At 61.0% G+C, this 40,918-nt stretch carries 37 protein-coding genes; 22 read left to right on the top strand and 15 right to left on the bottom strand.

Annotated features, from left to right (window positions below):
- A partial coding sequence (locus tag ACESMZ_RS15800; RefSeq protein ID WP_372972952.1) for an AMP-binding protein occupies nt 1–1,105 on the bottom strand: 1,105 nt, incomplete at its 3' end.
- A 151-nt stretch (nt 1,106–1,256) separates the two neighbouring features.
- Here ACESMZ_RS15800 and ACESMZ_RS15795 point away from each other — a divergent pair.
- Nucleotides 1,257–1,994: an SDR family NAD(P)-dependent oxidoreductase gene (locus ACESMZ_RS15795; RefSeq protein WP_372972951.1), complete on the top strand. Its 738-nt coding sequence runs from the start codon at nt 1,257–1,259 to the stop codon at nt 1,992–1,994.
- A gap of 239 nt (nt 1,995–2,233) precedes the next feature.
- Here ACESMZ_RS15795 and ACESMZ_RS15790 read toward each other — a convergent pair whose 3' ends face one another.
- The 5 genes from ACESMZ_RS15790 to ACESMZ_RS15770 form a co-directional block, all read right to left on the bottom strand.
- The gene (locus ACESMZ_RS15790; RefSeq protein ID WP_372972950.1) at nt 2,234–3,013 is read right to left on the bottom strand and encodes an SDR family NAD(P)-dependent oxidoreductase; all 780 of its coding nucleotides are present in this window, start codon (nt 3,011–3,013) and stop codon (nt 2,234–2,236) included.
- Nucleotides 3,014–3,016: 3 nt separating this feature from the next.
- The gene (locus ACESMZ_RS15785; RefSeq protein ID WP_372972949.1) at nt 3,017–4,291 is read right to left on the bottom strand and encodes an acyl-CoA dehydrogenase family protein; all 1,275 of its coding nucleotides are present in this window, start codon (nt 4,289–4,291) and stop codon (nt 3,017–3,019) included.
- 87 nt (nt 4,292–4,378) lie between these two features.
- Nucleotides 4,379–5,176 (bottom strand): enoyl-CoA hydratase-related protein, encoded by a 798-nt coding sequence (locus tag ACESMZ_RS15780; RefSeq protein WP_372972948.1) that lies wholly within the window; start codon nt 5,174–5,176, stop codon nt 4,379–4,381.
- Between the two features lie 14 nt (nt 5,177–5,190).
- Nucleotides 5,191–6,483 carry a 3-hydroxyacyl-CoA dehydrogenase NAD-binding domain-containing protein gene (locus tag ACESMZ_RS15775; protein WP_372958783.1) on the bottom strand — a complete coding sequence of 431 codons (1,293 nt, stop codon included), beginning with the start codon at nt 6,481–6,483 and terminating at the stop codon, nt 5,191–5,193.
- A 109-nt stretch (nt 6,484–6,592) separates the two neighbouring features.
- The gene (locus ACESMZ_RS15770; protein WP_372958782.1) at nt 6,593–7,279 is read right to left on the bottom strand and encodes a nitroreductase family protein; all 687 of its coding nucleotides are present in this window, start codon (nt 7,277–7,279) and stop codon (nt 6,593–6,595) included.
- A gap of 167 nt (nt 7,280–7,446) precedes the next feature.
- Between ACESMZ_RS15770 and ACESMZ_RS15765 the strand changes: the two genes are divergently transcribed.
- From ACESMZ_RS15765 to ACESMZ_RS15750, 4 genes are all read left to right on the top strand, one after another.
- Entirely contained in the window at nt 7,447–8,301 is an 855-nt protein-coding gene (locus ACESMZ_RS15765) for a thioesterase family protein (RefSeq protein ID WP_372972947.1), read from the top strand.
- A gap of 151 nt (nt 8,302–8,452) precedes the next feature.
- A complete protein-coding gene (locus ACESMZ_RS15760; RefSeq protein WP_372972946.1) occupies nt 8,453–9,619 on the top strand; it encodes a C4-dicarboxylate TRAP transporter substrate-binding protein in 1,167 nt (388 codons plus the stop codon).
- A gap of 79 nt (nt 9,620–9,698) precedes the next feature.
- Nucleotides 9,699–10,814 carry a CaiB/BaiF CoA transferase family protein gene (locus ACESMZ_RS15755; protein ID WP_372958779.1) on the top strand — a complete coding sequence of 372 codons (1,116 nt, stop codon included), beginning with the start codon at nt 9,699–9,701 and terminating at the stop codon, nt 10,812–10,814.
- Nucleotides 10,815–10,841: 27 nt separating this feature from the next.
- Entirely contained in the window at nt 10,842–11,990 is a 1,149-nt protein-coding gene (locus ACESMZ_RS15750; protein ID WP_372972945.1) for an acyl-CoA dehydrogenase family protein, read from the top strand.
- 131 nt (nt 11,991–12,121) lie between these two features.
- Here the strand turns inward: ACESMZ_RS15750 and ACESMZ_RS15745 are convergent, their stop codons facing one another.
- Nucleotides 12,122–14,833, bottom strand: coding sequence for a LuxR C-terminal-related transcriptional regulator (locus ACESMZ_RS15745; RefSeq protein WP_372972944.1), 2,712 nt, complete (start codon nt 14,831–14,833; stop codon nt 12,122–12,124).
- Nucleotides 14,834–15,161: 328 nt separating this feature from the next.
- Here ACESMZ_RS15745 and ACESMZ_RS15740 point away from each other — a divergent pair, with 328 nt between their 5' ends.
- The 4 genes from ACESMZ_RS15740 (at nt 15,162) to ACESMZ_RS15725 (ending at nt 19,244) form a co-directional block, all read left to right on the top strand.
- Nucleotides 15,162–15,944 carry an SDR family NAD(P)-dependent oxidoreductase gene (locus ACESMZ_RS15740; protein WP_372972943.1) on the top strand — a complete coding sequence of 261 codons (783 nt, stop codon included), beginning with the start codon at nt 15,162–15,164 and terminating at the stop codon, nt 15,942–15,944.
- Between the two features lie 155 nt (nt 15,945–16,099).
- On the top strand, nt 16,100–17,284 hold the full coding sequence (locus ACESMZ_RS15735; RefSeq protein WP_372972942.1) for an acetyl-CoA C-acetyltransferase: 1,185 nt from the start codon (nt 16,100–16,102) through the stop codon (nt 17,282–17,284).
- A gap of 92 nt (nt 17,285–17,376) precedes the next feature.
- Nucleotides 17,377–17,937, top strand: a complete 561-nt coding sequence (locus tag ACESMZ_RS15730; protein ID WP_372972941.1) for a TRAP transporter small permease — start codon at nt 17,377–17,379, stop codon at nt 17,935–17,937.
- Entirely contained in the window at nt 17,937–19,244 is a 1,308-nt protein-coding gene (locus ACESMZ_RS15725) for a TRAP transporter large permease (protein WP_372972940.1), read from the top strand. Before ACESMZ_RS15730 ends, ACESMZ_RS15725 begins: the two co-directional genes overlap by 1 nt.
- A 118-nt stretch (nt 19,245–19,362) precedes the next feature.
- Here the strand turns inward: ACESMZ_RS15725 and ACESMZ_RS15720 are convergent, their stop codons facing one another.
- From ACESMZ_RS15720 to ACESMZ_RS15695, 6 genes are read right to left on the bottom strand one after another with little or no spacing between them, the layout of a single operon-like run.
- Nucleotides 19,363–20,298, bottom strand: a complete 936-nt coding sequence (locus ACESMZ_RS15720; protein ID WP_372972939.1) for an alpha/beta hydrolase — start codon at nt 20,296–20,298, stop codon at nt 19,363–19,365.
- Between the two features lie 24 nt (nt 20,299–20,322).
- Nucleotides 20,323–20,697 carry a hypothetical protein gene (locus ACESMZ_RS15715; RefSeq protein ID WP_372972938.1) on the bottom strand — a complete coding sequence of 125 codons (375 nt, stop codon included), beginning with the start codon at nt 20,695–20,697 and terminating at the stop codon, nt 20,323–20,325.
- Nucleotides 20,694–21,089: a MaoC family dehydratase gene (locus ACESMZ_RS15710; protein ID WP_372972937.1), complete on the bottom strand. Its 396-nt coding sequence runs from the start codon at nt 21,087–21,089 to the stop codon at nt 20,694–20,696. The genes ACESMZ_RS15715 and ACESMZ_RS15710 overlap by 4 nt, the downstream gene beginning before the upstream one ends.
- 3 nt (nt 21,090–21,092) lie before the next feature.
- Nucleotides 21,093–22,607 carry an acyl-CoA synthetase gene (locus ACESMZ_RS15705; RefSeq protein ID WP_372972936.1) on the bottom strand — a complete coding sequence of 505 codons (1,515 nt, stop codon included), beginning with the start codon at nt 22,605–22,607 and terminating at the stop codon, nt 21,093–21,095.
- The gene (locus ACESMZ_RS15700) at nt 22,604–23,380 is read right to left on the bottom strand and encodes an enoyl-CoA hydratase/isomerase family protein (RefSeq protein WP_372972935.1); all 777 of its coding nucleotides are present in this window, start codon (nt 23,378–23,380) and stop codon (nt 22,604–22,606) included. The genes ACESMZ_RS15705 and ACESMZ_RS15700 overlap by 4 nt, the downstream gene beginning before the upstream one ends.
- Nucleotides 23,377–24,021 (bottom strand): TetR/AcrR family transcriptional regulator, encoded by a 645-nt coding sequence (locus ACESMZ_RS15695; protein ID WP_372972934.1) that lies wholly within the window; start codon nt 24,019–24,021, stop codon nt 23,377–23,379. Before ACESMZ_RS15695 ends, ACESMZ_RS15700 begins: the two co-directional genes overlap by 4 nt.
- Before the next feature lie 366 nt (nt 24,022–24,387).
- Here ACESMZ_RS15695 and ACESMZ_RS15690 point away from each other — a divergent pair, with 366 nt between their 5' ends.
- The 6 genes from ACESMZ_RS15690 to ACESMZ_RS15665 all read left to right on the top strand — a co-directional run bounded on the left by ACESMZ_RS15690 (nt 24,388) and on the right by ACESMZ_RS15665 (nt 30,637).
- The gene (locus tag ACESMZ_RS15690) at nt 24,388–25,593 is read left to right on the top strand and encodes a substrate-binding domain-containing protein (protein WP_372958730.1); all 1,206 of its coding nucleotides are present in this window, start codon (nt 24,388–24,390) and stop codon (nt 25,591–25,593) included.
- A gap of 71 nt (nt 25,594–25,664) precedes the next feature.
- Nucleotides 25,665–26,453, top strand: a complete 789-nt coding sequence (locus tag ACESMZ_RS15685; RefSeq protein ID WP_372958731.1) for an ABC transporter ATP-binding protein — start codon at nt 25,665–25,667, stop codon at nt 26,451–26,453.
- Complete coding sequence (locus ACESMZ_RS15680) at nt 26,446–27,171, top strand: ABC transporter ATP-binding protein (RefSeq protein WP_372958732.1); 726 nt, start codon at nt 26,446–26,448, stop codon at nt 27,169–27,171. Before ACESMZ_RS15685 ends, ACESMZ_RS15680 begins: the two co-directional genes overlap by 8 nt.
- On the top strand, nt 27,168–28,247 hold the full coding sequence (locus tag ACESMZ_RS15675; protein ID WP_372958733.1) for a branched-chain amino acid ABC transporter permease: 1,080 nt from the start codon (nt 27,168–27,170) through the stop codon (nt 28,245–28,247). The genes ACESMZ_RS15680 and ACESMZ_RS15675 overlap by 4 nt, the downstream gene beginning before the upstream one ends.
- A 12-nt stretch (nt 28,248–28,259) precedes the next feature.
- Nucleotides 28,260–29,465 (top strand): branched-chain amino acid ABC transporter permease, encoded by a 1,206-nt coding sequence (locus ACESMZ_RS15670; RefSeq protein ID WP_372958734.1) that lies wholly within the window; start codon nt 28,260–28,262, stop codon nt 29,463–29,465.
- A 146-nt stretch (nt 29,466–29,611) separates the two neighbouring features.
- Nucleotides 29,612–30,637, top strand: coding sequence for an NADP-dependent oxidoreductase (locus tag ACESMZ_RS15665; RefSeq protein WP_372958735.1), 1,026 nt, complete (start codon nt 29,612–29,614; stop codon nt 30,635–30,637).
- Nucleotides 30,638–30,936: 299 nt separating this feature from the next.
- On the opposite strand, the gene ACESMZ_RS15660 is transcribed toward ACESMZ_RS15665, so the two are convergent.
- Nucleotides 30,937–31,812, bottom strand: a complete 876-nt coding sequence (locus ACESMZ_RS15660) for a crotonase/enoyl-CoA hydratase family protein (RefSeq protein ID WP_372958736.1) — start codon at nt 31,810–31,812, stop codon at nt 30,937–30,939.
- Between the two features lie 9 nt (nt 31,813–31,821).
- Nucleotides 31,822–32,625, bottom strand: coding sequence for an SDR family oxidoreductase (locus ACESMZ_RS15655; RefSeq protein WP_372958737.1), 804 nt, complete (start codon nt 32,623–32,625; stop codon nt 31,822–31,824).
- A gap of 167 nt (nt 32,626–32,792) precedes the next feature.
- Between ACESMZ_RS15655 and ACESMZ_RS15650 the strand changes: the two genes are divergently transcribed.
- From ACESMZ_RS15650 to ACESMZ_RS15620, 7 genes are all read left to right on the top strand, one after another.
- Complete coding sequence (locus ACESMZ_RS15650) at nt 32,793–33,560, top strand: enoyl-CoA hydratase/isomerase family protein (protein ID WP_372958738.1); 768 nt, start codon at nt 32,793–32,795, stop codon at nt 33,558–33,560.
- Nucleotides 33,561–33,618: 58 nt separating this feature from the next.
- Nucleotides 33,619–34,647 carry a phosphotransferase family protein gene (locus ACESMZ_RS15645; protein ID WP_372972933.1) on the top strand — a complete coding sequence of 343 codons (1,029 nt, stop codon included), beginning with the start codon at nt 33,619–33,621 and terminating at the stop codon, nt 34,645–34,647.
- Between the two features lie 30 nt (nt 34,648–34,677).
- Nucleotides 34,678–35,097 (top strand): DUF6285 domain-containing protein, encoded by a 420-nt coding sequence (locus ACESMZ_RS15640; RefSeq protein WP_372958740.1) that lies wholly within the window; start codon nt 34,678–34,680, stop codon nt 35,095–35,097.
- A 32-nt stretch (nt 35,098–35,129) separates the two neighbouring features.
- Nucleotides 35,130–36,407 carry an acyl-CoA dehydrogenase family protein gene (locus ACESMZ_RS15635; protein WP_372958741.1) on the top strand — a complete coding sequence of 426 codons (1,278 nt, stop codon included), beginning with the start codon at nt 35,130–35,132 and terminating at the stop codon, nt 36,405–36,407.
- A gap of 190 nt (nt 36,408–36,597) precedes the next feature.
- Nucleotides 36,598–37,752: a C4-dicarboxylate TRAP transporter substrate-binding protein gene (locus ACESMZ_RS15630; RefSeq protein WP_372972932.1), complete on the top strand. Its 1,155-nt coding sequence runs from the start codon at nt 36,598–36,600 to the stop codon at nt 37,750–37,752.
- A gap of 188 nt (nt 37,753–37,940) precedes the next feature.
- Nucleotides 37,941–39,494 (top strand): long-chain-fatty-acid--CoA ligase, encoded by a 1,554-nt coding sequence (locus ACESMZ_RS15625; protein WP_372972931.1) that lies wholly within the window; start codon nt 37,941–37,943, stop codon nt 39,492–39,494.
- Nucleotides 39,495–39,639: 145 nt separating this feature from the next.
- Entirely contained in the window at nt 39,640–40,788 is a 1,149-nt protein-coding gene (locus ACESMZ_RS15620) for a C4-dicarboxylate TRAP transporter substrate-binding protein (protein ID WP_372972930.1), read from the top strand.
- Nucleotides 40,789–40,918 lie beyond the last annotated feature (130 nt).

The following is a 40,918-nucleotide window of genomic DNA, read 5'->3' as shown; positions in this document are numbered from 1 at the left end:
CGCCCTCGGGAACGTCATTGCCCTGGTCATCAACGATTCGCACCCTCGACATGGTCGCCGGCTGGCCGCAGCTGAGCAGGCGTTCGGGATGTTCTGGGTCGTGGTCTTCCCGGCGTAGCCGGGTAATGAAATTGGGTGCCTCAGTCTGGCCATAGAGCTGCATGAACACCGGGCCGAAAGTGGCCAGGCCCTGTTGCAGCCGGTCCACGGTAATGGGTGCGGCACCGTACAGCATGGTGCGCAGGGCGCCCAGGTCCGGTTCCGGGCCGGGCTGTTCCTCGAGCCAGTCCAGCAATCGGTAGATCATGGTGGGTACCATGAAGGTGAGGGTCACACGATCGTCGCGGATTCGCCGGATCACCGTGGCTGGGTCGAACCCTGGCTCGATGTAATGAGTGGCGCCCTTCAGGAGGCCTGTGAGCAACAGCATGCCGGCAGCGTGGGGCAGGGGAGAGGTCAACAGCAAGCGCTCATCGTCCTGCAGGCCCAGTTCCGTCAGGTGAGAAAACAGGTTCAGGTACATGTTCTGCTGACTGTGCATGACGCCCTTGGGTTTGCCGGTGGTGCCACCGGTATAGCCGATAAAGGCAAGCTGGTCCGGGGTAATGTCTACCTGGGTATATTCCGGACGAGCGTCCGCCAGGAAGCCCCGCCAGGGAACCATTCCCGTCGGGCATGGGGCGCTGTCGCCAACGACAATAACGGTTTCCAGGTCTGGTAGCTGCGAGCGTTTTGCTTCCAGCAGCGACACCCGGCGTGCATCCACAATGGCGACCCGCACGCCGGCATCTGCCAATATGTAGAGGACCTCATCATCGCTGAGCATATCGTTCAGGGGAACCTTGATGGCTCCAGCCTGGATCACACCCTGATCGGCAACGGCAAATTCCAGGCAGTTGGCCATGGCAATGGCCACTGGTGTGCCGGGGCGAACGCCCAGGTCAGCCAGGCCATTGCCAGCGCGAATGGATTGCTCCAGTAACTGCCGATAGGTCAGCTTAAATCCGTGCATGGTCAGGGCGCAGCGGTCCCCGAAACGGCTCAGGGCGCCGGTGTACAGGGATTTGAGCGTAAGCAGGTCTGAAGGCATGGCGGAGGGCATCATGGCGTGACAGGAATCCTTTTATTGTTGTTGATTTTCACCTTAACGGGCGCCGTTTGCCCGAGCATCGTCGGATCGGACGATGCTCTGCCTTGAAACGCTGATTAACGTGGATTGTTATATCCACGACCCATTATGGCAGGAGAAAACAACAATGAACGATCTGGACTACACCGGAAAGACGGTACTGGTAGTGGGCGGCTCCAGCGGCATCGGCAATGGTATCGCCCAGGCCTTTCGTGCCCGGGGCGCCGAGGTGCATGTATGGGGCACGCGGGCGTCGGCGGATGAGTATGATGTCGCTGAGGGTTCGGATCTTGGCGGTCTGCACTATACCCAGGTCGATGTGGGCGATATGGATGCGATTGAACGTGTCCAGCCTGCCTTCGACAAACTCGATGTGCTGATCCTGTGCCAGGGCGTGGTGGTCTACAAGCGGGGCGAGTTCGAGCGTGCCGGGTGGGACCATGTCATCAACGTAAACCTCAACAGCCTGCGGGCCTGTGCCATGAAGTTCCATGACCAGCTAGCCGAAAGCCAGGGTTCTCTGATCATTGTGAGTTCCACGGCGGCGTTCCACTCCACCAAGGGTAACCCGGCCTACAACGCCTCCAAGGCAGGGGCGGTGGCACTGGTGCGTACCCTTGGCGAGGCCTGGGCACCGGAGGGTATCGCGGTAAACGGCATCGCGCCGGGATTTGTCGCGACCAAGATGACCAAGGTGACCACCGACAACCCGAAACGAAAGCAGATGGCCGAGGCAGCCATTCCGGTAGGGCGGATGGGCGAGCCCCGGGAAATGGCGGGACCTGCCCTGTTCCTGGCCTCGCCGCTGGCTTCCTATATGCGGGGGCAGACGTTGATTGTGGATGGGGGGCTCACACTTTCCTGACGAGCGTTTTTGCCATGGAATCCTTGGCCCTTCGACAGAGGCCCTTCGACAGGCTCAGGGCGAACGGATAAATACAAAGAGGTCTTTAGCCACGAAATCCACCAAAAACACGAAAGAAAAAGTGACGATCTAGACCTTATCAAACACTTAATTTTCGTGGATTTCTTGGCGAGGCAGCTTTCTCTTAATTGTCCCGTTCGCCCTGAGCTTGTCGAAGGGCGATAAACTCCGCAACCCATTCAGGCATTACGGGCCATCAGCCCGCCGTCCACGGGAATAACCGCGCCGGTAAGGTATGACGACGCGGGCAGGCACAGGCTGACCGTGATGTGGGCCACTTCCTCCGGCGTGCCGTAGCGTCTCAGCGCCGTGCGCCGTTTCGCGAAGATGACCTTGTGTTCCGGTGGCACGAATTCGGTCATTGCGGTGTCGATGGGGCCGGGGCAGATGCAGTTGACGGTAATGCCTTCCGGGCCCAGCTCCACTGCAAGGGCCCGGGTCAGCCCGGTAACACCGGCCTTGGCTGCTGCATAGGGGCTATTCTCTGCAGTGGCCCCCAGGGCCTCGGTGGACGCAATGTTTACGATACGTGGGTGGGATGACTGCTTCAGGGCGGGCAGGGCGGCCCGGACCAGTTGCTGCTGGGCGGTTAGCAGCACGGACAAGCAACGGCTCCAGACAGAGTCGTACTGATCGTCATCGATCGCTGCAAAACCCGAAATTCCAGCGTTGTTCACCAGGATATCGAGCCCGCCGAAAGTATCTGCTACGTCATTAACGACGCTGCGAATGGCTTCGGGGTCGCTGACATCCAGGTGCCAGGCCTGCGCCTGATAGCCGGCGCTGGTCAGCTGCTCCGCCACCGACCGGGCGCCATCGGAGTCGTAATCCGTTACGGCTACCCGGGCACCCTCACTGGCAAAGACCGCCGCCGTCGCCCGGCCCATGCCGCTGGCCGCACCGGTTACCAGTACGCGGCTGCCTTTGAGGGAGCGGCTCAGCTCAGTGATTCCGGTCATGGCTCAGTTCTCCCCATCCAGTCCGAACTTTTCCCGGGCCCGGCGGACCTGTTCGGATTTCAGGTAATCCGGGAACGACCCCTTTGCCGGTTGTACCTCCTTGAGCACTTCCCGGGCCACCGTCACCTTGTGCACCTCGGTGGGACCATCGGCGAGGCTGACGTGGAAGGAGTTGATGATCCATTCCGCAAAGGGCATGTCATGGGAAATGCCCAGGGAGCCGTGGATCTGCAAGGCCCGGGCGGCAATGTCGTTAAGGATCTTGGGCATGACGGTTTTGACCGCCGCGATGTTCTTGCGGGTGGCCTTGTAGTCATGGCCCTGGTCCAGCAGCCAGGCGGTTTCCAGGATCAGCAGGCGGAACTGACGCAGCTCCACCCAGGAGTCCGCGATCTTCTCCTGCACCATCTGTTTCTTTGCCAGTTGCTCACCCTTGGTGAAGCGCGATACTGCCCGCTCGCACATCATGTCGAAGGCCCGGGTGGCCTGGGCCAGTGTGCGCATGGCGTGGTGCATCCGGCCTCCACCCAGGCGAACCTGTGCTACGACAAAGGCGTCCCCCTGTTCTCCCAGCATGTTCTCGGCCGGCACCCGCACGTTGGTCCAGCGCAGGTGGGCGTGGGTATCTTCCGGCTCACCGTAGAAGCCATAGTTGCGAACAATCTCGATGCCCGGGGTGTCCGCCGGCACGATGAACATGGACATGCGCCGGTAGGGCGATGCGTCCGGGTCGGTGACCGCCATGATGATGAAAAAGCTGGCGAAGCGGGCATTGGAGGCAAACCACTTCTCGCCGTTGATCACCCATTCGTCGCCTTCCCGGACCGCCGAGGCTTCCAGCACCAGGGGATCAGCACCGCCCTGGGGCTCGGTCATGGTAAAGCAGGAGACAATCTCGTTATCCAGCAGCGGGTCGAGGAACCGTTTTTTCTGCTCCGGGGTGCCATAATGGGCGAGGATCTCGGCGTTGCCGGTGTCGGGGGCCTGAGAGCCAAATACGATCGGACCGAAGCGGGATCGGCCGAATTTTTCGTTCATCAGGGCCAGTTTGAGCTGGCCGTAGCCCTTGCCACCCAGCTCCGGTCCCAGGTGGCAGGCCCACAGGCCACGCTCCTGCACCTGCTTCTGCAGCGGCCTGACCAGGCGCTGGAACTCCGGGTCATGGATGTTCCACTGGCTACCCAGTACATGGTCCAGGGGTTCCACTTCGTCACGGACGAACTGGTCGATCCAGTCCAGTTCCTGCTGGAAATCCGGGTCTGTCTCAAAGCTCCACATGGCGTGCCTCGCTCCGTTGCCCCGCCCGGTCAAGGTTTCCGGACGGGAGTTGTCATTGGGAAGGTAGAAGGGGCCTGTATCAGGGCGTCAGAATTTCGGATCGCGCTTTTCGAGGAAGGCGCGAACACCTTCCTGGAAGGTCGGGCTGTCGATCAGTTCCTGCTGGCGCTCCGCCTCATAGGACAATTGTTCGGCAAGGGAGGCCGTGTCAGCCCGGTCGAACGCTTCCCGCAGTTCCGGCGCCGCATGGTTTGGTCCGGCCGCGAGCCGGCGCGCCGTCGCAACCGCCTCACTTTGGAGGTCTTCATCCGCCACGCACTTCCAGATCAGGCCCTCGCGGACCGCGTCCTCACCGTACATGCGTTCACCAAGCAGGCTGACGGCCATGGCCTTTGCTCGACCGATCAGCCGCGGCAGGATCCAGGTGGCACCGAGGTCCGGCAGGATGCCCAGCTTGGGAATGAAGGGGAACAGGAAGTAGGCAGACTTGCCCGCCAAAACCACATCCCCGGCCAGCGCGATGCTGGCGCCGGCACCGGCTGCGGCGCCATTGACGGCGGAGACCACCGGGAAGGGCAGCTCCCGCAGTTTGAGGGCCATCGGATTGGACAGTTCTTCCATTAGGTTTTTCACCTGGGTGCCCAAGCTGGGTCCGTCCGAGTCCGGGCTCATGGAACCCAGGTCGGCGCCGGAGCAGAACGCCTTGCCGGTGCCGGTGCCGGTGATGACCAGGGCCTTGATGTCCGAATTCCCGGCAATCTCGTCCAGGGCTGCCATCACCTCCTGCTGCAGTGGCACTGACATGGCGTTCATGGTCTTGGGCTGGTCCAGGGTGAGGGTGGCAATACCATCCTCAATGGACAGGTGGATGCGTTCGTAGCTCATGGCCGGATCTCCTGTCAGTTACCCGCCGGGAATTCGTCGTAGAAGCTGCCACCGGTTTCGGCCAGCTTGCGGATGGTGGCCGTGGGCTCGTACTGGGTGCCCAGGTGACGGTATTGCTCACACTGTTCCAGGATGGTCTTTGCGCCCAGGCTGTCGGCGTAGCGGATGGCACCGCCCTTGTCCCGGGGGAAGCCCACGCCCATCAGCAGAGCGGTGTCCAGTTCCTCGGCGGAGTTGACCACCTTGTCTTCCAGGCAGTGCACTGCTTCGGTGATCATGGCCAGCATCATGCGTTGCTGGATGTCCTCGACGCTGACGTCCTTCTGCCCGTTGGGCTGGATTTCTTTCAGCAGTTCATGGGCCTCGGCGCTGGAATGCTTCTGGGGACGGCCGCTGTCGTCCGGCGTGTACTCGTAGAAGCCCTTGCCGTTCTTCTGGCCGAGGCGATCCTTTGACTTCATCAGGCGGAAGGCGTCGTTTTCAATATGGGGCATGCGTTCGGGGTAGCCGGCGGAAATAACGTCAGAGACGTGGCTGCCGGTGTCGATGCCGATCACGTCTTCCAGGTAGGCCGGGCCCATGGGCCAGCCGAAGGCCTCCATGGATTTGTCCACGTGCTCGAAGTCGGCGCCTTCTTCAACCAGCTGCAGGAAGGCACGGGTGTAGGCGGTGAGGATACGGTTCACCAGGAAGCCGGGACAGTCCTGTACCACGATCGGTGTCTTGCCCATTTTCAGGGCCCAGGTAACGGCGGTGGAGACGGACTCATCCGAGGTGCGGGTGCCCTGGATGATCTCAACCAGCGGCATGACGGGCACCGGATTGAAGAAATGCATGCCAACAAAGCGCTCCGGGTGCTTCATGTGCTGGCCGATATCATCGATGCGCAGGCTGGAGGTGTTGGTGGCAATCAGGGTGTCGTCACGAACCACCGCTTCCAGCTGGTCCAGTACCTTATGCTTGAGGCCCAGGTTTTCCACCACTGCTTCGATAACGCCATCGACCTTGTCGAAGCCCTCGTACTCCAGGGTTGGCTCGATGGTGGCCAGAACCTGGTCCGCCTGTTCCTGCGTCATCTGCTCTTTCTTGACCAGCCGATTCACCTGGCTGGTGGCTGTTTTCATGCCCAGGTCCAGTTGCTCCTGGGCGATATCCTTCATGATCACCGGCACGCCGTGGGCGGCGCTGGTAATGGTGATGCCACCACCCATGATGCCGGCGCCGAGGACCGCTGCCTGCTTCACCGGGCGGGCCTTGTCACCGTGTTCCTTGAAAACCTGTTTGAGTTCGGCGGAAAGTCCGGACATGTGTTTGCCTCCTGTTGTCTGAATGCTATTGGAACAAATAACGTGGCGGGGCCCTGCTGTCGTCGTCCGAACCGACGAAGCAGGGGCGCTGCTGGACAGGGCTGTTGGCTCAGATACCCCGGAAGCTGGCGAAGTCTTCCAGGGCGGCACGGCGGGTGCGGAGCTCGTTGACCGGGTCTTCCTCATCCATGTAGCCGATGGACATGCCGGTGAACAGCATGAGGTCATCCGGTGGGTTGAGGAAGTCGTTAAGGGTCTTGTGGTACAGGCTCCAGCACTCCTGGGCGCAGGAGTCCAGGCCTTCCTCGCGGAGCAGCAGCATCACCGTCTGCAGGAACATGCCCAGGTCGGACCACTGGGGCGGCCCCATCTGCCGGTCCACATAACAGAACAGGGCGAGGGGGGCGCCGAAGAACTGGTAGTTGCGGGCAAACCAGCCCATGCGGGCGGCCTTGTCTTCCCGGGGGATACCCAGCAGGCCGTACATGTCCTCGCCCACCTGGAAGCGATAGTCCCGGTAGGGGGCTTTCAGGCCCGGCGGATAAACATTGTATTCGGGGTCCTCACCGGTGGGCGCCTCTTTCACCCGGGTGGCCATGATTTCCTTGAAGGCTTTCAGGTCATCACCACCGACCACATACAGCTGCCAGGGCTGTACGTTGCCACCGGAAGGGGAGCGGGCGGCCTGCTCCAGCACCCGGCGGATCACAGCGCCGTCCACGGGCTGGTCAGTGAAGCCACGAACTGACATGCGGGTGTCTACGGCCTCGGAAACGGTAGTCGCCTTGCTTCTCATGGGAAATCTCCCTGCTGGTCTTGTTGTCTGGAAGAACCGGTTATAGCCACTCATCTTGGCGTTCAGGTAAACCGCTGGCAATCGTCGCTTACGACGAAGTAGCTTGCGAAGCCGACGCGGAAAATGGATCCTAGAAGGTTCATCACTTGCAGGAAAATCGTCTTACCATGAATGCAGAATCTCCATCCGGTGCCGTCTTTCGCGGCGCCCTGACACCCCGTTATACCGACCAGGACACCTGGCGCCACGTCAATAACTCCCGCGCCTACCAGTTGCATATCGAGGCCCGCATGCAGGCCCTGGTCAATCGCTTTGGCCCCGATGCCTGGTTCTCCGACGCTGAGCGCCTGCGTCCTTTGCGGGCTATCACCCAGTTCCGGGAGATGAGCTTTTACGGCAGTGATATCCAATTCGTGGTCACCCTGGTGGGAGTGGACCGCAACCGGGTACAGCTGCGCACCGAACTGCACCAGAACGACCAGCTTGTGGGTATCCAGGATGTCTGGCTGGGGGCCTTCCTGAACCATGAGCGGGTAGCCTTGCCGGAGGGTATGTTCAACCGCTTCCGGGCGGATGTGGATACCGATCCGGTGGCCATGCCGGATGAGGGCTACAGCCAGTTCGCGGAAGATTTCTCTCACTTCCCGGTCCACAAGGAACTGACCCCCCGCTATGCCGACATGGATGCGGACAGCCAGCGCAGCGAGGCTGCCATCGCCCGCTACATGGAGCAGGCCCGCTTCGGCACGCTGCAGAATGTGGATATCGGCAACCTGGGCCTGCTGATTGCCGCCATGGACATTACCTACCTCCATTTTCGTCCCAGTTCGACCCCCGTGGAGCTGGTCACCGGGGTCAGTCATATCGGAAACACCTCCTTCCACCTGACCGGCGGTGCAAAGAGTCGCCATGGCGTCCATGCCATTGCCAACAGCGTTATGGTCGTCGTCAATCTGGAGACCAACCGGCCCGCACCCATTACCGATAACATCCGGTCACAGCTGGAAAAACTCCGCCTGTAGCCGTACTTCACCATCGCCGGACGCCAGCCGAAAACCACGAACAGTTCGTCGGTTCCGACGATGGTGAGCCCCTGTGTGGCTACCTACACTGATCTTTACGTTACGTTGCCCCGATACCGGTACAACAACAATAAAGATCAGGAGGTCCACCATGATTTCGCGTAAATCCCTGCTTTCCGTCGGCGGCCTGTCCGCATCCGTTCTCACAGCGGCCATGCTGGCCACGCCGGCCCAGGCACGCACCTTGTCCTATGCGTCGGTGTACCCCGCCGGGTCGGAAGCTGACAAGGCGGTCCATGCCTGGGCAGAGAAGCTGGAGGAAGCGTCCGGCGGTGACCTGTCGGCGAAGATCTATCCCATGTCACTGCTCAGTGCCTCGGAGGTTTCCGCCGGTGTCCGGGACGGCCTCGCCGATGTGGGTTACCTGCTGACGGTCTACTTCCCGTCGGAATTTCCCCACATCAACCTGATCAACGAGTCTGCCATGCAGACGAACCTGATCGACCCTGAGCGGCTAAACGGCATGGGTACCTTCGCCTTTGAGGGGGCTATTACCGAGTTTATGTTCTTTAACTGCCCTGAGTGCATGGAAGAGCTGAAGGCGCAGAACCACGTCTACACCGGTAATGTCGCCAGCAGCGGCTATGGACTGATATGCACGACACCTGTTGTTGAGCCCGATGACATGGAAGGCCTGCGGATGCGGGTTGCCGGCTCTCACTGGTCCCGCTGGGTGTCGGAATTCGATGGTTCGTCTGTCTCCATGACGATCAGCGAAATCCGGGAAGGGCTGGGCCAGGGTGCTCTGGACTGCACCATCTCCTCGCTGCCCGAAATTACCAACCTTAGCCTGACTGAGGTCGTCACTGATGTCACCGTGGATCTGCCAGGGGGCATCTATGCCGGCTCCAGCGGTGCCAGTGTCAACGGGGATGTCTGGAAGTCTCTCTCCGAGGACCAGCGCAAGGCGATGCTCAAAGCCGGTGCGGACCTGACAGCCCGTACCCCGTGGCTGTACGAGAAAACCCAGGAGCAGGCGCTGGATGCGGTTCGCGAGAACGGCGGCAATATCCACGAAGCCTCCGCCGAGTTCAAGGAAGCGACCCGTGCCTTTGTCGAGAAGGACATGACTACCATCGTCGAGTATTACAAGGACCGCTATGACGTTCAGCGTGGTCAGGAGATGCTGGACGAGTTCGCAGAGATTCTCGACAAGTGGGTGGACCTGGTCCAGGGCGTAGAAAGTGTGGATGAACTTGCCGAACTCTACTACGACGAGATCTTCGCCAAGGTGGATGTGTCAAAGCACGGGCTCTGAGCAATACCCGACATCCGTTATCAACCGGGTCGCCGTCGCGACCCGGGTTATTGAATACCCAATGTGATCCGGGGGAACAATGGCAGGTCCACTGACAGGTAAACGCGTAATCGAAATGGTCGGGCTGGGCCCGGCGCCTTTCTGCGGCATGATGCTGGCGGACATGGGGGCCGAGGTGATCCGTATTGACCGGCCCGGTGCCGGCAAGGACGGTGCCTGGAAACACGACATCCTCTCCCGCAACCGCACCACCATCTGCATTGACCTGAAGAAGCCGGAAGGCGTTGAAGCAGTCCTGAAGCTGGTGGAGAAGGCCGACGCACTGATCGAGGGCTTCCGCCCCGGCGTAATGGAAAAGATCGGCCTGGGTCCTGATGAGTGCCAGGCACGGAATCCGGCGCTGGTATTCGGCCGCATGACCGGCTGGGGACAACATGGCCCCCTTTCCCACGCGGCTGGCCACGACATGAATTACATCGCCATCAGTGGCGCCCTGCACGCTATCGGTCGTGCTGATGAGCCACCTGTGGTTCCCCTGAACCTGGTGGGAGACTTTGGTGGAGGCGGCATGCTGCTGACCGTAGGGGTTCTGGCGGCCATGCTGGAAGCCACCGGCTCTGGCAAGGGCCAGGTGATCGATGCCGCCATGACCGACGGCGCCGCGCTGTTGTCATCCATGATGTACGGCTTCAAGGCCGCCGGTCAGTGGAGCAACAACCGGGGCGAGAACCTGCTGGATGGTGGCGCCCACTTCTACGATGTCTACACCTGTGCCGACGGTAAATACGTGGCGGTGGGGGCGATCGAACCGAAGTTCTATGCCGAGCTGCTCGAACGCTGTGGCCTGGAGCAACAGGCCTTCGAGCCCCAGATGGACCCGCGTCGCTGGCCCATGCTCAAGCTCAAGCTGGCGGATGTGTTCCGCACCCGCACCCGGGATGAGTGGTGCGAGATCCTGGAAGGTACCGACGCCTGCTTCGCACCGGTACTGGACTGGGACGAAGCACCCCTGCACCCCCACAACCAGGCCAGGAACACCTTCGTGGAGTCCGGTGGTTACACCCAGCCGGCGCCCGCACCCCGTTTCAGCCGAACGCCTTCGGATACTCCCACCGCGCCGGCCGCGCCGGTGGAGAATCCCGCTGATGTGCTTTCCAGTTGGGGCCTTCCGGATGACCTGATCCGCGCCCTTTAAACCGATTGATGAACCGAGGACTGAATTATGTCGATTGATCTGACGCCGAGCTGGCAAGACGAAGAGCTGTCCATGTTCCGTGACAGCGTGAGTCGCTTCCTGGAAGCCGAAGTGGTGCCCCATGATGAAGAAGCCCGCAAGGCGGGTAATGTGGGCCACGGGCTGTGGCGTAAGGCCGGTGAGATGGGCCTGCTGTGTACGGATATTCCCGAAGAGTTCGGCGGTGCCGGCGGCGACTTCCGTCACGAGGCGGTTGTGGCCGAGGAAATGGGCAAGCGCGCCCTGACCGGTCTCAACCATTCGGTTCACAGCATCGTGGCCCATTATTTCCTCAACCATGGTACCGATGAGCAGAAAGAAAAGTACCTGCCCCGTATGGCCCGTGGCGAGCTGGTGGGCGCCATTGCCATGACTGAGCCGGGTACCGGCTCTGACCTGCAGGCTGTGCGCACCCATGCCAAGAAGGACGGCGATCACTACGTGATCAACGGTTCCAAGACGTTTATCTCCAACGGCTTCCTGGCCGGCGTGGTTCTGGTTGTGGTCAAGACGGATACCAGCCAGGGTGCCAAGGGCATGTCCATCATGATCGTGGAGACCGAGAACCAGCCGGGCTACAAGGTAGGCCGTGTTCTGGACAAGATTGGTCTGAAGGCCCAGGACACGTCCGAGCTGTTCTTCGAGGACGTCCGTGTCCATGAAAGCCAGTTGCTCGGTGGCGTGGAAGGCCGTGGTTTCTTCCAGCTGATGGGTGACCTGCCCTATGAGCGTCTGTTCATCGGCGTTGGTGCCCAGGCCGCTATGGAAGGTGCCTACCACGCCACCCTGGACTATGTGCGTGAGCGTACCGCCTTCGGTCAGCCTATTGCGGAGTTCCAGAACACCAAGTTCAAGCTGGCGGAGATTGCCACGACCATCAAGGTGGGACGGGCATTTATGGACGAGTGTGTGCGGGACATGCTGGAAGGCAAGCTGGATACCACCAAGGCCTCCATGGCCAAGCTCTGGGGCAGTGAGAACCAGTGCCGGGTGATCGATGAGTGCCTGCAGCTGTTTGGTGGCTACGGCTATATGAATGAGTACATGATTGGCCGTATGTACACCGACGCCCGCATCCAGCGGATCTACGGCGGCACCAACGAAATCATGAAAGAGGTGATTTCCCGGTCACTGTAGGTTCGGCACTAATAAGGATTTTGGCCACGGAATCCACGGAAGAACACGGAAAGAAAAGACCAAAGACAACGATTCATCTTTTTTCGTGGGTTCCGTGGATTCCGTGGCCAAAAAGCCTTCAGTAAATGTGGTTAAACAATCCCCAGGCGCCGGGCAATCGCCACCGCCTGCGTCCGGCTGCTGGCATTGAGCTTGGAATTGATGTTCCGCAGGTGCGTCCGTACGGTGCTGTCGGAGACAAACAGCTTCTCCGCCATGGCACTGTTGGAATACCCCTCCGACAATAACTGCAGAACCCGGATTTCCTTGCGGGTGAGGGGATCCAGCAGAGTGTTTTCAGGCTCGGAGGAGGGGGCCTGTTCCTGGATTTCGGGACCGAAGGCATCCAGCAGTGACTGGATATACCCGGCGAGGATCGGGTCCGTGCGTTCCCCCTGTTCCCTCAGGCTCTGGGAATACAACAGCACGAGTGTGCCTGCTGCAGCACCTTCATCCACGATCAGTCGCAGGTAACCTTCCGACGACGCCACATGAAGCACGTCCGCCATGATTTCCAGGGCCTCCCGCAGGCGTGTGCCCCGGTGCAGGGCGATGGCCTTGAGCAGTTTCAGTTTCAGGGCCCGGCGGAAGCGCTGCTCGTCGTTGGCGTAGGTCAGTTCCCGGTCCAGTTCGGCCAGGGCCTTGTCCGGGTCACCCGTAGCGATTTCCATGCGGATTTCTGACAACTCCCGGTACTCCAGGTCATTGGCCGGCAGCCGCAGGGTCTGAACCCTTTGCCAGAGGTCCGTGTCACCGGCCCGGTCCAGCTCCTGGCGGGCGGCCTCATAACGCCGCTGCAGCAATAGCAGGCGGGAGCGCTCCAGCCGTGTGGTTGCCACGACACGGCTCAGGTTGCGGATATGGCCCAGGTGTTCCAGTTCCGTGAGGATGCGGAAAGCCTGGTCGATCTCGCCCTTGGAGAAGGCAATCCGTGCCAGCATGATATCGCTCAGCAACATATGGTCCGGCAGGCCCACATCCCGGGCCAGGGGGCCGTAGACATGGAGCAGGCGGGCGGCCAGGTCCAGCTGGTTCTGTTCGTAGATGGCGCCGGCGTGGAGCACCCCGGCCCAGGCGTTGCCGTTGGCCTGGCTGAAGGAGGAGGCCTGGCGGGTGGCACCTACCGCCAGGCGGAAGCGTGCAGCGGCCTGGCGCTGTCGGCCCTCCTGCATATCGATAATGCCTTCCACGGTTTCCGAGTACATCACGTTGAAGGAGCTGGCGTAGGTGCCCTGGGCATCCCGGGCGCCGTCCAGCAGTTGGCGGGCCTTGTTGTAGAGGCCCATCACCGAATAACTGCTTGCCATGGAGTTGATCAGCGCCATGTCGGCAAAGGGCTGGCAGGTCGGCAGCTCCGGCAGGCCGCGCTCGCCGATTTCAATGGCCTCTTCCTGGCGGTCCATCATGGACAGTGTCAGTGGCCGAATGGCCAGCACATGGGGGCGAATCTGGGGGTTGGTGGACTGCTCCAGCCCGGTTTCCTCCAGCATCTCCAGGGCTTCCGTCGGGCCGCGTGTGAAGCACAGGGCCCATACCCAGGTCATCTGCAGTTCTTCATCCTGCTTCAGCTGTTCTGGTGGAATGGTGCTGAACCACTTTGACAGCAGCCGCATCCGGCCCTGGGACAGCAGGTTGGCCGCATGAACCCTCAGCAGCCCAAGGGCCCGGTCGTAATCGCCTCCCTCCAGGGCATGGTCAATCGCCGGTACTGGCCGGTTCTCGTTCTCGTACCACTGGGACGCAGCGCGATGCAGGGCGGGAATCTCTTCCGGGTGTTCGGCGTTCAGCTGGGCCTTGAGAAATTCCGCAAACAGGCTGTGGTACCGGTAGGTGTTCTCGTCGTTGTCCAGTGGGGTCAGGAAGGTATGGCTGCTGGCCAGGTGTGACAGCATGGCCTCGGCGTCAGTATCCGGCAGCAGGGCCTGGCAGATGGATGCGTTGAGGTGGCGCAGGATACTGGTGCGCAGCAGGAAGTCCCGTACTGGCTGAGGTTGCAGGGCCAGTACGTCATAGGCCAGGTAGTCGGAAATGGTCTGGTCGGCGCCGGAGAAGCGTTCAATGAAGGCCTCGGGCGAGTCGTGGCTTTCCAGTGCGAGGGACGCCAGCCACAGGGCCGTTACCCAGCCTTCGGTGCGGTCGTGGATACGGATCAGGTCTTCCTGGGTCAGCGCCAGGTGCCGCCTGGAGATCAGGAAGTCGGTGGTTTCCTCGACGGTGAACCTTAGCTGACGGGCATCGATCTCCAGCAACTGCCCCCGGGCGCGCAGGCGCCCCAGACCAAGTTCCGGGAGATTGCGGGTGCCGATAATGAACTGGCCGCGCCTGGGGAGATGTTCAACGATTTCCCGTATAAGGCCCAGAACGGCGGCATCCTGCACACGCTCGAAGTCATCCAGGAAGAGGGCGAATGCGGACTGGTGTTCAGACAGCCGCGCCACGATATCCAGGGCGGCATCGCCGGTGGAGGTGAAGGTGCGGTCTTCGGGGGATCCTGTTTCCTTGCCATCCTCTGTCAGTTGCGAAACCGCGGCATTGAGGTACCAGAGGAAGCGGGATACGTCGTTGTCGGCATCATCCAGGGTCAGCCAGGCGGTGACCATGCCCTGTTCTTCCATGCGGGTCATGCACTGGCTCATCACGGTGGTCTTGCCAAAACCGGCTGGAGCCCGCACCAGCACCAAGCGTGCGGCAGAGGCGCCCAGTATCTTGTCCACCACATCGGTACGGGGCACCTGGACCGCCCTCGATGTGGGCGGGTTGAGTTTGCTGGTCATCAGGACCCGATTGGGGGAAGCAGCTGCCATCGGCTAATTGTCCTTATTCTGGGTCGTGGCCGCACTCTGTTATTGGGGGAGTGGTGATGCGTGCCACAGGTCCGACAGTCTATGCCGACTGCTGAGTAACTCGCAAGTATTGCCCTGCTGGAATAATTGCTTGAAAATCAATCCAGTGCAAAAGACATCTTTTGTCGCCACCTGCCCTGCAGGGCAATTCGTCGGATACGACGATGCTGGTCCGGAGGGGAGTACCTAATCTGTGCCCAGGGTTCGTGCCCTGCCTCCGGGGCAAAACCAGTGTGTATTCCCTCACATAGCTGAACAAAACAGATATCAGGATAAAAAAGGAAACGCTATGAAGCTCGATTCTTCTATCAGTGCGGTGGTAACTGGCGGTGCATCCGGTATTGGCGAGGCGGTGGCCCGTCGCCTGGCGGCTGCCGGCGTCAAGGTGGCGATTTTTGACTTCAACGAGGAGCGCGGTGAAGCCATCGCTGCCGAGCTTGGCGGCGTGTTCTGCAAGGTGGACGTGACCTCTGAAGAAGCGGTCGACGCTGGCCTCGAAAAGGCCCGCGCTGCCATTGGCCAGGAGCGCATCCTGGTGAACTGTGCTGGTACAGGAAACGCCCACAAGACGGCGAGTCGGGCGAAGCAGACTGGCGAGATCAGGCACTTCCCCCTGTCTGAATTCGAAAAGATCATCCAGATCAACCTGATCGGCAGCTTCCGTTGCGCCGCCAAGAGCGCAGCCGGTATGCTGAGCCTCGACGGCATGGAAGACGGAGAGCGCGGCGTTATCGTCAACATCTCTTCCGTCGCCGCCCAGGATGGCCAGATCGGCCAGGCTGCCTATTCCGCCTCCAAGGCCGGTGTGGTTGGCATGACCCTGCCCATGGCCCGGGACCTGATGAACGAGGGCGTGCGGGTCAATACCATCATGCCGGGGCTGATCAACACGCCGCTGATGAACGGCCTTCCGGATAACGTCAAAGAAGCGCTGGCGGCTTCCGTGCCTTTCCCCAAACGTCTGGGTGAGCCGGACGAGATTGCCTCTGTGGTGGAACTGATGGTCACCAACGGTTACTTCAATGGCGAAAGTGTTCGCCTGGACGGCGCCATTCGTATGGCGCCCCGCTAAGGCAGCAGGCACCACATTTCGTCGTTTTCGACGACGCCGGGGCAGTGTGTGAACGCAAGAATGGCGCCACACGTTCCGGCACAATCCGGTACTGAACTGGCCGGACCGTAGCTGAATCATATGCGCCGCAGGGCGGCCAAAAAGAGGATAGTAAAATGGCAGAAGCATATATTGTCGCCGCATCACGTACCGCTGGCGGCCGCCGTGGTGGCCGCCTTTCAGGCTGGCACTCCACCGACCTGGCCGCGTTTGTGCTGAACGACCTGGTAGACCGCGTCGATGCAGACCCGGCTCTGATCGAAGACGTTATCATGGGGTGTGTCATGCAGGTGGGTGAGCAGTCCACCAATATCGCCCGCAACGCGGTACTGGCCTCCAAGTTGCCGGAATCTGTACCTGGCACCTCGGTAGACCGTCAGTGTGGCAGCTCCCAGCAGGCCATCCATTTCGCTGCCCAGGCGGTGATGTCCGGCACCCAGGACGTGGTCATCGCGGCCGGTGTCGAGAGCATGACTCGCACGCCCATGGGCTCCAGCCTGTTCCTGGCCCAGAAAGCCAACATGGCCGAGCATTACATGGGCCCCAACATCCGCGAGCGCTATCCGGACGTGCCCGAATTCAGCCAGTTTATGGGCGCCGAGATGATGGCCAAGAAATACGGTTTCAGCCGGGAAGACCTGCACAAGTTCGCCCTGGAAAGCCACAAGCGAGCCATTGCGGCTACCGAAGCCGGCAAGTTCAAGAAGGAAATCGTGCCGGTCCAGGCCAACCTCGCTGAGGGGGGGCTGCAGGACGAAATGCACCTGGTGGACGAAGGCATCCGGTTTGACGCGACTCTGGAAGGCATCGCCGCCGTCAAGCCGCTGCAGGAAGGGGGTTATATCAGCGCCTCTGTGGCCAGCCAGATCTGTGACGGTGCCACTGGGGTCATGATCGTCAGCGAAAAGGGCCTCAAGGCCCTGGGTGTCGAGCCGCTGGCCCGCATTCACCACATGAGCGTAATCGGTCACGATCCCGTGATCATGCTGGAAGCGCCGGTACCGGCCACCCAGGCAGCGCTGAAGAAAACCGGCATGAACATCAACGACATTGACCTGTTCGAAGTGAACGAGGCCTTTGCTCCGGTACCGCTGGCCTGGCTGCAGGTAACCGGCGCTGATCCCGAGCGCATGAACGTGAATGGCGGCGCCATTGCCCTGGGGCACCCGCTGGGGGCTTCCGGGACCAAGCTGATGACCACCCTGGTTCACGCTCTCCATGACCGTGGTGGACGCTATGGCCTGCAGACCATGTGTGAGGGTGGCGGCATGGCGAACGTAACCATCATCGAGCGGCTTTGACGGTCTGGGGGTGGCCGTTTCGGGCCGCCCCCGTCCCCTCCGCGCGCAGCCATACAATAACAATCAGCCCCCAGGGGCGAGGAGGTTGCACCATGTTTGCAATCGGTCGGTTTCTTTCAAAGATAACCAACGTGATATCCATCATCGGCGGCCTGGCCATCGCCCTGATGATGTTCCACATCACCTTCGATGTGGTTGGTCGTTACTTCTTCAACAAGCCCATTCCGGGCACCATCACCATCGTTTCCTACTACTACATGTCCATTGCAGCCTTTATTCCGCTGGCGTTTGCGGAGCAGAAGGATGCACATATCTCCGTCGAGGTCATCACCGAGCGTATGCCGGCGTGGATGCGTCACAACCTCGAGCGGCTGGCCATGTTGTGCTCGCTGACGGTGTTCGGTTTTCTGGCCGTGCGCACTTTCGGTGAGGCCCAGAAGAAGTTCTCCATGGGCGCCTCCATTGTGCAGGGCAACTCCGACATTTCCATCTGGGTGACCTACTACATGCTGCCCCTGGGCTGTGCACTGATGGTGCTCGTCGTGCTGTACAAGCTGATCAACAGCTTCCTGCCCGGTGAGAGTGGCCTGGACACCGAGCGTGCCAAGGCCGATGAGCTTATCGACCCCAAGCCGGATGAGGAACAACAATAATGAGTGACGTACAGATTGGCCTCACCGGTCTTGGTCTGATTATCTTCCTGATCGCGTTGCGCATCCCCATCGGCGTGACCCTGATTGGCGTGTCATTTGGTGGCCTGTGGTATCTGATGGGCTTCAATGTTGCCTGGGGCTCCATTGGCATTATCCCATACCAGTTCGCCGCCAACTGGGTGCTCAGTTCGGTACCCATGTTTCTGTTGCTGGGCTTTATCTGCTATCACACCCAGCTGACCCAGGGCATGTTCCGGGCGGCGCGAATGTGGCTTTCGGGCATCCCCGGGGGGCTGGCGATTGCGGCCATCTTTGGTTCCGCCGGCTTTGCGGCGGTGTCTGGCTCCTCGGTGGCCTGTTCGGCGGCCATGGGGCGGATTGCGGTGCCGGAGATGGTGAAGTATCGCTACAACCCGGAGCTGGCCACCGGCACCGTCGCGGTTGCGGGTACTATCGGGGCGCTGATTCCGCCCTCCATCATCATGATCCTGTACGGCATCATCGCCCAGGAATCCATCACCGGGCTGTTCCTTGGTGGTATTTCTGCGGGCATCCTCACCGCCCTTGGTTACATCGCCGTGGTGCTGATACGGGTGAAACTGAACCCGGAACTGGCGCCGGACACCAACGAGGTGATCCCGTTTGCCGACAAGGTATGGGCGCTGAAGGACACCTGGCCGGTGATCCTGATCATGATCGGCATTTTCGGTGGTCTGTTCAGTGGTGTCTTCACCCCGACCGAGGCCGGTGCCGTGGGCGCCTTCCTGTCACTGGTGGTGGCTGCCATCAAGGGCAGTCTGACCTGGCAGCGGTTCCGGGATGCCATACTGGAAACCCTGCTGACCACCAGTGCGCTGATCATCATCGCTGTGGGTGCCAGCCTGCTGACCCGCTTCCTGGCCCTCTCCGGCGCTGGTGATTTCCTGTCCGACTGGATTATCGGCCTGGACGCTTCCACCGTGGTCATCCTGCTGGCCATCGTGCTGATCTACGTGCTGCTGGGTATGTTCCTGGAGCCCATTGGCGCCATGCTGCTGACCCTGCCCATCGTGTTGCCGATCATCGACAACCTGGGCCTGAGCCTGCTGTGGTTCGGTGTGGTGCTGACCAAGCTGCTGGAGATCGGGATGATCACGCCACCGATTGGCATGAACGTGTTCGTCATCAAGAGTGTGGTAGGCAAGCTGGTCACCACGGCGCAGGTGTTCCGGGGGATCTTCTGGTTCCTCATCATGGACCTGTTCGTGCTGTTCCTGCTGATGACCTTCCCGGATATCATTCTGTTCCTGCCGGGGATAGGGAAGTAGCTTAGCCAGTCCTGCGATGTAAAACGAAGGCCAGGCCGGGATTCCGGTCTGGCTATTTTGTTTTAGCGCAAGAGGCCCGTCTGCAGAGTTCGGGCTCCGGGGTGGGGGTGGTCTTTTGTTACTGACCAACAAACTCGTCGATCAGGTTATAAGTATCCGAACACGCCTCCGGCACGAGGTCCTCAAGGTTGAGGTAGGCATGGATCATGTCAGCGTAGTCTTTCAGATGACACTCGACACCGGCACTCTCAAGCTTGCGGGCATAGGCCACACCTTCATCGTGAAGGGGACAGTACCCGGCGGTGATAACCAGTGTGGCGGGCATGTCAGCGGGTACCGGCATGTGCAGTGGTGAGGCGACACGGCGGTCTTCGCCGTTGGCGAAATAATGGTCGAAATACCAGCGAATGCGGGGTTCCTCCAGCAGGTAACCCTCTCCGTGCCCGGTGATGGACGGGTGGTCCATGGTATAGTCCAGGCTCGGGTAGATGAGTACCTGGTGGGTCAGGTTCAGGCCCGGGTCTCCCGCCAGTTTATGACTGACGGTAGCCGCGTAGGTGGCCCCGCCGGAATCGCCGGCCAGCACCAGCTGACGTTTGAACGGGACTTGCGCCTGTTCCAGTAACGTCCATACCTGGCGGGAAACATTCAGGCAGTCATTGAGTCCGCCCGGATAAGGGGTTTCCGGCGCCAGCCGGTAATCCACCGACAGCACCAGCATGCCGGTGGCCTCGGCCAGCTTGCGCGCAATGGGGTCGTAGACTTCCACACTACCGGCCATGTGGCCGCCACCATGAAAGAACAGCATGACGGGTCTGGCGGTATCCGGCTGGGGGTGATAGAGCCGCAGCGGTACCGGGCCCTCCGGAGTTTCTGCCAGGAGGTCCCGGACCAGTGGCAGCTCTGGTGCCTTCGTTACAAAGGCGGTCGTCAGACCGGCCAGGCTGTCCCGGACCATCTGGGGCGTGGCTTCCACGCCGCGGGCCTTCTGTTCGGCGACCATGGGGTTGAGCTGGTCAAGCCAGGCACGCAGGTTGGGGTGTACGTCGGTCATCAGATTGCTCCGGTGCGGGCGGGGTCAGTGCTGGAACAGAACCAGCGCTTCGCCCTCACAGATCAGGCGGCCATCGCGGCCGGTACAGACGGTTGTCAGGTTCACTAGCGCCTTGTCCCGCCGCAGACGGCTGATGGTCACGCTGGCCTGCAGGGGCTCACCGGTGTCGGCGGCGGTGTGAAAGGTCATGGCCTGTTTCAGGTAGTTGGTGCCGTGGCCGGGCAGGTCTTCTCCCAGCAGGCATGAGAACAGACCGGCAATCAGTGGTTCAGGCACGCCCGGCCAATCCTGGTCGAGTTGGCAAAGCTCGCACCATTCCCGGACATCTTCCGCGGTGAAGGTCCGGTTCAGCTTGGCGGACTCTCCCTCCTTCAGGGCATCAAAGCGTTCCAGGTTCATGATGCCTCCTTTTCGGGCAAGGTCAGTTCGCACTCGCCGGTCAGGCAGGTTTCTCCGTCCGGTCGGGTGATGGTGGTTTTCAGTACCAGACGGTTTCCCTCAGCATTTCGTTGCTCCACCACCAACTCCAGCGGTTCGCCGGCGTAGGCGGGGGCGGGGAACATCAGGCTCTGGCGGCGGAGCACCGACCCCGGCCAGGTCTGGGCAAGCAGGCTGCGGACCACGCTGAACAGCAACATGCCGTGGGATACCGTGCGGCCAAAGCTGGTGCGGGCGGAGAACTCCGGGTCCACATGGATCGGGTTGTGGTCACCGCTGAGTCTGGCGAACCGGTCGAAATCTTCCTGGGTCAGCATAAAATTCTGCTCACAGGGGATATTGGCATCACTCATGGTTCAGTCCTGTCTGAGTACCTGCTTGGTAACCTTGCCCAGCGCGTTACGGGGCAGTTCTTCCACAAACTGGAAATACCTGGGCACCTTGTAACCGGCCAGGCGCTCCCGGCACCAGGCGTTCAGGGCGTCTGGCTCGGGCTCCTGGCTGTCGGGCTTCAGGCAAAGGAACGCCCTGCCCACTTCGCCCCACTTCTCGTCCGGAACACCCACCACAGCGACCTCGCTGACCGATGGGTGTTCCACCAGGGCCCGCTCGACCTCGGCGGGATAGACGTTCTCGCCGCCGGAGATGTACATGTCTTTCCAGCGGTCCACGATGTAATAACAGCCGTCCTCATCGCAGCGGGCCACATCACCGCTGTGGAGCCAGCCGTCCGGTTCGATGGCATCGGCGGTAGCATCGGGGCGGTTCCAGTAGCCGGGGGTGACGTTGGGCCCACGGATCAGCAGTTCGCCGGACTCTCCCTGAGCAACGTCTTTGCCGTCAGTGCCGACGATGCGCACTTCCGTGAGCAGTTGCGGGCGCCCCACCGAGCCGATCTTGTCCAGCACGTCGGCCTCGTCCAGGAGGAAGACAGTAGGGCCGGTTTCGGTCATGCCCATGCCGGTGCGCACACGGATGCCCTGTTCGACGAACCGCCGGGCTACCGGCAAGGCCAGTGGTGCGCCGCCGCAGCCCCAGGAGCGGACATTGCGCAACCGGTCACCGCTGAACGCGGGGTGTTCCAGGATGGACTGGTACACCGCCGGTACGCCGAAGAAGATAGTGGCGCGGTTCTCCAGTACGTCCATGGCCTGGTCGGGTTCGAAAGTCCGGGCCACCAGCACCGTGCCTCCAGCAAGGAACACGGCGGATGAGTACAGATTGATGCCGGCGGTATGGAACAGGGGCAGCACATTGAGCAGGGTGTCCCGGCCGGTCAGGTCCACCGCCAGCCCGATGTTCAGGTAGTTGCTCATCATCATACGGAAAGTCTGGATGACTCCCTTGGGACGACCCGTGGTTCCGGAGGTGTAGAGCAGGTACCAGGGGGTGTCCGGATCCCGGTCAGGGTGGGGCCGCAGGTCCGGTGTGGTGTTCGCAAGATCCTTGTCGTAGTGGCGGCAGTCATCCGCCTTGCCGTCGAGGTCGACCAGTACCCGGGTGTACCCGGACGCCTTCAGCTTGCGGGCACTGTCGGTGAACTCCTCGCCAAAGATCAGCACCTCCGGGGTGCAGTCCTCCATTAACTGCTCCAGTTCGGGCTGGGCCAGGCGCCAGTTCAGGGGTACCAGGACAAGGCCGGCCTTGGCACAACCGAAGAGCATCACGAAGAACTCTGCCCGGCTGTGGCCGAGGAAGGCAATGCGGTCGCCTTCGCCCAGGCCCCAGGTGCCACGGGCGGCCGCCGCAAACCGGGCGGTCTGTTCGTTGAGCTGCCGGTAGTTATACGAGGATCCCGACGCAAGGTCTTCCAGGGCCAGGCGGTCCGGGGTGACGCGGGCCCGGTGGCCCGCCAGGTCAAACCAGTTCATGCACTCCTCCCGAGAAATGCAGCCATGCCGAGGTCGGCCTCATCGGTGGTGATCTGTTCCAGGAATTCCTGGCGCTCCCGCTCCAGTGCAACGGCTGTGTGTTGTGGGTCGGGCCGGTTCAGCCTCAGGGTGCGGGCAATGCTCCCGGCCTTGTGGCTGGTCAGGGTGGTGGCAATGGAAAGGGCAGTGGCCAGTTCTTCCCCGGCGGCGGCTCCGTACTGGGCCAGCCCCCACTCCAGAGCTTCCTCCCTGGTGATCGCACGGTTGGTGAGCTGCACGTCCAGCGCACGCCCACGGCCAATCCGTTCCGGAAGCAGGGCGGTCCAGCCGCCGTCCGGGCTGTAACCCACCACGGTGTACCAGGGGGCGAAGGTGGCTTTTGGTCCTGCGACCACGATATCGCTGGCCAGCACCAGTCCGATAGAGCCGCCGGTTACCATGCCATGCACAGCAGAGACCACCGGCACCGGTAGCGCCAGCAACTGGCAGATCACCTTGTTGAGGGTGCCTACCACCGTGCTGGCGTAGGTATGGCGCTCCGGTTTCGGAGTATCGTAGAAGCCCGCCACGTCGCCCCCGGTAGAGAAGGATTTGCCAGCCGCATCGATAACCAGTACCCGGGGTGGCTGCTGGCGGCAGCGATCGAGGGCGCGGCTCAGGTCCTCGAGCAGTTCCGGTACCAGGGCATTATGCCGTTCAGGCCGATTGAGGGTCAGTCGCCCAATTCCGTTCTCCGCCCGATAGATAGCATGGTGGTAGGGGCTGGCACTCATCCCTTGTCCCTCCCGTTCAGGGCCAGGCCGTTACGGAACAGGTCCGATATGGTGTCCACGATGGGGTCGAAGGCGCCGTCACCCTGCTTCGCTCGCTGATCCCAGAGGGCGTATTTCAGCCCCAGGAAATGGGACAGGCCCATCAGTGCCCATGCCCGGTGCTGGTTGTTACCGGCGCGGATTTCGCCCTTGCGGGCGGCGGCGTTGAGCATGTCGGTGTAGCCCCGGGCGAAGGTCTCGTAGTACTCCTGGTAGATGGCTTCATCCACGAACTGGGCCTCCTGCAGGACCCGGTAGAGGGAAGGGTGGTCAGCCAGGTACTGGAGGAACGCCCGCAGGCCCTGCTCCTCGGCTTCGAGACGGTCACTGGTGCCGATCACCTGGGCGGCCAGATGGGCTCGCAGCTTGTGCCCCAGGTCCATCACCAGCTCCCGCAGGATTTCTTCCTTGCTGGTGAAGTAGGTGTAGAAGGTGCCCTGGGCAACGCCCGCCGCCCTGGTGATGTCAGTCACGCCGGCGCGGTGGTAGCCCAGGTTGCCGAACGTCTCTTCCGCGGCGACCAGTATCTTTGCCCGGGTGCGGGCGCCGCGGGCGGTTTTCGGTGCGCCCGGAGACTGCGGGGCCTGTGTTGTTGTACTCATCAGCCTGTTCCTTTCGCGTCGGTGGTGGCAAGACGGAATGTGGTTCGCTCCCCGGGTGGAGGGTTGACTGTTCCTGGTGACTTATCATCACGAAACATGAATCGATCGTCAACTAATTTAGGAGAGCCTTTCAGGCGAGTCAAGCTGCTCGTATCTTCGTATATCAGCGGTTACAGCATGGTTGCGATAAATTTTTTTATCACATTGCGATCGATCGATAGACAAAAATCTGGATTTTATTCTTGATAAAACCTGAATCAGTTGTCATATTTTAGGTCGAGCAACAACTACAAAGGGTGTTGGTACCCGTCAGGTCTGCCACCCGATCAACAGCAAAGCCCGACAACAAGAACAGGGGACAGTCTTATGAAGCGCATTATGCTGGCAGCCGCCATTTCCATGGGGGCAGTTTCCGTACAGGCCGCGGATTCCATCCGCGTCGCACACGTCACAGATTTCACCGGTGCACTCGCGCCCTATGCTGAGCAGTTAAGCATTGGTCTGAAAATGGGTTTCGAATACGCCACCGATGGCAGTATGGAAATCGAGGGGCGAAAGCTGGAGCTGATCCGCAAGGATTCCCAGATGGACCCGGCGCGGGCACGCTCCCTGGTGGAAGAAGCCTATGCCGAAGATGATGCCCATATTGTTGTGGGGCCGGTGACTTCCGGGGTTGCGCTGGCGACGCTGCCACTGGCCGAGGAGTACGAGCGGATCATCATGCCTGAGGGCGTCGCAGACGCGATCACCGGGTCTGAATGGAATCGTTACGTGTTCCGGGTTGGCCGTAATTCGTCCCAGGATGCGGTTTCCAATGCCGTCGCACTGGGCAAGGAAGGTGTATGTGTTTCCACCATCGCACAGGATTACGCCTTTGGCCGGGATGGTGTAGCCGCGTTCAAGGAGGCTATGGAGGCCGCTGGTGGCCAGATTGTACACGAAGAGTACCTGCCCACTGACGCCACGGATTTCACCTCTGCGGCTGAGCGACTTTTCGATTCCCTCAAGGACCGGGATGACTGCTCAGAAGGCAAGCACATCTTTGCCATCTGGGCAGGCTCCTCCAATCCGCTGGGCCGTATCCAGGACCTGAACCCGCAACGCCATGGCATCGAGCTGGCGACCGGCGGCAATATCCTGGCGGCGCTGGTGGGCTACTCGGACTTCCCCGGTATGCAGGGTGCTGGCTTCTATTACTTCGAGTCGCCGGATAACGAAGTCAACGACTGGTTTGTGGAGCAGCACTTCGAACGCCACAACGCTGCACCGGACTTCTTTACCGCGCAGGGCTTTGCCCAGGCTATGGCCATTTCCGGGGCAATCCGTGAGGCCGGGGGCTCCACCGATACCGAGGACCTGATCGAGGCTTTCGAGGGCCTGGTCTTCCAGACCCCGAAAGGCGAGATGGAGATCCGCCCCGAGGATCATCAGGCCATGCAGGACATGTATCACTTCGAGATTGAAGTACAGGAACGTGACGACTGGTTTGACGACCGGACCGTGGAAGCGGGTGTGCCCACGCTGATCCGGGTCATTGACCGGAAAGAAATGGACATTCCGGTCCGCAACTGATCAAACCCTGCCATCCCGGCCCCCGGTTTTCCGGGGGCCGCACGCGTACGAACCTATAACCGGAGTTGTTCATGTCATCCGAACAAGCGGTGCTTGAAACCCGTGACCTGACCATCAACTTTGGTGGGCATGTGGCGGTCAACCGGGTCTCCTGCCAGTTCCACAAGGGGACCCTGACCTCCATTGTCGGACCCAATGGCGCCGGCAAGACCACCTGGTTCAACCTGATTTCCGGACAGCTGAAGGCCACTGCGGGCCAGGTACTCCTCAAGGGCGAGGACCTGACCGGCCTGACGGCAGCGCGCCGGGCCGATAAGGGCCTGGGCCGTGCGTTTCAGCTGACCAACCTGTTTCCCAATCTGACAGCGCTGGAAAACGTGCGCCTGGCGGTAGCTGCCCGCCATCACATCGGCCATGTGTTCTGGCAGATGGCCAGCAAGCGCCGTGACCTGACAGACCGGGCCATGGAGTACCTGACCCGGGTCAACTTGGCCAGCCGCGCAGGCTACCTGGTGTCCGGCCTTCCCCATGGCGACCAGCGCAAGCTGGAGGTTGCCCTGATGCTGGCCCTGGAGCCGGAAGTGTTCATGTTCGACGAGCCTACTGCTGGCATGAGCGTCGACGAAGTGCCGGTCATTCTCGACCTGATCGCCGATATCAAGAAGCAGCAGGACAAGGTCATCCTGCTGGTGGAGCACAAGATGGACGTGGTGCGGTCACTCTCTGATCGCATCGTTGTACTGCACAACGGAGAGCTCGTGGCGGATGGCGAACCGGCGGAGGTGATCGCGTCCCCGGTGGTGCAGGAGGCCTACCTCGGTGCGTCACCGGATCAGCAGCCGGAGGTGGCCAATGGCTGAGCCTATTCTGAAACTGTCCGGCGTAAGGGCGGACATCGAGCAGTACCACATCCTCCACGGTGTCGACCTGGTGGTGCCGAAAGGCGAGCTGACAGTGCTGCTTGGCCGTAATGGCGCCGGCAAGAGCACCACCCTGCGAACCATTATGGGCCTGACCACACTGACCGGTGGCACGGTGACCTACCAGGGCCAGGACATCAGCCGCTGGCCGACGCCGAAAATTGCCCGGGCCGGAATCGCTTTCGTTCCTGAGAGCATGGGCATCTTCGGCCTGCTGACCGTACGGGAAAACCTGGTACTCGCCGCCGTCAGCGGGCCCATGGATGAGTCCCGGCTGCAGTGGATATTTGACCTGTTTCCGCCCCTGAAAAAGTTCTGGGACAAGCCGGCCGGCACCCTTTCCGGTGGCCAGAAGCAGATGCTGGCCATCGCCCGGGCGGTTATAGAGCCAAGGGATCTGCTGTTGGTGGACGAACCCACCAAGGGCCTGGCGCCGGCCATTATCAATGACCTGGCGGATGCCTTCGAACAGCTGAAGGAGCAGCAGGTGAGCATCCTGCTGGTGGAGCAGAATTTCAACTTCTCACGACGCCTTGGTCAGACAGTGGCCGTTATGAACGACGGCGCGGTGGTACATGCCGGCACCATGGATGAGCTGGCGGAGAACAGTGAGTTGCAGCAGGACCTGCTTGGCCTCGGACTGGGAGAACATCAATGAGCAAAGAGACGACGGCCATGCCGATGTCGGATGCGGGAACGGACCGCCAACGACTGAGTCCAGCCCAATGGCTGCGGCACCTGCGGGATGAACGGGCACATCTTTTCCTGTTGGGGGCCATGTTGCTGGTCTCCCTGGCGCTGATCAATTTCCAGACCTGGCTGGTGCTAACCATCAGTGGTGTCGCCATGGGCGGCATGCTGTTCCTGATGGCGTCCGGCATGACGCTTACCTTCGGCCTGATGAGCGTGCTTAACCTGGCCCACGGGGCGTTTATCTCTCTGGGAGCCTTTGCCGGGGGCACTGTACTGGCGTTCTGGCTGAACGATTTCTCGGACGCACCGTCCCTGCTGACCAATCTGGTGGCCATCATTCCTGCCCTGTTGTTCGCAGCGTTTATCGCCGGGGTGGTGGGACTGGTATTCGAGAAGTTCGTGATCACGCCGGTGTATGGCGACCACCTGAAGCAGATTCTGGTGACTGTGGGTGGGGCCATCATCCTGATGCAGCTGATCGAAGTGATATGGGGGCCCAACGAGATCCCGGTGGATCGCCCCGAAGCCCTGGCCGGCGCCTTTATGGTGCCGGAGGCATTGCCGCTGATCGGCGGTATCGTGCTCGAAAAATACCGGCTGCTGGCCGTGGTGCTGGGTCTGGCTATCTATGCCGCCATGCTCTGGGTTATTGACCGTACCCGGATCGGCATACTGATCCGCGCAGGCGTGGAAAGCCGCGAGATGGTGGAAATCCAGGGCTACAGAATCCACCTGCTGTTCCTGGGTGTGTTTGTTGCCGGTTCGGCGCTGGCAGGCCTCGGCGGCGTGATGTGGGGCATGTACAAGGAACTCCTGACGCCCCATATGGGGGACGAGATGATGATCTCCGTCATCGTGGTCATCATTCTGGGTGGCCTTGGTTCCATTCGCGGGTGTTTCTACGGCGCACTGCTGGTTGGCCTGATCAATCTCTATATCGGCTTCGTCGAACCCCGGCTGGCGGCGGTGGCCACTGTGGGCCTGATGGTCGGAGTGCTTATGTGGAGGCCCCAGGGCCTGATCCCGGTTATCAAGGTTTAAGGAGACCAGACAATGCTGAACCGACTGTTATCTGGTGATTACCCCCGCAGCCGCCCACTGACCGCAGTGCTGTTGATTATCGTGGTCAGCCTGGCGCTGGGCCCGTTTCTGTTTGACGGGGTGCGGGCATTCAACACCCTGGGCATGATCTGTGTCTTTATCATGGTGGTGGCGGCCTATGACCTGATGCTGGGGTACACCCATATCGTCTCCTTTGCCCATACCATGTTCTTCGGTATTGGTGCCTATGGTGTGGCGATGGCCATCGGTGTGATGGGCAACAGCTTTGCTGCCGTGGCAGCAGGCATTGTTGGGGCCCTCGCCCTGAGCTTTTTACTGGCGTTGCTACTGGGGCTTCTGTCGCTCAGGGTCAAAGCCATTTTCTTTGCCCTGGTCACCCTGGCGGTGGCCTTTGCGTTCCTCAGCCTGGTCACCCAGCTTTACCATGTCACCGGTGGCGAGGACGGTTTAAGGGTGCGGGTTCCCCGTGATCTGGGGCCGGCGTTCCGGCCGCTTGACGAGTCCCTGCCTGGTATCAGTGTGCTGGCTCTGCTGAAAGGGCTGGTCACGGAACCCTGGAACCTGGGCCAGGTGTGGCAGGAGGCCCGGTTTGACGTACGGGTGAACGGCAGAACGGTCATGTACTACGTGCTGTTCGGTGCCAGTACCCTGGTGTTCCTGTTCCTGCTGCGCCTGGTGAATTCGCCGTTTGGCCGGGTGTTGCAAGCCATCCGCGAGAATGAGTTCCGGGCGGAGGCGCTGGGTTACCGAACGGTGGTCTACCGTACGGCGGTGGTTATCCTGTCTGCCCTGGTGGCGACCCTGGCGGGTGCCGGGTTTGCACTGATCAACCGGTACGTGAACCCGGAGAATACCCTGAACTTCGAGCTGATGGTGTTTATCCTGCTGATGTGCGTTATCGGGGGCATGGGTACGCTGTATGGCGCCATCGTGGGGAGCACGTTGTTCATCCTGGCGCAGAATTACCTGCAGGACCTGCTGGGCTGGGTCGGGCAGTACACCGCCGGGATTCCGTTGGTGGAGAACCTGCTGGGTGAGGACCACTGGCTGCTCTGGTTTGGTGTGCTGTTTGTGCTCAGTGTGTACTTCTTCCCCGCCGGGGTGGTGGGGCAGTTGCGGATCTGGTCCCTGCACCGACGTAACCGGAAGTCGCCACCGCCTTCCGGGCCGGAGGCGGAGCCTGTAGTGCAGACTTGAGAGAGGTGTCGATGGCGGTGCAAGACGTCCCGGCGCTGGGGAGGTCTTTCGCCGCCGTCTAATCCCATATTCGTCGTAACGGACGATGTCCGAATAGTGCATAGGGCGCAAACTGTTATCACATACAAGAACAACAGGATGCTCCCATGAGCGACACGCGTCAGAACCAGCGCTGGGTGCTGCGCAAGCGCCCGGAGGCGGACATTACCGCTGAGCACCTGGAGCTGGTCACCCAACCGGTTCCGGATCTTCAGGACGGTCAGGTCCTTATTCGTAATATCTACCTGTCACTGGATCCCACCCACCGCCTGTGGATGAGCGACCGCGAGCAGTACCTGCCGCCGGTCCAGGTGGGTGATGTCATGCGTGGCGGCACGCTGGGTGTAGTCGAGGAATCCCGTTCCGATCGTTTCAGGGCCGGGGATATTGTCAAACCCGTCATCGGTGGCTGGGAGGCTTTCACTGTCGCCGATGGCAAGATGGTGCGGCCGGTGGACCGGCATCCGGATATTCCCCTGTCGGCCTATATGTCGGTGCTGGGTTCGACCGGGATCACCGCCTATTTTGGCCTGCTGGATATCGGTAATCCCCAGCCGGGTGAGACCCTGGTGGTGTCAGCCGCTGCCGGTGCTGTGGGCTCCATCGTTGGTCAGATTGGCAAGCTGAAAGGTTGTCGGGTCGTCGGTATTGCCGGTGGTCCCGAAAAATGCCGCTGGCTGACCGACGAGCTGGGTTTCGATGGCGCCATTGATTACCGCAACGAGGATGTGCCTTCAGCGCTGGACCGTCTGTGTCCCGATGGCGTGGACATCCAGTTCGAGAATGTGGGTGGTGAGATCATGGATGCCATCTACAACCGGTTGAATCTCAACGGTCGCCTTTCCCTGTGCGGCATGATTTCCCGTTATAACGATGAGGGCGTGATGCCCGGTCCGAAGGACTTCGGGCGGGTGCTGATGAAGCGCCTGACGGTGAAGGGCTTTATCGTGATCGACTATCAGAAGCGGTTCCCCGAGGCCCTGGAGGCCCTGACCGAGTGGGTCAGCAAGGATCAGCTTCAGTGGAAGAACCATGTGGTCGAGGGGCTGGATAATGCCTTGGACGGTCTTTCACTGCTGTTCACCGGCGGTAACGACGGCAAGCTGATGGTCAGGGTGTCAGAAGAGCCATAAGGTCCATGCCATGAGTCTTCTCCTGTAAAGCGAGCGAACCTCGAGCGGAGGCGATAGACAGCCACCATACTGTCACCGGAGACCTTTAGTGGGTGCTCCGGTTTTTTCGTTATTGCTTGATTTGGAGCATCGACCCGGTTTCTGTGGGTAAAGGTTCAGGATTTGGGTGCAAGACGCGCCGGGGAGGTCTTTCGCCGCCGCGTCGGAGGGGCGTCCTGCCACCCCAACGCTTCCGGGGCATCCCTGCCCCTGCTCTGAAAGACCTCCCCACCACCGAAGCGCCCTATAGTCTCGGTTTGTTAGCGAAACTCCGGCTCCCCCTGCCAGTCAAAAAACGCCGGCATGTCGGTAGAGACCTTGTTGGGATATTCCGCCGGCCGTTTCTCCAGGAACGACGCCACACCCTCCTTGGCATCCGCAGAAGCACCACGGGCCTGCACCGCACGGCTGTCCAGCTGGTGGGCTTCCATGGGATGGCTGGCGCCGGCCATGCGCCACAGCATCTGGCGGGTCATGGCGACGGATACCGGGGCGGTGTTGTCGGCGATTTCCCGGGCGATGGCGACGGCGGCGGGGTAGAGGTCTTCCGGCGCATGGACGGATTCGACGAGGCCGCGTCTTTCCAGCTCATCGGCGTTGATCAGTCGCCCGCTCATACACCAGTTCAGCGCGGTGGAAAGCCCCACGGCCCGGGAGATAAACCAGGACGATGCCGCTTCCGGCACGATACCCCGGCGGGCGAAGACGAAGCCGTAGCGGGCCTTTTCCGACGCCAGGCGAATATCCATGGCCAGGGACATGGTGGCCCCCACACCGACTGCGGCGCCGTTGATGGCGCCGATCACCGGTTTCAGGCTACGGAAAATTCGCAGTGATACCATGCCGCCGCCATCGCGATTGACGCCGTTGGCCAGCGGGTCCGGTGCATTTCCTTTCTGTTCCTCGTAATCGAAAGTGTCGGCGCCGCCAGACAGGTCGGCTCCGGCGCAGAAAGCCTTGCCGGCGCCTGTGACGATCACTGCGCGCACGTTGTCGTCGGCGTCGGTCTGGTCGAAGGCCGCAATGAGCTCATCCATCATCTGCAGGGTGAAGGCGTTCATCCGGTCGGGCCGGTTGAGGGTGATGGTGGCAATGCCGTCGTCGACGTCGAGGGTGATGGTTTCAAACTGACTCATGGAAACTCCTTATCCGGCGATCATGGCGGAACAGCCGCCGTCGATATAGAGAACCTGGCCGGTGGTGTGCTTGCCGGCGGCGGAGGCGAACATGACGGTGGCGCCCTTGAGGGCCTCGTCGTCGCCGGTCTGACGAAGGGGGACGTTGCGGATCAGGCCTTCGTCGCCGTGCTGGTCCTTCAGACCCTTCGACATCTTGCTCGGAAAATAACCCGGGCCGATGGCGTTGACGGTAATGCCGTGAACGCCCCATTCCGCGGCCAGGGCCCGGGTGAAGGTCACCACCGCACCCTTGCTGGTGTTGTAGCCGATCGCGGTCATCAGGTCCCGGTTGCCGCCAATGGCGGCGTTGGAAGCGATATTGATAACGCGGCCATACTTGCGGGGAATCATGCTCTTCTTCGCCACTTCACGGGTCAGCAGGAACAAGTTGCGCACGTTAAGGGTCATCACCTTGTCCCAGCCGTCCATGGGATAGTCTTCGGCGGGCGCACCCCAGGTGGCGCCGGCGTTGTTCACCAGGATATCGACATGGCCCAGGGTGGTAATGGCCTGGTCGGCCAGGGTGATAACGTCGTCCTCGTTGGCCAGGTTGGCAACGATGGGCGTGACATCGTGGCCGGCCGCCCGCAGTTCCTCAGCGGCTTCGTTGAGGTCGGCTTCCTTGCGGGAGCTGATCACCAGCTTTGCACCGGCCTCGCCCAGGGCATGGGCCATCTGCAGGCCAAGCCCCCGGGAGCCGCCGGTCACCAGTGCGGTACGGCCTTTCAGGTCGAACAGTTGCTGCACGTTACGTGCGGGGGAATCGCTCATGTTGTCAATCCTCTTGTGGTTTTTGTGATCGTGACACCGTGACGCAGCCAGCGTCCGGAGACATCGTCCTTTGCGACGAAAACACGCCCCCGACCGGATTCGTCGGTTCAGACGATGCCCCGAAAGCGCTTCAGGCCGAGGATGGAAAAAAACAAGGAGAACGCCCCATGAGTAACTACACCGCCGTCGAGTACCAGGCCCGGGATGCTGTGGCCTGGATCCGTATGAACCGCCCGGACTCCCTCAATGCCTTCAATGAAGATCTGCGTCGTGACCTGGCTGCTGCCCTGAGGCAGGCCGCCGATGACGACGCTATCAAGGTCGTGGTGCTGGCCGCCAATGGTCGCGCTTTCTGCGCGGGTGCCGACCTGATGGAGGACAATTCTCCGGACAAGTCCGATGTCACACAGCAGTTGCTGGAGTCCTACAAACCTATCCTGGATACCATCCAGAACATGCCCAAGCCGGTGATCGGGGTGGCCCCGGGCGTTGCTGCCGGCGTTGGTGCCTCGGTGTTGATGAGCTGCGACCAGGTGGTCATGGCGGAAGAGTCGCGCATCTACATGGCCTTCAGCCATATCGGTCTGGTACCGGATGGTGGCGCCACCTGGCTGCTTTTCCAGACCCTGGGTTACCACCGCGCTTTCGCCCTGATTACCGAGGGCGGCTCCATCAGTGCCCGGGAATGCCTGGACCTGGGCCTGGCCCGAACCGTAGTGCCCCAGGATCAGACCGAGCAGGCTGCCGCGGAAATTGCCGCTACCCTGTGCGAGCGTTCGGCCATTGCCACTGCTGAAGCCAAGGCACTTCTGCGTAAGGCGGCCACGGCTTCCTATGATGAAATCTTCCAGGCGGAAGCGATCGTGCAGAAGCGTTGCCTGCAAAGCGAGGAATCCCGCGAGGCTATTGCCCGCTTCAAGAACAAGGGTAAGTGACTGGTTAACCGGCTCCGACCGACTGTTTTCCACCATAAACGCAGAGAGTGACCAAGCCATGGCCGAACCCGCACCTGACCTGCAAGGCCCCGCCAACGGCGGTGATATGGCCGAGAAGCTCACCCGGGTGGTGCAACGCCTGCACCCTGGTGCCCGGGTCGAGAACCTGAGTCGTCTCACCGGTGGCGCCAATCAGCAGATGTGGTCCCTCGATGTGGTAACGGATACGGATCGGTTGCCCATGATCCTGCGCCAGGCGAGTAGCTGGAACCAGGATGCTGAAAACGTCATGCAGCTGGAAAACGAGGCGCGCCTGGTCATGCGGGCCGGGGAGGGCGGTGTACCGGTGCCTCGGGTCCACGAGATCCTGCAGCCAGGTGACGGGCTGGGCAATGGCTACCTGATGGCCCGGGTGGAGGGTGAAACCCTGCCGCCGAAAATCCTTAAAGGGGAGCAGTACGTGGCAGCCCGGGACGTACTGGCGCGCCAGTGCGGGGAGGTCCTGGCGGACATCCACCGCCTGCCGGTGGATGATTTCACCTTTCTCAACTCCCTGACGCCCGGGGACATGGTGGAAAGCCTGTATCAGGAATACCAGGGTTATGGCGAACCCCGACCGGTCTTCGAGCTGGCCTTTCGCTGGCTCAGGGACAACCTGCCGGAAACGCCGAAGACACTGACCCTGGTTCATGGTGACTTCCGCCACGGCAACCTGATGGTGAATGAGAGTGGCCTGGCCTCGGTGCTGGACTGGGAGCTGGCGTTCCTCGGCGACCCCATGGCCGACCTTGGCTGGCTGTGCGTGAACTCCTGGCGTTTCGGCAATATTGACCGGCCGGTCGGTGGCTTCGGCACCCGCGAGCAACTGTTTGATGGTTATGAAGCCGCCAGCGGCCAGCGGCCAGATCCGAAGCGTGTCCGTTTCTGGGAAATCCTGGGAACCCTGCGCTGGGGCATCATGTGCCAGAGCATGGCGGCTTCGTTCGTGGCCGGCCATGACACCTCCCCGGAACGGGGTGCTATCGGGCGCCGGGCCTCGGAAACCGAGGTGGACCTGCTCCGTGAGCTGGTCCCCTTGAACCCCTGAACGGCCTGAACCCTGGAGGAGAACGTTCCCATGCAGGACTTACCGGATAACACCGCCTTGCTGGCCTCCGTGGAGGCCTTCCTGAAAGACGAAGTGATGCCACAACTGGATGCCGCGGGGGCCTTTCGTGCGCGGGTATCCACCAATGTGCTGGGCATCGTCCGTCGGCACCTGGAACAGGCAGGCAGGGATGGCGTTCACGATGAACGTGAACTGCTCACCCAGCTGACCGGCAAGAAGGGCACCCTGGCCGGTCAGACGGCCGAGCTTTGTCAGCTGATTGCCTCAGGCAACCTGACGCCTGACGACCCCCGCCTGCGGGATTACCTGTGGCTCACCACCCTGGCAAAGGTGGGAGTAGACCAGCCGAAATATTCCGGATACCGGCGCGCCCGGGAGGAATGGGCCGAGTTCCGTGAGGCGACACCCCCGCAGCACCCTCATTTGTAAAAGCTTTTTTATAACATCCCTGGAGAGCTCTGATGGATTTTAACCTGCCACAAGAACTGACGGACTACCTGGCCGAACTGGACCAGTTTATCGAACAGAAGATCAGGCCACTGGAACAGAAAGACGACAATATCCGCTTCTTCGATCATCGTCGCGAATGGGCCCGTACCGATTTCGAGGGCGGCGGCCTGCCCCGCAAGGAGTGGGAAGCCCTTCTGAAGGAGGCCCGGCGAGTGGCGGACGAGGCCGGCCATCTGCGCTTCCCGCTGCCGGCGGAGTTCGGCGGTAAGGACGGTTCCAACCTGGCCATGACCGTGATCCGTGAGCACCTGGCCGCCAGGGGCCTCGGCCTGCACAACGACCTGCAGAACGAGCACTCCATCGTCGCCAACAATCCCTTCGTACTGCTGTTCCGGGACTTCGGCACCAAGGAGCAGTACGCCGAGTTCGTGGACAAGATGCTCAATGAGGAATATCAGCTGGCCTTCGGCCTCACCGAACCGGATCACGGCTCCGATGCCACCCATATGGAAACCCGCGCGGTACCGGAGAAGCGGGACGGCGTGGACGGCTGGCTGGTCAACGGCGAGAAGATGTGGACCACCGGCATGCATACTGCCACCCACTGTGTCACCTTCGTGCGCACCAGTGGCAAGGATGGCGATGCAAAGGGGATCACGGCGCTGATCGTGCCCTCCGATGCCGCCGGGGTGAAGGTGGAAGAGTACCTGTGGACGTTCAATATGCCCACCGACCACCCCCGGGTCAGCTTCACCAACGTCTGGGTGCCGGATTCTGCCGTGTTCGGTCCCATGGACGGTGGCCTGGCTATCGCCCAGCACTTTGTCCATGAGAACCGTATCCGCCAGGCGGCCTCCAGCCTGGGCGCGGCGGACTACTGCATTCGCGAGAGCGTGAAGTACGCCCGTGAGCGCAAGCCCTTCGGCCAGGAGCTGGCCCGTAACCAAGGTATCCAGTTCCCCATGGTGGAACTGGCCACCCAGGTGGAGATGCTCCGTCTGCTGATCCGCAAGACCGCCTGGGAGATGGATCAGATGTCCAAGCCGGAGGTGGCCAAGCAGATCTCCGACAAGGTGGCCATGTGTAACTACTGGTCCAACCGGCTGTGCTGTGAGGCGGCGGACCAGGCCATGCAGGTACATGGTGGCATTGGCTACTCCCGGCACAAGCCGTTTGAGCACATCTACCGTCACCACCGACGTTACCGTATCACCGAAGGCTCCGAGGAAATCCAGAAGCGCAAGGTGGGTGCCTTCCTGTTCGGTTACCTGGGGCCGAACAAGCATTAATACCTGTCCGGAAGCGGGTAACGAAAACGATGCCGGTTCGCCGGCATCGTTTTTTTTTATCTGTTCAATAATTCGTCGTATCCGACGAGGGATGGTTCAGGATGTCAGTAATAAGCTGAAGCAGGCTGTTCAAAAAACAACAAACAGGCGCTGCAACCAAAACGCGCCGAATTCGAACCCGGAGGTTCCCATGACAGTAAGCAAGGCCATTCAGCAATTCGCAGCGCCACTGGCGCTGGGCGGCATGATGCTTGCCGCTGGCGCCAACGCCACCACCATCTCCCACGCAACGGGCTATCCCCCCAACTCCATTGGTGCCAACTCGGCCGAGGTCTACGCCAGGGCCCTGGAAGAAATCTCCGGTGGTGACCTGAAAGCGAAGGTTTACGCCGGCTCGCTGCTCAGCTTCCTGGAAACCTCGCCGGGTATCCGGGATGGCATGGCCGATTCCGGGTTTATCCTGCTGTCCTATTATCCCAGCGAGTTCCCGGTCACCAACCTCGTCGGTGAGCTGAGCATGTTGACCGAACTGGTGGACGTGGCGCCCAGCCACGCCGGACTTGCCTATGTAGGGGCCATGTCCGAGTTCATCATGAACGACTGCCCTGAGTGCATCGAGGAATTTGCTGCCCAGAACCAGGTATTTACCGGTGGCTCGGCCAGTACGGCCTATTTCCTGCTGTGCAACCAGCCGGTCACCACCATGGAGGAAATCGAGGGTAAGCGTTTCCGGACCGCTGGCGCCCACTGGGCGAGATGGGCAGAGAAGGTCGGCGCTACGCCGGTCTCCATGTCCATTGCCGAAACCTATGAAGCCCTCAACCAGGGTGTGCTGGATTGCACCCTCAGTTCTCCGACGGAGCTGGACATCTTCAAGCTGAAGGAAGTGACTTCCGACATTACCGTGAAGGTTCCTGGTGGTGTCTACGGGGCAACTGCGGTCAATAATGTCAGCCAGGATGTCTGGAACAACCTGACGGAAGAGCAGCGTCGCCATGTGCTCAAGGCCACGGCGGTTCTCGGTGCCGACATCAGCTGGGAGTATCAGCTCAGTGCCACCCGTGAGATGGAGAACGCTGGCGACAGCGACATCACCGTACATCAGCCTTCCGAAGAGCTGGTTCAGGTAACTGAAGAGTTCATTCGCAATGACCTGGACACGATTGTAGAGCGCTATGAAGCGCGGTACGGCGTTGTGGGTGCAGACCTGGTTATCGACAGTTTCCGCTCCCTGCTGACCAAGTGGGCCGGCCTGGTGGACGGCATCGATAATGCCGATGACCTTGCGGACCTGTACTGGGAAGAGATCTACTCGAAAGTGGATGTCAGCCAGTACGGCCAGTAATACACCATCGTCGGTGCTTCCCCTTCTGTCAGAGAAGGGGAAGCATTGCTCCCCAACCTTTTTTGCCTGCCCTTCCCTGATTCCCGCCCCAATTTCGTCTGTACCGACGACGCCGGTTTGCGTTCCCCCTTGGCACTATCACTCCCAACCGTTCCAGGACTTTACAAAAACAGCAAGAGAGCTCCCCCATGTACCTGACGCAATTTCTCCATAAGGCCGTTCGTGAATACCCCAATGACGAGGCGGTGGTATTCGGAAACCGCCGCCAGACCTGGGCCCAGCTCACCGACCGGGTTGCACGCCTGGCGGGTGTGCTGCAGAAGCTCGGCATGGGCGAAGGTGACCGGGTGGGTATTCTCGGCCTGAATTCAGACCGCTATATGGAGACGGTTTTCGCCTCACTCTGGGGTGGCGGCGTGTTCAATACCGTCAACATTCGCTGGAGCGCCCCGGAGATTGCCTACTCCCTGGACGATTGCGACACGCAGATTCTGTTCGTGGATGACGAGTTCGCGCCGTTAATCGAGACGGTAAAGGCGAAATCCTCTGCCCTCAAGACCGTAGTCTATATGGGTGAGGGTACAGCGCCGGAGGGTTGTGAAGACCTGGAAAGCCTGATGGCCGGTGCCAGCCCGGTGCCGGATGCTGGTCGTGGTGACAAGGACCTGGCCGGCATCCTCTATACCGGTGGCACCACGGGCAAGCCCAAGGGGGTCATGCTCAGCCACGGCAATCTTTACCTGAGCGCCCTGAGCACGGTCATCCCGGCCTGCCGCCGCGACCGCATTGTGGGTCTTCACTCGGCGCCCTTCTTCCATGTGGCGGGCATTGGCCTGATCGTGCAGCTGGCCATCCGTGGCGGCACCCACGTCATCCTGCCACGCTTCGAGCCGTTGCCGGTGATCCAGGCCATTGAGCGGGAAACCGTGCTGGAAACCTTCCTGGTGCCCACAATGCTGCGGGCGGTGCTGGACCACCCGGACTTCGAAAAACATGACACCCGTTCCCTGCGCTGCCTGATCTACGGGGCGTCGCCCATGGACAGTGCCCTGCTCAAGCGGGCCATGGCCAAGCTGCCCAATGCGGATTTCCTGCAGATGTACGGCATGACCGAGCTCTCGCCCACGGTCACCATGCTGCTGCCGGAAGTGCACGCTGACCCGGCCCAGCACGACAAGCTGATGTCTGCCGGTAACCCCACTCACATCGCCGAGATTCGCATTGTCGATCCAATGGATAATGAGGTGGAGCGTGGACAGGTTGGAGAGATCTGCGCTCGCGGACCCATGGTCATGCAAGGCTACTGGAACAAGGAAGAGCAGACCCGTGAAGCGATCCGCGACGGCTGGATGCACACCGGCGATGCCGGGTACATGAGTGATGACGGCTACCTGTTCCTGGTGGACCGGATCAAGGACATGATTGTTACCGGTGGCGAGAACGTCTATTCCGTGGAAGTGGAAGATGTCCTGCTGCAACACCCCGCCGTATCCCAGTGCGCCGTCATCGGCGTACCCGACGAGAAGTGGGGTGAACGGGTGCATGCGGCCATTGTCCTGCGGGACGGTCACGAGCTGGACGAGGCTGATGTTATTGGCTTCTGCAAGGAACACATTGCCGGTTACAAGTGCCCCCGCAGCTTTGAGGTACGGACCGAGATGCCCATGTCCGGCGCCGGTAAGCTGCTGAAATTCAAGATCAAGGAAGAGCACTGGAAAGGCAAGGGCCGAAATATTGGCTGACCAGCCAGCAGCGGCCGCCAAATCGTCCTAAAAGACGATGGTTCCTGGCGGTCGCCGCTCTACATTGGACACCACGATCCTTATCAACAAGAACATAACCGGTGGCGCGCTGTAGCAGTCGCGCCCCGGTTCGGAGACAAGCACCATGAAAGCACTGATCAGAACCGGTCTCACGTCCGTCGCGGCCGCAGGCATGCTGATGGCTGGTACGGCGACCGCAGATACCATTTCCCACGCTACCGGATATCCGCCCAATTCCATTGGTGCAGATGCTGCAAACAGCTTTGCCGAAGCCCTGAAGGAAATCTCAGGTGGCGACATGACGGCCAAGGTCTACGCCGGCTCGTTGCTGAGCTTCTCGGAGACCTCCCCGGGTATCCGGGATGGCATGGCGGATTCAGGTTTTGTCCTGCTGTCCTACTACCCCAGTGAATTCCCCGCGGCCAACCTGGCTGGCGAACTGAGCATGCTGGTGGATCTTGAGGACGTTCCGCCCAGCCATTCGGGCCTCGCCTACGTGGGCGCCCTGGCGGAGTTCGTCTTCAACCATTGTGAAACCTGCGTCGATGAATTTGCCGCCCAGAACCAGGTCTTCACCGGCGCATCGGCCAGCTCTGACTATATGCTACTGTGCAATAAAGAGGTATCCACCCTCGATCAGCTGCAGGGCAAGCGCATCCGTAGTGCCGGCCCCCAGTGGGCTCGCTGGGCGGAGTCCCTGGGTGCTACACCGGTTACCCTTTCCGTCAGTGACTCCTATGAGGCCCTGAACCAGGGTGTACTGGACTGCAGCGTCAGTTCCAGTGTTGACCTCGACATCTTCAAGCTGAAGGAAGTAGTGACAGACGTCACTCCCGAGGTCCCCGGAGGTGTCTATGGCGGCACCGCGGTCAACAACGTCAATCGGGATGTCTGGGCCGGCCTGAGTGAACAGCAGCGCCGCGATGTGCTCAAGGCGACCGCCGTTCTGGGCGCGGTGATCAGCTGGGATTACCAGGTAGGCGCCGCCAAAGAGCTCGAGGCCGCTGACGGTAATGGCATCACTGTGCACGAAGCATCCGAAGACCTGCAGCAGGCTTCGAGTGAATTTGTCCGCAGTGACATCGAAAAGATTGCCGCCAATTATAGGGAGCGTCACGGCATGGAAAACGCTGAAGAACTGGCTGGCACTTTCCGTGAATTGCTGGGCAAATGGGTAGAACTGACCCGCGACATCGACAATGTAGACGACCTTGCCGATCTGTACTGGGATGAGCTTTACTCGAAGGTGGATGTGAGCTCTTACGCACTGTAATCACCGCAAAGCTCTCGCCGGTCTGCTCCCTTCTCCCCTGGCGGGAGAGGGGCTGGGGGTGAGGGGGAGACTCCAACTTCGGAGTTTGGCCGCGGGGCCGGCCCCCACCCCCCCCCCCCCCCCCCCCGGG

The organism is Marinobacter sp. (genome assembly GCF_041690615.1).
Taxonomy (GTDB): Bacteria; Pseudomonadota; Gammaproteobacteria; order Pseudomonadales; family Oleiphilaceae; genus Marinobacter.
Note: the sequence above shows the minus strand (reverse complement) of the source record. Positions and strands in the feature narration are given on the sequence as shown.

Coding starts and splice junctions, on each gene's coding strand:
- ACESMZ_RS15770 (WP_372958782.1), bottom strand. CDS start 7,279: ATGAGAAGCAAGGCGACTACCGTTTCCGAGGCCGTAGACACCCGCATG.
- ACESMZ_RS15745 (WP_372972944.1), bottom strand. CDS start 14,833: ATGGCAGCTGCTTCCCCCAATCGGGTCCTGATGACCAGCAAACTCAAC.
- ACESMZ_RS15640 (WP_372958740.1), top strand. CDS start 34,678: ATGCAGGACTTACCGGATAACACCGCCTTGCTGGCCTCCGTGGAGGCC.
- ACESMZ_RS15635 (WP_372958741.1), top strand. CDS start 35,130: ATGGATTTTAACCTGCCACAAGAACTGACGGACTACCTGGCCGAACTG.
- ACESMZ_RS15665 (WP_372958735.1), top strand. CDS start 29,612: ATGAGCGACACGCGTCAGAACCAGCGCTGGGTGCTGCGCAAGCGCCCG.
- ACESMZ_RS15695 (WP_372972934.1), bottom strand. CDS start 24,021: ATGAGTACAACAACACAGGCCCCGCAGTCTCCGGGCGCACCGAAAACC.
- ACESMZ_RS15765 (WP_372972947.1), top strand. CDS start 7,447: ATGAATGCAGAATCTCCATCCGGTGCCGTCTTTCGCGGCGCCCTGACA.
- ACESMZ_RS15650 (WP_372958738.1), top strand. CDS start 32,793: ATGAGTAACTACACCGCCGTCGAGTACCAGGCCCGGGATGCTGTGGCC.
- ACESMZ_RS15660 (WP_372958736.1), bottom strand. CDS start 31,812: ATGAGTCAGTTTGAAACCATCACCCTCGACGTCGACGACGGCATTGCC.
- ACESMZ_RS15715 (WP_372972938.1), bottom strand. CDS start 20,697: ATGAACCTGGAACGCTTTGATGCCCTGAAGGAGGGAGAGTCCGCCAAG.
- ACESMZ_RS15700 (WP_372972935.1), bottom strand. CDS start 23,380: ATGAGTGCCAGCCCCTACCACCATGCTATCTATCGGGCGGAGAACGGA.
- ACESMZ_RS15690 (WP_372958730.1), top strand. CDS start 24,388: ATGAAGCGCATTATGCTGGCAGCCGCCATTTCCATGGGGGCAGTTTCC.
- ACESMZ_RS15760 (WP_372972946.1), top strand. CDS start 8,453: ATGATTTCGCGTAAATCCCTGCTTTCCGTCGGCGGCCTGTCCGCATCC.
- ACESMZ_RS15645 (WP_372972933.1), top strand. CDS start 33,619: ATGGCCGAACCCGCACCTGACCTGCAAGGCCCCGCCAACGGCGGTGAT.
- ACESMZ_RS15740 (WP_372972943.1), top strand. CDS start 15,162: ATGAAGCTCGATTCTTCTATCAGTGCGGTGGTAACTGGCGGTGCATCC.
- ACESMZ_RS15735 (WP_372972942.1), top strand. CDS start 16,100: ATGGCAGAAGCATATATTGTCGCCGCATCACGTACCGCTGGCGGCCGC.
- ACESMZ_RS15630 (WP_372972932.1), top strand. CDS start 36,598: ATGACAGTAAGCAAGGCCATTCAGCAATTCGCAGCGCCACTGGCGCTG.
- ACESMZ_RS15775 (WP_372958783.1), bottom strand. CDS start 6,483: ATGTCCGGACTTTCCGCCGAACTCAAACAGGTTTTCAAGGAACACGGT.
- ACESMZ_RS15720 (WP_372972939.1), bottom strand. CDS start 20,298: ATGACCGACGTACACCCCAACCTGCGTGCCTGGCTTGACCAGCTCAAC.
- ACESMZ_RS15655 (WP_372958737.1), bottom strand. CDS start 32,625: ATGAGCGATTCCCCCGCACGTAACGTGCAGCAACTGTTCGACCTGAAA.
- ACESMZ_RS15680 (WP_372958732.1), top strand. CDS start 26,446: ATGGCTGAGCCTATTCTGAAACTGTCCGGCGTAAGGGCGGACATCGAG.
- ACESMZ_RS15795 (WP_372972951.1), top strand. CDS start 1,257: ATGAACGATCTGGACTACACCGGAAAGACGGTACTGGTAGTGGGCGGC.
- ACESMZ_RS15755 (WP_372958779.1), top strand. CDS start 9,699: ATGGCAGGTCCACTGACAGGTAAACGCGTAATCGAAATGGTCGGGCTG.
- ACESMZ_RS15730 (WP_372972941.1), top strand. CDS start 17,377: ATGTTTGCAATCGGTCGGTTTCTTTCAAAGATAACCAACGTGATATCC.
- ACESMZ_RS15620 (WP_372972930.1), top strand. CDS start 39,640: ATGAAAGCACTGATCAGAACCGGTCTCACGTCCGTCGCGGCCGCAGGC.
- ACESMZ_RS15750 (WP_372972945.1), top strand. CDS start 10,842: ATGTCGATTGATCTGACGCCGAGCTGGCAAGACGAAGAGCTGTCCATG.
- ACESMZ_RS15685 (WP_372958731.1), top strand. CDS start 25,665: ATGTCATCCGAACAAGCGGTGCTTGAAACCCGTGACCTGACCATCAAC.
- ACESMZ_RS15675 (WP_372958733.1), top strand. CDS start 27,168: ATGAGCAAAGAGACGACGGCCATGCCGATGTCGGATGCGGGAACGGAC.
- ACESMZ_RS15725 (WP_372972940.1), top strand. CDS start 17,937: ATGAGTGACGTACAGATTGGCCTCACCGGTCTTGGTCTGATTATCTTC.
- ACESMZ_RS15785 (WP_372972949.1), bottom strand. CDS start 4,291: ATGTGGAGCTTTGAGACAGACCCGGATTTCCAGCAGGAACTGGACTGG.
- ACESMZ_RS15670 (WP_372958734.1), top strand. CDS start 28,260: ATGCTGAACCGACTGTTATCTGGTGATTACCCCCGCAGCCGCCCACTG.
- ACESMZ_RS15705 (WP_372972936.1), bottom strand. CDS start 22,607: ATGAACTGGTTTGACCTGGCGGGCCACCGGGCCCGCGTCACCCCGGAC.
- ACESMZ_RS15780 (WP_372972948.1), bottom strand. CDS start 5,176: ATGAGCTACGAACGCATCCACCTGTCCATTGAGGATGGTATTGCCACC.
- ACESMZ_RS15790 (WP_372972950.1), bottom strand. CDS start 3,013: ATGACCGGAATCACTGAGCTGAGCCGCTCCCTCAAAGGCAGCCGCGTA.
- ACESMZ_RS15710 (WP_372972937.1), bottom strand. CDS start 21,089: ATGAGTGATGCCAATATCCCCTGTGAGCAGAATTTTATGCTGACCCAG.
- ACESMZ_RS15625 (WP_372972931.1), top strand. CDS start 37,941: ATGTACCTGACGCAATTTCTCCATAAGGCCGTTCGTGAATACCCCAAT.